Raw genomic sequence first — 54,740 nt, 5'->3', positions numbered from 1 at the left:
TATCGTTGTTTGTCACGGTAGATGACAGTGTTCTTATATCATCTGCCAGTGCTTCGTCACCGCTTACTCTTGCTGTTTGCTCACCAGTAATTAAAGCTCTTAGCGTGGTATCGTTGTTGTTGACTGTGCTATTTAGGGCGGTTATTTGTTCTGCCAGCGCATTGTCTTTAGTGGCTCTTGTGGTGGCTTCACTTGTGATTAAAGCCTTATTGTCTGCTGCTACCGATGATAATGTATTGATTTGCTCTGCCAGTGCATTATCTTGTTCAATCCTTAGCGTCTGCTCAGTTGTAATAGCTGCTGCATTTTCTGCAGCCTTAGCCTCAAGTAGTGTGGCGCGATTAGCTAAAACACCATCTGCATCGGCAGATATGTTTGCTATATCTGATATTAAACCCCTGTAAACCGCATCATTTGTATTTACGGTTGCTGTTAAGGTGGAGATTGCGCTAGCGTTGGCTCTGTCGGCTTCTGCTCTTGCTAGCCGTTCTTCTGATAGTGCTGAATATGATGCAGAAGGCGAAGGTCTACCAATCGCCAACCAGTCAATAAAGTAATAATTATCTGCATCTTGACTGCTTAGAAATTTGATTTTAATTCTATCAATATCACCAACCCACGATACATCGGCTTGAACAACTGATATATCGTTTAAATCCCATGCTGGTTCTGGGATTGTATATGATTCGCCAAAATCCAAGCCATAGAGTAAAACCCCATCCCAAACGGGATTCCCAACCTTCTTTATTCTCGCTCTAAAGTGTGGGTAGCTTGAGCCGCTAATATTCTCTAGTGGCGGGCTAATTAAGTAGTTTTCATCAGCATAATCGGCTGCACGTATATATCCATTTGAGATAATGGGTAGTCCATGTTCGCATGTCCACCCTTCCGTATCATCATCAAAAAACCAGATAATATTTGTGTCAAACTGCTCACCAACACCCGCACTAATAAATGTTAATTCTTTAGATATGGCATCAATCTGACTGGTTCTTACTTCCTGCTCTTCTATGATCAAACCCTGCAGGTCGCCAGTTTTGCTATTGAGCGTACTAATTTGTGCGGCCATTGCCTCATCTGCGGTCACTCTTGCTTTTTGCTCTGTGATTATTGCTGCAGATAGATCATCATTAAACTTTACAACTACTGAATCAACTCTTTTTGCTAATGCTTCGTCACCCTCAATACGTGCGGTCTGTTCACTCCATACACCCGCCAAAACATTTCCGCTTCCTGCTAGTTCATCACTTCCCGCCATGCTTGGATTGACTTGAGCAAACACACCATCAAGCTTAGTAGATATTGCGCTATTTTCGGTTGCTCTGGTTGTTGCTTCTTCGGTAATTAACGCTCTAACTTGGGTATCGTTGTTTATTACGGTAGATGACAGTGTTCTTATATCATCTGCCAGTGCTTCGTCACCGCTTACTCTTGCTGTCTGCTCACCAGTAATTAAAGCTCTTAACGTGGTATCGTTGTTGGTAACTGCACTATTAACGATGTTGATTTGTTGTGATAGTTTTTCATCCTCTGATTGCCTAATCACCTGCTCGTTGTAAACCGCTATCTCAATTGCGCCAGCTCTTGCCTGCGCTTCTTCTAGGATTTGCTGCTGTCTTGTTGCTGCTTCTTCGGTTATAGCCGAAACACGCGCCTGCTGTTCTTCAATTATCCTATTGCTTAACTCTGTGACGCTTTCACTTATTTGTTGTTGCCTTGCTGCCGCTTCATCTAAAAGCTGCTGCTGCCTTATTTCGGCTTCTGCTGCGATTGCTGAAACACGCGCCTGCTGTTCTGCGATAATTTTGTTGCTTAATTCTGTGGCATTGTCATTAATTTGCTGTTGTCGCACCTCAGCTTCTGACAAAATTTGTTGTTGTCTTACTGCGGCTTCTTCTGCAATATCCGCAATACGCGCCTGTTGTTCTTCAATTATTTTATTACTTAGCTGTGTAGTGCTGTCCGCGATTTGCTGTTGTCTTGCTACTGTTTCTGCAGTAATGGCCGCTATTCTTTCTGCGCTTTCTGCAGCTATGGCATTTACTCTGTTCTGTATTTCTTGGGAGATTGCATTGCTATTTAATTCAATCCTTCCTATTTCTGTCTGCAGCTCTTGCGTGAACTGTGAAGCATTTATTTTGCCTGTAAGCTGTTCAATTAAATAACCAATATCCAAGCTGGTTTCAGCATAAACCGAAGGTGCTAAATCCCCCTCTACGCCATATTTACTGATTGTTCTTACCCAATAGTATGCTTTAGCATTGTTCCCAATATAGTCGGTATATACGTCACCAATACTTGAGCCGATTTGAACTGCTGTACCAAAGTCATCTACATCTGAGCGATAAACACGGTTTTCACCGAAGTATTTGCTTGGCTTGGTTTCCCAATCAAGTGTGATTGAGCTATATGCACCGTTGGCTGTTAAATTCATTACGGCGGCTGGAATGGTTAAGTTTACTTCTTCCTGCGGTGCAAATATGCTTTGCAGCTCACCATTGCTGATAGTCGCAATACCAGCGCGCACCAAGTCAGAACGGCGTACCCCAGTGTTTGTAATATCCCTAACGGTACTGGATACCTCTTTAATCCACGTTTGTAGTGTGGGGTCATCCACAACTGGCGTGGCGGCGTTTAGTTTTTTAACCTTGTCTACCGCCTTACTGATAAGGCGTTTTTCAATAAGCTTTCTGAGGTTAGCCATTTTTAGCAAGCTCCAACATAGAAGTGGCCAAAGATATTTCTCTAACTTTTGATGTTGCGGTAATTTCAAATTGCCAATCAAAATGGTTAGAGTGGTTAGGCAGTCTAAATGGCTTCCTGCTGGTTACTTTTCTTGTATAGATTTGCTGCTTATCCGCCACAATAGAAATGGTCACATCGTTGTAATCATCTGCAATAACGGAACACGCTAAAAATCTCGCCCCATCATTACCCACATCAAATAACTTGCTGCGCCATACATAAGGCTTTTTATTTGCTGCTGTATCGTCAAATTTGTAAATATTTAGATCATCGGCTAGAAAAAATAATTCTTCTGTCTGGTGGTGTCTGGATGCTGCTTTGAACCATATATCAAGCTCAATTAAGCCAAAATCTACCTGTAGTGGGTCAAATAAATATGCGCCTTTCTTAACCCCATTGTTATAGAAAAATAGGTATTTTCCGCGATGCTCTACGGCGTGGATGCTTTCTGGTTTTAATGCTGCCCAAGTATCCTTGTCAAAGAATGAATCACTGACTAGCTTTGCGGTTGAACCATACGCCATAACAATGCCGTTAGGACTGGCGTAACACACGCAGGTTGCCATACTGACCAGTGAGCGTTTAGCGATACAAGCTTCATTTATTGGCAACTCACTCACTGTTGTTGATGCGGGGTCAATTCCTGAAATAAGGTACGGTGTACCAGTGGTCGCACATAAAATATAGTTTTCATAGTGACCCATAGCTACAATGTCGTGCTTGAGTGTTATCTCGTAGTCGCGCGGCCAAGCATAAGGGTAGTACGGTACAGTGAAACATGCGATTTTCCCAATAAAAGCGTAATTTACACCCTCTGCTGTAACGCCCAAGCCTTGCAATCCTTGTCTTGGCGTGTCCCAAGTGATTGAGGGTATAGGGTCTTGCGTGTTTACTTCACTGCTATTCATTGAGTCTGTGAACTTTGTTGAAGCCGCAACAATCTCACCCACAAAATATAAATCTGCGCCACCAGATGAATCTGTAAGTGATCTATATATCCTTTTTCTGGAAATAACCCGCCCTGTGCTTGCGTTTGTGTCGGTTAATAGCGTTCCGATTTCCACCGTGCTGTTGTCGTGTGGAACATATACCAGTCCACTAGGTGGACTTGGTGCTGATTCCTCGCCTGTTTCACTCACGTATGTATAAACATACAATCGCGCTTCATCGCTCAAGTCTGCCAACTCATCCTCTGTGTAGGTGCTGCTTGAGCTTAGAATTGTTGGTGCAACTGTTGGTGCAGGTATGCCCACACGATGCCATGTTGCTGGGTTGAAAACTGCACCATTGGTTAATTTTGGTGTGTAAGAGTAGAGAAGATACCCATTATCGCGGCTATCACCTGACCAGTAGATGCGGCGGTACTGGTCATCGGCAATAGGTGAATAGGCTATATCAACAAAATCGACAAACTGAAAAAATCCGTTTGTGTTTGGAAATTTGAAAAAATAAAAAGACTTGGTTTCCGTGCCAATATCATTGAGCTTGTGAACTACTGGTAGCGCGTAAAATGGGCGTAGCACCCCGCTAGTCACATCAACATTTAAAGCCTTTTCTGCTGCCGTATCCTTTAGCTTTGTATTGTGGATACGTGGGAATGAGCCTAAGAAATTTGCTACCTTGATTCGCATAACAAACTCCTTAGAAGGTTAGAGCCTGTGACCAGAGTGCGTCTACTTGTCCTGTAGACAACCCCATTAAGTCTGCCATGGTCAATAAATTTGGGTTTGTTCTAATGAATGTGGTTGCATCCTGCCATTCGATTTTGATGATCTGCTTTTGCATTTCATCTGGGATTTGCTCAATCAGTGCTTCAATATCTGTAAGACTGTAGCCATTTGTCACAAGCGCAAGCCGAAATTGTCGGCGTGTCAATGCGGGTACTGGCGGGGTTTCGTAAGTCACAGCCCAAACGTAATTCTTATCAAACTGCGCCAAAGCATTTAGGATTTTTCGCTTATCCCCACCGCACTGATTAACTAGCTCACACACGCCTGCAAACGCAGGCGTAATTGTGCATCCGCTATCTGTGATTTCGAGTTGATGAATTTCAACGCCTTCTCTGTTCGATACAAGCTTTAACATTTTAAATCCTCATGTTTAGGCAATAAGACATAGCTCGTCAAATTGCGGTCTACTTTTCTGTAAAAAACTGCTTTCTTTAAAATTGATTTACGCAAGCCGTAGCTTTGTGCATGTGAAGCATGAGCAAGCCAAGATTGCATTGACGCTTGAATGCGCTTGGCTGGAATCCTGCCTTTGCTGTACTGCTTTTTCATAAAACGGATTTTTCTATGAATCCGTGAGATTGAACTTTTACGCACACGCCTGTGCGTTGGCCACATTTGATAACCCAAAAAATCCAATGCCCTGCCATTCTTTGCTGACACTGGGAAAATCTGTGTTTTGGCATTGGTCTTGAGTTTTAATCTTTCAAACAAAAATCGCTCTATATCTATGCGTAAATGCCGCAAGTGATCTTTGTCGTGATGAAAAATGCAAAAGTCATCCATGTAGCGTATGTAATATTTCTCACATAGCCGATGCTTCACGTATTCGTCTAATTCGTGCATGTAGATATTTGCGAAAAGCTGTGATGTTAAATTGCCGATGGGTAAACCCACCCCACCGCCCGATGAGTCAATAATTTCATCTAACAATTCCAGTGTTGCTTTACATGCGATCTTTTTTCTAACAAGCTGCTTCATCACAGCATGGTTAATGCTGTAAAAGAATTTTGAAATATCGGCTTTAAACGCATAAAGCTTGCCTGTGTTTCTCAATACTTTTCGCATCATAGCTTGGGCGCGATCTGCGCCAACATGCGTACCTTTGCCGACTCTGCAGGCATAGCTGTCGTAAATAAATCGCTTTTCCCATATTGGTTCTATGATCAACAATATTGCGTGCTGTGCAACACGGTCACGAAATGGAAGTGCTGCAACATCGCGCTCTTTTGGCTCAAATACTTTAAATACGCGATACTCACCTGTCTTGTACGTTCCCCAGATTAATTCGTTCTGTAATTGAATTAAGTTTTCCTCTAAATTCAATTCAAACCTTAGAACTTCGCGCCTGTCACGCTTACCGCGCCTTGCTTTTAAATATGCGTTGTATAAATTTTCAAAGTCATAAATCTGACTAAATAAATTGTTGTACGTGACTGTCATGTATCTCTCAAAAAGAAAGCGGCATAAGTTTTCGCTATTGCTACTCAGCTATGCCGCCTGTTTAGTTTTTTAGACTCTCGTCTAAGGAGTGTGCATCCTTTTAAAGTGTTCTGCCCTAGCTCTCATTAAGAACTAGATTTCTGACACGCTCTAAGAGCTGGACGCGCCCCGATATTCGTGTTCGCGTTCGAGCGGGCGTTATTCAAGTTGAGAGCAAACACGCCCGCATTGGCAGCATTGTTCCAATTGCCGCCGCGGATGGGCGCGTCGTTGTAACGCACACCCCTATTTACTGCTGCCAGCAAATGCTTTAATCCAGCCGCCGACCATGCGGCCAATTTCATTGTTTAGCCTTGACCAATACTCGTATTTCTTAAAATCCAGATAACCCAATTCTTTGGAAATACGGATTTGAGCGCGTAGTAAGTCAAGTTCTGCATCTAATTCCTGTAGCGTGGTCTTTTTGTGATAGCGTTTATTGCACACAACAATCAATCTTAAAACTCCCCACATGACCTGCCTGATTTCTGCAGCGAGTACATGCTTTTCAAATTTTGGAAATTGACGCAAAGCGATATAGCCGTATGCGATCATTTCTTCACACTTTTGTCTGATTAATAAATCACTAGACACAAAACTACCTACAAATCAAAAATAAGAACGTGCGCTATCGCGCACGCAAACAGATGACACAAAACAGATTACGGATTTACGAAAGCTGGACGCGCCCCGAAATGCGTGTACGCGTTCGAGCGGGCGTCAGTCAAGTAGAGAGCAAACACGCCCGCAATGGCAGCACTGTACCAAAAGCCGCCGCGGATGGGCGTACGCTCACCCGCATCAATTGTTTTCCAAAGTCCATCGCTATTAAATTTGGCTGTATCTTCAACTACTGGATATAAGCACAGTGCCTTTAAGCGAGCCAATGCAGCCGCGCTTACGGGTTTGGTTGTAGACAGGTTGCGGATCGCACCAAAGCTAGCACCATTAATTGTGTAGTCTGCTGTGCCGCTATTCGCAAATTTCACCGTACCAGCCGTTGTACCGTTGCCGTCTGGTGTGACTAGATTGCCTGTTACAGCATCTATTGCTTTCCATTGCGCTGACGTTGCTGACATATCAATTGTATGTAGTGCTGCGTTATTGTCTGCAACAACTTGAATTTCGCCATTTATTAAACGCATACCTGCGCTCCATTCCCAGACATTGCCTGCCAAATCCGCGATGCCGCTAGGCTTGCGGTTATGTCGCCATTCGACTGGCCCTGAGCCTGTCAATGTTCGCGCTGTGCCTGTTGTATTGCCTGGATCAAGTCCATCTTGTCTGCGTCCAATCAATAACGGATTTTCGGAGCTGCGTCCGTAATACGTGTTGCCAAACGGTTGTGTATCGTTTTTATAGCACTGCAACGCTACAGCCGACCATTCCGCATTTGTCATCAAGTGATGACCCGCACCACATGCGCGAGCGTATGTTGAGAAGTTGTCAAAATTGATTGATGCCGAAGGGTCTACATTTGGCAGACTTAATAACTCACCATTGACCAATTTTCCAAGATACGTGCCCACAAAGATTTCAGGCTTTTCTACACCGTTTACGATAAACGCTGGATGTATGCCGCTTAATGACGCATCAATCGTTGATAAATCAAACTTTTGAATGATGTTCATGTATGTCGGTTGACCCTTGGCTGTATATAGCACGGTCTGCTCACCACCAGATGCGGCTTCAACCGACTGGCGCAATGAGTCTTTGATTAGGATTGTTAAGCTGCTGGATGATGCAGAAATTGCGGCTGCTTGCTGCGTACTAACAGGTTTATCTGCGTCTGACGTATTGTTTACCTTGTCTAAACCCAAGTTTATACGTGCATTTGCTGCTGTGGTTGCACCAGTGCCACCATTGATGATTGGTAACGCTGTTGGTAATACCGAACCCGTACCACCATTATTTGAGCCACCTAATGCCTTATACACTTCAGTAAAGTTAGCATCCCATTTTGTGTTTACGGCGCGGTTCGTATCTCCACCCACACCCGAAGGCGCTGTGCCTGCATTAAAATTTTGCTTTGCCATTTTTTAATACCTAAAACTAAATATACTGCGGTCTAACGCGACCTTTGATTTTTGACATATTCAAGCCGTTATCGCGCATTGAAATGGCTTCTTGTAAGCCTTGCTGATACTTGAATAAATGCGCTTCTGCAGCGTTTGGCTGTGACCAATCTCTAAAAGGCTGCATTTGCAAGTGAGCCACCGCACCAGAAACGATATAGTCCTGAAAATACTCAACTAATAAATCTGGTATTTCCTCACTTCCTGCGCTTGGCATAAGCGACACAACTGGTTTAAAAGTGTCGCGTGCTGGTAGCTTGTTAAAATTTAAAGTGTTCGGAAAAGTGATGTAATGCTCTGGTTTTAACTCATAGTTACCTGTACGCCCATCAATACCCCAAACATGCACAATGGTTGTTTGTTCTGGGACTTCCAGCGTATAGCTCAATTGTTCTGGGATAACGGCGGTTTCTGGTACGTCATGCACCCACACGCGGGTTTCTTTGCAAAAATCTCGCGTTGTTTGTTGTAACGCGCTAATAATTGCGGGTTCAGGGCATGGCGAAACATGAATTGCTACCAACGCCACTAAATCATCATATCTCGCCATGATAATTAAACCCCTGTGGCTCTATTGGTTTCTGTGATAGGTGCCGAAAAACGGTCTACTGCAGGCTTCGCACCAAGTAATGACATGCCTGTGTTGTAATGCTGCATACCTTGACCTTGACCACCTTCACCAGATAGCAACTTATACAAGATAAATTCCTGCAATGGCTGCATATACACCATATCCACTGGCAATGGCTGAGATAGGTCTGTGATTTCCGTTGGCTGCGCTGAATATTCAATCTCTAGTTTTATGTTGGCCTGTGCTGGCGGGTACACATAAAACCATTTAGGACTGCGCTCATCAAACATATATTCTTTGATCGTATCCTTTGGTGCTTCTGCGTGCCAATTTGGAGCAATAGAGTCTAGGTCGCTGATATTCACTAGGCGTACTGCGCGGCCAATTGCGCCCTCTGCAGATAAGTTACGCACCACCTTCAACAAACGTAAACCATCGGCGGGTAAGTTTTGGCGTGTACCTGCAACACAAGTAAACTCATGCACTTTGGCTGTAGCATCTGGCCGCACCAAAGTTAAAATTGCTAAGGCTTGATTCAATGCTGACATAAGCAATGTTTCTGACCATGCAATTTTTTCTGAGTCGTTTAACTGTGTTGCCTGTACCCCATCAATAAGGGTCTGACAAGTAATTTGGCTCATGAATTATTCCTTAATTTGCTGCATCGCTAGCGTTGCGTTCTTCTTCGATACGCTCTTTTAAGATCAGGCGTGCAATTTCAGCCGCCGTTGTCGTGCCATAGTCAAAATCAAGCTCATAATGAGTCTGGGCATAGTCGGCTAAGTCCTGCTTTTGAGTAAGCTTGATGCCTAAGATTTCTTTAGTGAAGCGACCCAACCAGTCATTGCTCACATCATCAGCATTGACCGATAACAAGTCTGCAAAGTCATTGCGCGGGTCGTATTCGTCACGCTCTGGTTTTGGTGTCGGTACGGCGTAAGCTGGCTCATATTCTTGGTCGTGGAAATATGCGCGATATGCTTCTGGGATTTCTAAGAAACGGTCATAGTGTTCATCGTTAGGAACATTACAAACGTGTGGTGAGTCTGGGTCTGTCGGGTCAATCGGCTTAAAGTGATATTTTACTTTTCGTTTATTGTGAAAACCAAAATCAACCACTGTGCCATCTTTGCGGTGAAGGATACACTCGATAATATCATCGGCTTTTAAATCAATATCTGTGTTCTGTGGTGCTGCATTTTTCATTGTCATGGCGTGCTTTCCTATTTGTGATAGATAAATAAAAAAGAGGGGAGTTATCCCCTCTTTTCTTTTGGCCGATTAGTACGTGACTTGGCGATAACGATAAGTAAACGTCACGCCTACCTCTTGCCCCGCCGTAACGTCACCACCTGCAGCAACTTCTGCCACCAGATATAGGCCTTTGTCTGTGCCTTTGAATCTGATTGCATCTTTCGTCACAGTACCCGCTACACCGCCTGCAGTAGCAAGGCTAATTGCAGATGCTAGTGTTGTTTTTGCATCGGATGCAGCTAATCCTTCCGCTTGCACCACGTTCACTTTTAAACCTGTAATACCATCACTGTCTGCTGTGATTTCATCAATCGTATAACCTGCAGGTAATACGCCTAATACAAGCTGGTCTGTAGCCGCTAAGGTTGCACCGACTGCAAAAACGATAGCGCAACGATGACGCATTAACATACCGCCGTGTGAGTTTGTTGGTAGGCTGCTCATGCCTTCGTGTGATTCTGAAAAATATTGAGCCATGTTTGACTACTCCAAAAAATGAATAAGAAAAACCCGCCATTTACGGCGGGTTGTGTTCGTTATGCTGGTTTTTTCGCTGCAGTATCTACGGCGTATGAGTTCACATCCTGACCGTTGAAGCGTGGGCGTTTTGCGTTGAACATCATGCGGCCCGAAATAGCCTGTTTGTTGTCGTCCACATCGGTTTTTTTCTCTGTCCAGTCTGCACGAAGGTTAGCAGATGAAGCGTTACCGAAAGCCAATACAAGTGCTTGGCGGCCCATGAATGACGCACGCGCTGATTGCACGTTACCTGATGCGCCGTATGTATCATCCAATACAACATGCTTATGCTTTTTGAAGTGTACGCCGCGATAGTTACCTAAATTCTGCTTAAAGATAGGTGATTTCATACCTTCCGCACCTGCTGCTGCTTTTTGAATGTCTAACCAGCCAGAAGTACCAGTATCAGTACGCAAGTCATGCTCTTGGTATGGGTGTAACAGCATGATATAGGCATCTTCGCCGTTTTTATCTAACGGCGTTAAGCGTACCTTTTTATCTGCGTCACCGCCTTCTGTGGTCGCCTTAACGATAAGCTTATCAATCAAGCTTAAAGTCATGGTGTCTTGGTCGGTTAAAGACTGCTTAGATGTTGCTGCACCACCATATACAATGTGATCTGCGTCATAATCTTCAAACTCATGCGTATCTTTCACTGCATAGTTTACGTTTTTCGCCAATACGAAAGGGTTAATACCGCGTTTACCTGCCAAGTTGGTGAAGCAAGTTTGGTCTAAGAATTGTGAAAACCATTCTGTAAGCTTTAAACGCGCTACTGCACGCTGGTCGTTCACAGTACGCTTGTTGGTCATACGGCCACCAACATCAACACCTTTACGCACCTGATTGATACTGATTTCATCGGTATAAGAATCAAGTGATTCTAAGTTACCTTCTAGGTTGTCATCACCAAAGGTTCCGCGACCTGTAAGCTGCATGTAAATATCAAACGATACCGTGTCGCCTTCAGACTTGGTTAAGTCATTCATAACGACAATAGGCGCGTTTGCCATTTCTGCACCTTTATCAGTGCGGTGTGCATTTTCGATAAGGTTTTTAGCTACCCACGATTTTGCAATCGTAGAGTTAAACATCGCCCCGCCAAAATGCTTTTTAGCCAATGGTGAGCCGAAAGGGATATTAGTTGAAGCCATAATAGCTACTCCTAGATGATTTAAAGATTAAAAAACTGTTTAGCCAAAGAAAAACGCGTCTTGCTGTTCTTCACTTAGCTTTGAAATTGCTTGCTCGTACTCAACACCAGACAATTTGCGGATATATGCAAAAGGGTCGTCTGCTGGTACTTCTTTGACGTTCATTTGTGATAAAGATGCAGGTACATTGCTGTTTTCATGTCGTGGTTTTGCTGGCTTATTTTGTTTTGATGCTTTAGGCGTGTAAGGCTTATCGCGCAATTCAGGAACGTGGAAAGACAACTGATTGCGTACAGACTGTAAAATCTGCTTATTGTTTAAGCCTTCAAATACGCCAGAACTACCCATTGAAGCCAGCAACTTGTCAAACTGTTCAGCAATATGCGGATTTGAGCCGATAACCTCATTCGCTGGGTCGTCTAAAAACTCAATTAGCTCATTGCGCCACGCATTACGGCGTGTATCCTGATATTCAGATATTTTGCTATTGGCTTCGCTACTGACTTGCTGTAGCTCGCCTTCTGCTTTTTCGTACAGTCTTTCGTTACGGCGTAATTCACGCTCAAGTTCAAGCTTTTGTACGTCATACTTGCCCTGTGAGATTTCGCCTTCATCGTATTGTTCGGCAAGTTCGCGTAATTTATTTAGCGTATCATCAACATTGCCCTGCGCTTCTTGTAGTCGCTGCTCGGCATCATCTAATTGCGCTTGAAAGTCTGGTAAAGGCTCAGGCTCTTGTTCCTGTTCCTGTTCCTGTTCCTGTTCAGGCTCTTGTTCGATTTCATTTTCGGCTGGCTCGCCTTCTTCACCTGCTTCTTGTTTCGCCGTATCTTCTGGATTTAATAATTCATCCAGAAATTCATCGCCTACTTCTAAATCCTGATTGCCTTGTTCTTGCTCTTTTTTAATATCTTCAAGTGATACCTGTTCTTCGTCTGCTTCGGTTTTTAACTCGTCTGAATTTTCATTGATTGCATCAAGCTTGGCTAACTCGGCTTTTTCTTCATCCGTGTATTCAAACTCATTTAAAGTATTTTCGTCATTGATTTCTGACATTTGGGTAACTCCGCTTCGGTATAGGCATAAAAAAAGCCTTCGTAAGAAGGCTGGCTACATTTCTTATTTAAAAGGGTTGCTGCTCTTGTGCTTGCTGCATATCAGGCATGACCGCCTGTTCTTGCTGCTGCATCATTGCGGCTTGTTCTTGTGCTTGTTGCTGCTCCATTTGCTGCTGTTGCTGCATCATGGCTTGCTGCTCAAGCTGCTGCTGGTCTGGTTGCGCCGTTGGCTCTGGCTCTGCCAAGTTAAGCAATGAGTCTAGGTTCTCAATTAACTGATCGACCACTGGTAACGCGCCGTGATTTTGTACTGCAATGCTGCCTGCTTCCATTCCAGACTTGAGCGTGTTCAATTTTTCAAATACGTTTCTGACTTTCAGCAATTCAGCATCCATCACAGCCTTAGCCGCTTTAGCTTCTGTTTCTGCAATCTTCGCCGCACGCTCTTTCATTTCAAGCTCAATGGCCTGCTGTTGTTGCTGCGCTTGCTGTGCCTGCTGCTCTTGTTCCTGTTTTTCACGCTGCATCCGTTCTTCTTCCGTTTCATTTAACGGCGGCATACCAGATGCCTTGCGTAAACCATCAATTAAACGGTCTTTATCTGGTAAATCCTGCAGTTCAATTGCGCTGGTCATCATGGCAACGGCTAAAGTCGGGTTGCCTGTGTGCTGTGCTATCGTTGCTGCCGATGCTAATAGCTGCTCTGACAAGGCTTGTCGCATGGTTGTTCTGTAGTCGCGCTCTGATACCACAAAATCTGATTGTGTTTTTGTAATATCTGTTTCAGGTTCGGCTTCATCATTGATTTTGGCAAACTCGATTTTGTCTTTTAGGTTGTCTGCAGTAATCCTGAATTGAAATGGCTTGTCATAAAACTGTTCCATCAAGCTAAGAATAAGCTCACCTTCTAATTTTCGCGCCAAGCTGTGCATATCGGATAACACGGTAGATATAATTGTGCCTTGTTCCTGCCTTGCTTGAATCGCAATGCCAGAAGTGGCGTTGGTATCCATACCCCTGTTTTCGCCTGTTACGCCTGAAATTTGACGTATGTACGCGCTATTCTGCTCACCTACGTTTAATTGCGTGTTTGCTCTGTCCTGCCCTTCTTGAATCTCAAACTTTTTATTTTGATTGATTTCAACAATGGCATCCCAGCGTGCAACTTCGTTTGCTAATTCCTCTTTATCATCTACCGCGCCCTTTTCCATAACTACGCGCACCGATGAAAGCATGTGCAATGCTTTGTTACGGCGTATGTTTAAATCGCTCTGTGGGTCACGTACAGAACGAATAACGCCGTATGGTGTGCCTTCACGGTCTTTTAAATACGCATAACGGCGCACAAACGGAAAACGGTTGTGCTTATATGGGGATTTTTGTCGGTAAAGTACCGTGTCATCCGTGTACATAGCGCAATACATTTGCTGGCGGGTAACTTCTGCTGTTCTAAAGCCGTAATGCTGGATTAAAACTTGATGATCTGGGTTCTTTGGGTCGTACACTTCATTGTTGTATGAGCCTTCACCACGTAACAACTGCACGCGCTCACTTTGCTTGTACCACATTTCATAAACCTTAACCCCATCCCTGTCGCCTGAGCCGTTCATGTCAAAGCTTAATGAGCCAGTGCGAAGGTGTCGTTCATTGCTAGAAGGGTCAAGGCTGGTTAGCGATTCATCCAGTAAGTCTTGCTCTAAAACGTCCATATCATCACTGATATTAATTAATTCCGCTTCTTTTTCAGGGAAATAACTAATCAGCGTTTGTAAGTCTAGGATTTTCACACGCCAGATATACTGCATATCAGTCATATCACGGCGGCGGCTCTTAGAGTCGGCCAACATATAACGCCAATGCTCATGTTGGAACATAATTTGAAAATCACCATCCTGATTAGGTAGGTATTCAATCGCTGTCCAGCCTTCGCCGCATTTAGTCATATCGCTAAATGCTTCTGACCTGTGCCAATTCGCATTGTTAATATCATCAATGTACTTGGCCAGTTTTGATTTTCTAATACTTGGCTCTGAGTCATCTTCTGTACGCGGCAAAATAGCCCAATCCGTTCTAACGCGCCGTTCACCGCCAAGCAACCAATCTACGGTAGGCTTGATTTCATTGAACACACGCGCTTTTTGGTTACGCGCTTCATATTCCTGTAGTTCTTCATCACTAAATTGATCACCATCGTAAAATGCTGCATCAATAGCGCGTTCTGTACGTGATTCTGCCTGTAAGTCTAACTCACGCTGATATAGACCATGCGCCCATGCCAAAAATTGACCATCATCACTTTTCAAAAAGTCTTGATCTAAATTGGCCTTTAAGCCTGTTTCATTTACTGCCATTACCGAGCATCCAAAATAATCTCATCGTTTACAGTGATCAAAGCCTGTGATTGCTCAATCAATTTTTGCTGTTGTTTCCATAGCTTCATTTGATCTTCTGGTGGGTGCATCACTAGCTCGTCCGTATAATCCAGCAATAAATCAGCCATTTTATGCAAATTGTCTTTATCAACTGAGCCGAACAATCGCTGTACTGCATCAAACGCCATTTGTAATAGCTCTTGTGTGTCTAATACGGCGTGCATGTTTTGTCTGAGAATTAAATGACTACGGCCAACACCAAACGATCTACGCGCTAAAATCAAAGCTGCATCATCCACTGGTTCCTGACCATTTTCGCGGATAGTCACATTAGCAATCATGGCGCGTACACCAAACTTATCTCTTACGTGTAATTCTTTTAAAACGCCGTACTGCACATGAATCACAGCTTGCTTCTCCTACGCTCTTGTCTGGTTTTTAAAATTGGCTCTGTAACGGCGTAACGCAACATCATTAGCGCATAGCGTGATGCGTCCATGTAGTCATCCTTGCGCTTAACGATCTTGCCGTTCTCGCGGTGATACATGCGCCGTTCTTCAATCCATTTGACACAATGCTTAAATACTTTGAGTTTTCCTTGCTGCATACGTGTGAGCATCATCATCAAGCCTGCTTCTACACTGTTTGAACCATCTTCAAACGTGGCTCGTTCTGCAGTCATATTTACGCCTTGCTTCACGTACTGTTCGCGCATTTGCTCGCCGCCACCCTTATCGTGCTGCAATCCATCATGCGGGAAGGCTACTGGTGCGAAATGACACAATGCTTTGATGTGTGGTGCATGTTCAATAGGCGTTCTCTTAGATGCGCCGTATTCATCCACCAGATAAACAATGTCATTGTCCCTATCCCACGCAAGGTTGATTGCTGCTGTCGGGTGGTCCCAGCCAAAGTCCATGCCTGTGAGTCTTGCCCAATGCTTAGGAATAACAAACGGCTCAATGACAATATCAGACTCTTTAATTGGGAAAATTAAGCCTGAGCCTGCATACGGAATACCTTTTGAACGTGCTTCATGCTCATGTTCTGGGAAAATTGCCAATAAATCAGCTTTGTCTTTCTCTGTTAAGTGCGGTGCATCATCCCAGCCCGCTTGAATTAACAGATTGATTCCCTCATCAGACTTTTTGATGAAGTCGTCCACCATTTCCGTTGTACCTTCCAACGGCGTGAACGTCACCATGACAATGCCTTGTGTGGTCGCTGTTCGCGTTACACACTCGGTATAAATCCACTGTTCTGGTTCTTCATCTAGCCATATCCAGTGTCGTTCCGTTCCTTCAAACGCGCCACGCCCTTGTTGATATGACTTTAAGCCGATACTCGACCATTCGCCCGATACGTGTTTGACACGTACAAAGTCAATTAAATCTGCTACGCCTTGTTTCCAGCGTATCGACTTTCGATCTACTAAATGCTTTGGGATAACGCCTGTGCAATCTACGGTTTTTTTTCCGTTGATATACACCACATTACCGAAAAGCTCTTTCTGGATAATGTCGCGTGTGGTTTCGTTGGTTTTACCAGCTACCCAACCATCCGTTTTAGTATTAAATCGCTTACATCCGTTTTCTTCTGTCCACCAATCTGGATATAAGCCTGTTGCGTGCAAGCTGCCTTCATACGCGCCTGTAACGGTTTTACCTACACGGTTCCCCGCCATAAACAAACGCGCTCTATACGCCGTACCGCCCTGAAAGAATTGCATGTGCTTCACGTATTCATGCCGTGATAGCTCGCCTTCTTCTGGGAATAACTTGTATAGCTTGTATGTGAGCCTTAACTCGTACTCTTTAATCAATTTTAAAAGCCGTGTTTTGGCTTTTTTATCCAGTTTGGATAAGACTTTAAACTGAGAGTCCGCCGATAAGCTTCTGAAGTTCTGCATCCAGCTCAATGTCTGTGAGCTGTTCAACATCATCAACTTGCTTCTCTCCTTTGCGTATCATCTCAATCTCAACTTTTATTTTGCTGGATTGCAGTAATTGACGTTCTAAATTGGCTATAAGTGTTGTTAGCCGTATAAATTCGCCTGTTAGGTCACGGCGTTGGAACGTCCTTTTACGCTCAAATACCTCAGATTCCCCACTTTGATCTGGGTCATCCATAAAAATATAATCTTCATCCCCATCTGGGTCGTATTCTTCGCCAGCCTGTTTCGCACTTTTTACCAATGCTTTAAGAAAATCCTTTTTTTCCTTATTTTTTTTATGATCTCCCTCGTCTTGAACAATGGTTTTTTCCTCTACCTTGTCCAAAATTGGGTTGTCGCCGTATTTCCGCATAATCTTTAGCAGGTTAAGTAGTTGTAACCTCGCTATTGCAAGCTCATTTTCAATTGAGCCTTGCATTTGCTTTGCTTCGTCTATCTCACTATCTGTAAACAGCTTGGAGTAAATGCCATGCTTCAGTGCATTCTTATTGCCTTTTGGCGCACCCTTTGATGCGCCGCCATGCAATCTACAACGGCCTGTACCGATATGATCAGTACCATGCCCCGCCTGTAGCTGACATTTACCCCCTGCTCTTGTTTTCGCACCACATTTTTTCATCTGCTGTGCTACTCACAAAATAAAAAAGACCGCAACGGACAGTTAGAGAGCAATTGCTCACGGTCAAACTGGTTATGCTTCATTCGTACTAACCTTGCCATTGCTATTGAGCAACGGAAGGTTATAGCGCGAAGCATTTGGAAGCTTTTGCGTCCCGCACCAGCGATAGGCCAGTACGCGACTTGTGGAAAACGGCATAATATTTACGGCGTTGGACTGATTTCCGCCCAAAACCATGATATTTCCACGACTATCTTTGCCAACGACAAAACCAACATGGCCACCACCATTACGGCTGAATACAACAATTGCGCCGTATGCTGGTCTGTTGAGTGATGTACCCATACTCGCCCACTCTTTAGCGCGATAAAACGCCTTTGGAATGTGCTTGTCTAAGCCTGCTCTCGCCATGCAATACGCCGTAAACGCGCCGCACCATGCTGTTTCATCGTCATTAATCCACTGTTTTTGCTTTGTGGCCTGAAAACCAAGCTGCCACATCGCTAGAATCAATGGATTGTGCTTTGAGCCTTTAATTTCATACGTGCCGATCTTTGCGCGGCCATTGGCCACCCACTCAAGTTCGGTTTGTGTAGTCATTAGTCGCCCCTAAATATTTGTATCGGTTCTGGTAGAGTCCATAGCTAAAGAAAAACAGCGCAATAACTACGGCGACCCATGAAAACCAGATATGAAAAATGCCCATCAGCGAAGCTGTGAGCATAGAAATAAAACCGTTCTGCGTTGCAAAGCATCGCTTAATTGGCAAGATAGTTATAAAACCAAAGATCAAGCCAATAAATATCCAACTTAATTGAAGTTTATCCATTGCCATTCCCCTTGCTTTGACCTATCCACTTGCTAATAAAGCTTTTAAGGGTTTGCATTGCGATAGGCATTAACTCAAATACCAAAGCTTTTAGACTCGGTATCGCCACTGGTGACACAAAAGACACGCCACCGACCCATAACGCATGAACAAGACTTAAATCTTTCTCACAAAAAACAAGATAGGTAAGTGCTGACACGCTGCCAAAGAATGAATAAATCAACTTTGCCATTGGCTTGGTCGGTTTAACGCCCTCTGGGTCGGGTGTTACGATTGAAGCTAAAGCACCTGCAAACATCATTACGCCGCAAAGTGCAAAAATTAGCTCCTGTGGATATTGGCTGACCGCCGTTTGTACTACTCCAGCATTTGCTTTTCGCGTGAGCGAAATAACTGGAATACTCACAATAACCGCCAGCCGTGTGATAAAGCCGAACATTATCATCCCCGATTAATAAAAAACTGTTGTATTCGGCTAAGGTTGTGTTATTGCGTATCTTCTGAGCCAGTGACTTGTTCTTTGCCTACAATTTCAAGTAGACCAACTTCACCCTTTGCTTCTGCAATACGATCTAAAAGAATCTGGTTATACATGCGCATGTGGAATTGCTGGCGGCTCATCAATACCCATTGCGTTTCGCTGATCATTTCAGGCTTTTGCTGTACGTTTAACGCCGTATCTAAAGCATTTAGCTTTTCCTGTAGTTCTGCCTGCTCATGCTCTAAACGCTCTAACCAAGTGTTGTACGGCGTATAAGACTTGTTAAATACATCTTCTGGCGACCATGAGATATAACCCTCATGTCTTGGGTCGTTTGATCTGCCACCATCGGCGTATTCAACCAGATAACCCATTTCGTCCTTTAAATGCCGCTCATCTTCTGGTAATTGCCAGCCGCGATAGTCGTTATACATAGTGCGAGTCATAGCAACTGCAGTCACTAATTTTTTGCCTAAATACTTGTTCATTTGATTTTTCTCAATACGTTATTAAAAAAGAAATAAAACACGGTCATATCAAAAATGGCGATTGCTACAAAAAAATAAGCCTTTGCCTGCTGTATGTACTCAATTGCCTGATATGCGCCGTGATATGTGGCTAATACGATTAAGCCTTGAATAATCACTATCCAAAGCAATAAAAATAAGAGTGTAGTCACGCCTGAAATGATTAAGGCTTGCTGTGTGCGCTTAGTCATTCGGCAATACCATCCAATCTTCTGCAAATAAATCCCCTGCGCTTGGAATCCAGCCCATGATGATTTGGTTCTGTGCATTTTTGAGTGTGATACACGGCGCAACTGTGGCTGTGCCGCCGTTTTTACGTGCAAAATCTGCGTTATGTGGCGACCAGAAATTGTCTGCGGCCACTTCTTTTGATTCTGGGCATGAAATAGAAAGCCATTGATCTGCGCCGTTCCAGCCTTTACGTGTAATACGCGCACCAGTTTTTAACAGTGTTAGTGCTGTGCTGAACGTGAATAGCTGCTCCAACGGTTTAATCCAGCCATTTTGAGCCGCATAATCAAAAACAATGTCTACGGCGCGTTTAACAGCAATATGCGGGTTTGTATCTGTTCCAGTCGCTACTGCATTGTCTTTAAGAACACAATGAGCGAAATAGCATTGTGCATCTTTGTTGTATTCGCTCTTAATTTCTTTAATGAAAGGCTTAACTCGGTCAATAATAAATTGTTCTATCATTTTGATTTCCAATAAAAAAAGCCCGATCTGCTGAGTCGGGCTTTATTTTGTTGAATGTCTTTTTTGCGCTGAGAAAATCCAACAAGGTCGCTGTTCATTTCAATTAGGGTTCAAAATGTCCAACTTAGGCAAAAATATACATAAACGCGGTTTATATATCAATACATTTCACTTATATTTATCATTATTCATTTATAAAGTGTTGCTGTTTTTTTATTTGAATATTCGATCAAATAAGAATACCATCTATGTTCTTGTAGCAGTCTTGCAACAAAGGCTAACCATTTTCGCACAAAAACCCCATATTCATTTATTTGCCTATGGGGTTTTTTCTTGGCCATTGTTGTATTTATCTAATTGTTTGAAAAAAGCTTAATCTGATTCTCAATTTTGTTTAGCCTTTGCACAATAGACTCAAGCTCACTGGTATCTGTGAACTGCACCTCTGCACCAGATTCAAATTTATGTGTGTTATTTATAAAAAGCTTGAACTGTTTATATTTCTGTTTATATAACTTGAGTAAGTCAATGTACTTATCTCTTAGCTTGTGCTGTTCTGCGTTAAGCAATCTGCAGTAACTATCATCCCCCATCACAAATAGAATCGGTATGCCCATGAATATGCGGCTGTCTTGTTCCTGTGCGCCGTAGCTCACCATTTCCTGCACGATCTTCAAGTGATATTGCGGTGACATTTCAATAGCCGACACATCAAAGCGACTCGCCTTAATCTCACTAATTAGTTTTTCAATCATTCTTATGCCCATTCCTAATACTTTTTGCATGTTAGACCTGCACAAAAAATCATGCTTGACATTTTGCTTCATGGGGTTGTTTCAAAAAACGCTAAAAACAACCCTGATTTTTTTGTGAAAATTAAATAAACACATGATTTTAAATGATAATTTACGGCGTTATGTTTTTGCATGAAAAAAGGCGCATTTCGCGCCTTAATTTTGGTACATTTTGCCAATCGCTATAGCTTATTCATCACCACCTTTAACATATTCAGGCAATAAAAAAGCCAGCGTCTTGCTGGCTCTGGTGTGCTGCCTTAATCAGAATAGGTTTATATTTAATGCGTTTGCCAGCAATGCTAAAGCTGTGCCAAAAACTAAACCTGCAGAAATTGACCACGCTAAACTTTTATCCATTTTTATATACCTGTACCCGAAAAGCACACTATAGCATTACGGCGTTATTTGAGCGCGTTGCAATATTGCTATGTTACGTTTACTGGTTTCTCTAATCGCATGTATGCGCTCTAAAACATCTGCAGGTATCGGATTATCCGTCATCATTATGTAGCCTTCGCATATATCCGCTAATGCTTCCGCTAAGTCATTCATGTACTGTGCATTGCTATACGCAACTTTGATTTGCTCACTCACTTGTATCTACTCCCGCAATTTGTATAACTTCCATCGTGTGACCTAAATTTCTGTAAAAATTCAAAATTCGCTCTATACAAAACTCATTCGCGCTTTCCCAGCGTAACGGCCTGCCATTTTCGTGATTTGTGTACGTGTAAACGCAATGCTTGCTCGCCTTATCGCCTTTCTTGTAATAGTTTCTAAGCTTGCCATTCTTGATGATTGCAACATCCGCACCTATCTTTTGGCCGTAGCTCAAAACTTTGTCTAAATCATAAGTCGTCATCAAACAATACCGCCGATTCTAGCCTTTTGTACGCTATTGCCTGCCTTCTGACTTTGTTTAGTTTTTCAGATAGCTCTGCTGCGATTTCATGCAATATTGACTCTATAAATTGATCATAGTAACCGCATGATTTTCTGTACCAGTCGCGGGTTAAATCACGGCGATGGGGAAAGCCGTATTGCACCTTCTCTGACCAGTTGTATTCCCGCGTACCTTTACCATTGCAATGCTCACACCTCTTAGCCGCTTTAAATCCTAAGCCATTACACACCTTGCACTTTCCGCGCGGGTTAAAATGAGCAAATAGAGCGGCCTTAGTCACACCATAGGCAAAATCCATTAATTTAACTTTGCGCGATTTAAACTCTCTTTTACGCATTTCTTGCATGACAAGCTGCTGTATATATTTGTGTAGCAACTCCATGTTGTGGGCTCTGCGCTGCTCAATCATGGCGTATATGTACCAGCTATGGTGTTCATCTAATAAAGCCAGCACGCCGCATAGGTCTGTCACATCAAGTAGCGGGGGATTCCCGCTAATCTTGAGTGATGCTGTTTTTGCATTTAAACGCGCAAATTGTTCAAGCATTACACCTTCCTTTCTGCTTTTACGATAACGTCTGGCGTTTCGCCAAAGTCGCTACTCATGTCCATTGATACAAGGTTATTCATTGCTACGCTTACGGCGGTATCAATCATGCTTTTGATTGAATCACTTGTTACTGTACCCGCTAATGCTTTTTTAACGGCGTTACGCTTGATCTGGTGGGCCGTGATAAAACGCTTAATATTCTGTATTGCTGCGCCATTGCTGACTTGTTCGGTTGTAAATGCAAGCCTGAAATAACCCAAAATTTGCGCTGTGTTGTATTTCATTAAATCTTTCGAGTAACCATCGTGTGTGGTGTGTCGGCTCTTTGCGCGTGTGCCGCCTTCTACTTCTACCAGTAGATTGTATTCAGGCAAGAAAAAATCTGCTCTGTGCTGGCTGTCTGGATTAAACTTAAATTCACGCTGGTATTTGATCTTATGCGCCTGCAGGTGCCGCGCCAGTGTTTCCTCACCAATGCTGCCCATTTGCGATAAAACTGCTTTTGTTTTTTGATTTGATTTTTGAACAAGCTTCTTTGCTTGTGCTGGTGTCATGCGTGCCATATTAATTCTGTTCCTCTTTTGTGTGTGGTGGATTGCTGCGTAACTTTAGAGATGGGTTGCCGCCCCTTGCTTTTCTGCCAATACTCGCTAGGTACGCATTACTGAATTGTGTTATCTGCTTCTTACGTTCCTCTTTTGAGCCGCCTTCTGTGTCTTTGGCTCTTGCCCTTAAATCTACTTCACATACCAGACAACAACCTTGATAGCGCGTTGTTACGCCATTTCGCCTGTGCATATAGCCTTGATGCACCATGTCACCATGCCTTTGACAAAATAAAATGGCGTATTTCTTGCCTTGACTGATTGCATGTTTATACGTGTCACGCTTACTGTGCTTGTTTTCATCGGGATGCAGGATTAAATCAAACAGTGCATAGTCTGAATAATCTATTCCGCGAATACGCTCAATTTTTGGCGGTTCTGGCTCTGGTTCCACAACTTCATAATTGCCTACAATGCCAGTGCCATGATTCAAAAAATCACAATTAAAGTTTTGCTCTAATTTTTGCGCTAGTGCTGTCTTAACGCCCTGCAGCAAATTGAGATAAGTAAACTTTAGCGCGTATAGCGTAATTTCCTCTTTGTGCTTGTCACGGTACAAAGCTGCCAATTCTTTAAAACGGTGGTATGGGATAACCATGTTTAGAATCTCCGCATCTGGCCTAGCAATTTGTACTGCTTAAATTCTTTTTCCTGCAGCCATGAATAAAACGGCGTTGTGCAACTTAGCTTTGCTTTGGCTTCAAACACTTCATAATCATCTGAATACTGACCATCCAGATTAATGTTCCATTCTTTTGTGACACCTTCCCATAAAGTTTTGAACACACCATCGCGCTTGAAATAATGCTTCCCCTTGTCTTTCCCTTGCATAAAGACTTCATAATTAATTGGGTCGCCAGCAAAGTCTTTAATATATGGTTCAAGTGTCACTATGTCGTCTGGATTATCAATGTGCCTGGCGCGGCTATGTATCTCAATTCTAAATTCTTGCGTTGGGTCAATTAGCTGCTTACGCAATGCGTAAATTAAATCGCCCTTATAAATCATGTCTAAGAGTTCAAGCGGCAAAGGGTCATCGCCAGATAGCGATATATTGTTCATTAAGCAATAAAGGTCTATTGTTGTATTTACATCGAAAATATCCCACTTCATTTCCAGATAGTGCTTATCGAGCCGCTTGTACTCTTTGAAATGGTCATATAAACCATCGACACCTTTGCTTGAAACGATTTGCTTAATGCTGTTTAGATTTAACTGGTCTTTCTTTGGCTTATATGGCTTCTTGCGGTTTTTTGGCTTGATCTTGTTAGCTTTACTCACAGTAAAAACCTCTCACAGTCTGCTAATTTCATGTTTTTGGCTAACCATGCTGCTTGTACGCGCTGCATAGGTGTTAGCCACTCTTGATGTGTATCTATTGATTGCTGGGTTAAATGATTGACACCCAAAACGTGTTTTGTCTGCTTGATATGCACGGCGTAAATATTTGATTGGCTTATGCGATCTGCGCAATTTAGACACGGCGCATAGGTCACAACGGCCTGCGCTTCATCTTCTGGTCTAAACGTATTGCGCTCTAATACGGCGTTTTCAGCGTGCTTAACATGCTTGTCGTGAATACCAGTTACACACCTGCATGGCATATCCTCACTGTGCTGATTCACACCAGCAGCTAAAATGCGGTGCTGATTAAACACAACAAAAGCCACTTTTCTTTTTTGGCAATTGCTTTTTCGTGCGATCTGCTCTGCAACGTACATAGCGATATGCTTAGTTGTAATCATATAAAGCCCATTCCCTGCTTTTAAAATGCGTCCATAGCTTTTCTATTTCCTTGTCTGTGGCTCTTGATGGAGTTCTTTGCAGCACTTTAAGGCGTGCTAGTGATATACCTGTGCGCTCTGAGTGGAATTTATGATGTGCTGAATAAAATAGTGACCTTTTAATTAGTCTTTCCGCTTTTACCCGCTCATCAATTGATGGGATTTGTGTTATTTCCCCGCCGTTTTCCAGATATTCCTGCATATCCTTCTCAAGCTGGGTTCGGTCTTTAGGTGGTCTTGCTGCGTAAATCATTTGCTTCACATTTCACACAAAAATAAAGGCGTAAAGTTACGCCGTTAGTTTAGAATATAACTGCATTTATATTTTTTCAATAGATATATTTATATTTGTTAATACACAACCAACAACTATAAGATTAAAGGGCGAAAATGGGAGTCCGTAAAAATGGTTGATAGAACTGTTAGAGATGCTGAAGCACGAAAGCTTAAAGAACTATACGAAGCTAAAAAAAGCCAAGAAGAATTAGAGGGAAATAGTTTTAATCAACAAACAATTGCTACCGAAGGCGGTTGGACACAGCCGAATGTATCGGCGTACCTGCGTGGTGTTGTTGAGATTAAAGAAGAAGCTGCCCTAGTTTTTGCGAAATGTCTTGAAGTACCTATTTCTGCCTTCAGCCCACGTATAGCAAATAGAATGTTACAGCGTGAGTTAATAGCTAAGAATCCTGCTACGATTAAGGCTAAAGTTACTCTTGTACCAAAGCTCAACGCTGCCACTCTGGATGCTGTTAGAGATAAACTTAAAGATACGAGCCTGATCATGCCAATATCGGAAGCAACAACCCCAATCAATAAACCATTATCAAACAATGCGTTTTCATTTGATCTAAGTGATAACTCCATGTCACCGAAGTATCAAGCTGGTACAAGCTTTGTGTTTGACCCAATGATTAAGCCATTACCAACCAATATAGTGATTGCTGCACACAAAAGCAGAACAGGTGAATACATCATAAGAGAATATTGCGTGAATGATGTTCTGGAAGATGGGCAAGATGTTTACGAGTTAAAGCCATTAAATACGGCGTTTCCGACCTTGCGTGATAACTACGAGGTGTTAGCTGTTGCGGTTGCTGTGGTAGATATGCTTATTTAGAGATTTGTACCATTCATCTCATTTTATAAACCCTATTTATCAAAATAGGGTTTTTTATTATCTGAAATAAATAAATATTCACTATTTGAAAATATTTTTAATAAAAATTTCTAAGTTTTCAATTTTTTATATAAGCGTATTGGTGCTTATTGGAATTAATTATAAATAAATATAAATAAAAGCTTGAAAGATATAAATGTATTTATGTATAGTGGGTGTGGAAATAAAAAAACCGAAGTCGGTTAAGACTTCGGCTTATTGAGCAATAAACGGCAATTTATATGCTCTGGCGTTCTATCCACACACAATAGGATTTCACAAATGAATCTTACCATACTCTTTCGCAATATTATTGCGTTCCTTCTTTCAACCATCGTTTCCCTTCTTGTTGTTCAAAAGGTTTTGGATACCCACGACTACGAAGAACAGCAGCGCATTGAGCGCGTAAACCAGCATCTTGAATCTGTTAAGTCTGGCAAGTAAGGGGAATCATCATGGCTTTAGAAATTATCTCACCGAATGAACCAATGCTAGTCAATGCAATCAAGGTTTATATATACGGCGACCCTTCAATGGGTAAATCATCACTCGGCATGACCGCGCGCAAAGCACTCATTATTGATGCAGATAAGGGTGCATATCGTACTGGCGCACTACGCCGCGCACCTGTGCAAATTGCTGAAAACTGGATTCAAGTTGCTAACCTCACAGAACAAGACTTAGAACCGTTTGACACCATTGTTATCGACACAATTGGCCGATTGCTTGAAATGGTACGCTCACACCTTGCCAATGACTCAAGAAATACAAAGGGCGACGGCTCCCTAAAACTAAACGTACAAGGTACGGCCAACAATATTTTCCAGACGTTTGTTAATCGCATGATTGGCTACGGTAAAAACGTGGTGTTTTTGGCTCACGCTACCGAAGATAAGGACGATGATCTAGTTATACGCCGACCAGACTTGGGCGGTAAAAACCGACAAGAGATTTATCGTCTGTCTGACTGTATGGCGTATTTCACATACGAAGCCAACCAAAAAGGCGGCTCTAACCGTGTGCTTAAATTTGGTTGGGGTGCCAACTATCACTCTAAAGACTGCGCCAATCTTGGCAATGTAAACGTACCAGACTTGGCTGATAACCCGACCTTTTTGGGCGATCTGATCGACTCCATCAAAACCCACTTAAACACACTCACACCTGAGCAGCGTAAATCCGTTGAAAGCGAACAAACATGGATTCATTTCATGCAGCTATGCAACGAAGCTCAATATGCCAGTGATATTAATAATCTCATGGAGCTAATGGCTGAGAACGTGGAGCATCCGCAATACCTAAATAAAAACATGTGGTACGCAATCCAGAAAGCGGCCAAAGATTTAAACATGGTCTATGACCAACAAAGAAAACGCTGGTTTGAAACGGAAGCACAATAATGAACTCAATAATCCTTGATACCGAAACGCACGAAATGAACGGCGTGCCTATTCAAATTTCCTATATCCCTTGTGGCTTTGTAGACGAACCTGCAGGAATTGAAGGCGAACAACCATCTAAACGATTCACTTTTGATTTAAGTAGCATGTTTGATGAATTGTTTAATACTGGCGGCCAGCCTATAGACTTTGGGTCTATGGCTGTTCACCACATCATTGAAGATGACTTGGTGGGTAAGCCGAATTACACAACCTTTCGCCTGCCTGCCAGCGTGATTTACGTTATTGGCCACAATATTGATTATGACTTAGCCGCGCTCTTAAAAGCTGGCGTGAACTGCAACCACATCAAGCCGATTTGCACGCTCAAGCTGGCGCGTCATTTCTACCCAAACGAAAGCTCACACAAGCTAGGTGCTTTAACTTATCGCTCTGCCAAAGACAAAAGCAAGGCGCGTGAAATGCTGAAAAATGCCCATGATGCGGCGGTAGATATTCATTTAACCGCACTACTGCTGCAAAAAATCATTGTTGAGCAAAATATTCAGTCTATCGAACAACTGTATGAATTAAGCAATGAAGCCAGCACGCCTAAATACATTCATTTTGGCAAGCATAAAGGAACCGCACTGGTGAACCTACCAGACGACTATGTGAACTGGCTTTTATCTAAAAACGATCTTGACCAAAACCTGCGCACAGCACTACTGAACCGCAAAGGCAATAAGGTGAAAGCATGAATACATATATCTTTGCATACACGGCGCGTATGTCGCCAAACGGAATTGTTAAGGGTCGCGTGGAAGCAACCAATGGTTATGACGCTGAACAACGTGTTCTACGCAATAACGGCTTGTATGACTCGGTATCGGTAAAGCTACTTAAAAACCAAGCTGCAGCACGTAATCAAAAATATGAGGTGTTGCCTTGAAAGTTTTAACCATGTCCGAACTGGTACACCAGAAAAAGGCATTAATCAAACGGCGGGAGTCTAACCCAAGCCTTGAAATGGCGATAAACGCCGAACTTGATTTGATTGAAAAAAAAATCATGTCTAGGGTAAATAAAAGTGATCAAAACTTTTTGCGCGTTTTTTATAAAACAGCAAAGGAGTATTTACCCTCTCATGTTTTCGCCAAAATCGAAGGTGTGGCTAGTACCAGACGACACCAGCACCAGTCCAGCAATCAGAAAGGCAATTAGTGATTTTCAATTCATCTACTTGCTGATCAACCAACTTAATGAAGCCGACTTTTCGGCTTCATGGGTAAACAACAAATACCAGTACCATGACTTACTGATAGAACAAGCATGGATAACTTACAAAAACGGCATACTAGCCACTAAGAGAGTTAAAAAATAGCCAGCCGCAAGGCTGGTTTTTTGTCTTGAGAAAAACATGAGCCTGAATATTGAACCTAACCCACTCCGTTTACTCTGCCGCAAATTAGGCGGTATCCACCGCGTACTTGACCTACTTGATATTTTGGATAGCCAAGCAAGTTACTTCTATGTGAATGACGATAGCCAACCTGACCGCAATTATCATGGCGTAAAGCTTGATAATTTTGTGCTGCAATACAAACTACTGAATGATGACAACTTAACTCCTTTTTCATCTGGTAGACTGATTTGGATTAAAAAAGAGAGTTTTAAAGGGCCTTTGATTAATACTGCACAATTTTTAAATGAACTCGAAGATGCAATTAATCACCGTGTCTATGTGCCAGAAAACATTTATTTCCAAACGCTAGATGCAATTGAGCGACTAAGAAACGGCGTAAACAAAAAAGCCAGCGTTTAAGCTGGCTTTTTGCTATCTAGTGGCTACATGGCAAAGATATTACCGACACCATCGCTATTCATAACTTGAAGCGTGGTTGTATCTTCATCCATCGCAATGCGAACAATGTCATCACGCGATTTTGTACCACCCTTTTTCAAGTACATCTGGTAATGCTTTTCGTTTAAATTAAACGGCGATTTCTTATCTGGTGGAGTATCGTTAGTAGAACCCCCTTTATTTTCGCTCTGTTTTGCGCTCAACGGCGTTTTATTCACTTTGGTTGGCTTGAACCCCAGAATCTTTAAAGGCTCTAAATACTCATCAAAATTGGCGTTTTGAAGGTCTTTAGCAATTGCAGCGGCCAATTCTTTGCTACCACTACCTGCTGCAACCTTTGTGCTAAGGTGGCTAAACCCTGCTTCACCATCTACAACCTTGTTGGCAATTTGGCTTGAAAAGGTTTTTATCTGCTCAACTGTCATCTGGTGAAGTACAAACTCGCCGTTATTTTCGCGTGGCTGTCGTTCTGCGCCATTTTTTGATAAAGGTGTGACGTTTATAGTCTTATTGTCGTATGAGTCAAATTCAAAACGATATGCAACGATGGTGCGTCCATTTTTTAGCGGCACAGCTTTTAAGCCAACAAAACCAGTACCTTTGTTGATTTGATCTACTGCAACACCCACCACACGTTTATTAAAATCCCCACCTTGCTTGTACTCATGCGGCTCTAGTCCAAGCTTACGGCGCAAGCTCTCAACTGGAAAGCTCGGTTTGTATTCTGCATTACGCCATTTCATTAAAATTTGGTACAGCCGAACAGCATACTTGTTTTTCAAACGCCCGACTTCTTTTAAGTCTAATAATGTGAATTCTGTCTTAACCACTAAGTACAGATAAGGAATAACCGAAGGCGTAAAGAACATACTAACTTCACTTTTGCTTTTCATTTCACCTTTGGCGTGAATCCAGCGACTACTGATAGGCTTTATCACACCATCATTGCCCACATAATCCATTTCAAAGGAGCGATCATAAATTGTATTTTTTGCGCTTGTTAGTGCTTCAAATGCCCTTTGCTTTGGTACGCCATATATTTTTGCAAATTCATCAGCCGTGATGACGACCTCTGTTTCTGGCGTGAAAGGCAACCCCTTTAATTCCAATTCATTTATTTTTCGAGTAGCAAGTAAAATTAATTTTTGTTCCTCTACTTCCATTCGATATACAGACTCAATTAACTTGTTAGCTTGCTTTGCAACTAGGTTTGACTCCATTGTCTATCTCTTACACAAATAGCCTTGTTGCGATTATCACACCCATAAAAGACAAAATCAATCCTGTCTTTTATAGGTGAAAGTCACGTTTTTGTCGTTTATGGTCACGTTTTTGTCTTTTATGGTCACGGATTTGTCTTTTTCGCGGTCACGTTTTTGTCGTTTATGGTCACGGATTTGTCTTTTATGGTCACGGATTTGTCGTTTATAAAACGCTGAAATGCAGGCGTGGCAAGGCTTACAAGCCTGTCCTAAATAAGAAAGGAGAAACTATTAATTAAAATAAGAAAGAAGAAAGCATTTTTTGATGAAATTTTGAGTTTTAAGTTGTTTTTTAAGGCTATTACATAACCAATGGTATCTATAGGCATAAGTTATTTATAAACAAAAGAAATACGCATTAATTTATTGATTTATATTCATTTATATAAAAAACGGTCACGGATTTATCGTTTATCAATGTATGATATTGAAAATATTAAAGTAATAAAAAATGAGCAAAACTTACAGTAAAAACAAATAACCATATCAACAATAAATATTCTAAAAAGACAGCTCCGATCTTGTCTTTTATTTATAATCTAATATAAACTTGGCTGGCAACGGCAATTGCACCTCACACAAGGAAATTATATGGAAAACATTTTAAAACCTAAGCGACCTAATAAAAATTCAGGTTGGCAACTGGTTGGTGAAACGAAAGACCAGTTCGGTTATGACAAATATTTTTACACCCACCCTAACGGCTTTGTTGTTATCTCTGCTCTTGAAGTAGCGGATGGGATTGTTCGTAACGAAGCTATCCCGCAATACCATGTTTCTATCTCTAAGCACCCAGCAATACGCTGTTCAAGCCAAGATGCCAAGTTTATTTTGAAGCAATTTGGCATGAGTGATGCACTGGAAGATAACCATTCGCCAAGCCGCATTATTAGAAGTTTTTGGCTACCAGTGGATGAAAACAAGATCGGTATTGACTGCCATTGTGTTGAAAATGAGCCTGCTGTCATCTTAGACAAGGGCGATTATATCTGGCGACCTGCAGGAAAATAGCCATGAATGAACATGAATCAATCACTGGCCATACTGAAAAGAACCTAATTGAGAATACACAATGAAAGATTTTTTAAATGCCTTAAAAGTAAAAGCTGGATACGATGGCAAGCCCCAACAATGGAAATTCGGTTTTGACTTGGCTTGTCGTGAGTTAGTTAAGGCTAAAGCGGTGCAGCAATGGATTTCTGTTAAAAATGAGATGCCTGAACAAGGCCAAAAGGTATTGGTATTCAGACCACATGCTCATGAAAAACCATATAAAGATCCAAACTATAAAATCTGCACGTATGCAGGTGAGGATATTTTTATCAACTCTCATTTTGAGCATGAAATTACACACTGGATGCCATTACCTAAGCCGCCAACAAAGGAGTGCAAGTGATGGATTTGCAGAAAGAAAAAATTGCTCATGAAAAACACCTGCTTTCACAAGGTGTAGATTTCAAATATTTGCCAAATATTCAATATAACGAATTGGAAAATGTTTATGAATTAATCGAATGGGATGAGGAATACAGTGAAGCCCTGAATGAAATTAATTCAAGCTGGTGTACGTGGCAAGCAGCCAAAGCCCAAGCGGTGCCAGAAGGATATGTTCTTATGCCAATTAAGCCAACTAAAACAATGGTTATGGCAGTTGCGAAAGAACATGAAGGTGATGCCTTTCTACCATATAGCTTGTATGACGCTTATGTGAAGCAAGCCATGATCGAAGCAGCACAGGAGCCAACCAATGACTGAAAAATGCGTAAATACTGGCAACTGGATTGAAATGTGCGAATTTCTAACCGAAGTCACACGCAATCAATACGGTGATATTCAAGCGCAAGTCATGAGTGCTAGAAGTCAAAATGCTTCACGCTTGCGTATTGTGGCTGGGCGCTTTAAGAAAAACCGTGTCGAGCTTAATTTTTGCCCGTTTTGTGGTGTGAAAATTGAAACGGACTATAAGGAGTCAGCCAATGAAAGCGAATGAGTTTGTTAAAAAGTTTGGCTGGGATAGAGCTAAAAGAGAAGTTGCGCTGATTGGAACTATAGCCATGATGTGTGGGGATAATGATTTTAATAATGACCTAAAACGCCTTGTCGAAAGTCATGCGATGATTGAAAAGGATTTTGAGTCTGTAGAAATCGCTGAATATGAGTACATGGTTTCAGGTTGTTATTCAGAACCTTATTGGATTCGCATTAAACAAGCCATCGCAGACGTGGAGAGTTGTCAATGAATGATTTTAAAACTGGCAACCGTGTGTATGTGGAATTTCTATCTGAAAGCGGAACTGAATTTTCAAGAACATACTTTAAAGGCAAAGGCGTAATTGATCTGGTGGACGACTACTATATTTTTGGTCGGCTAGATACTGGTGAACCTTTTATGTGTCCATTTAACTGCGTTAAACATATTGAAAATTAAATCAGGAATAATCATGGAAAATTTAAAACCAATAAAACAATTGCCAGAACTTAAAGATAATCAGGAGTGGGCTTGCGAAGGCGGCTGCGGTGATATTCAACCAGTGCTGCATAGAAACGTATATTGTGAGCGTTGGGATTTATCGGGCAGGAAAATTGAGGAAAAAGCCGAACACTATTACACCTGCCAAAATGGGCATATTCTGGCTGTATGGGATACAGATGCAAATGACTATGCCCTACTCCCTGATCAAGCCTACCAGAAGCGCAAAGCACATAAAGAATTAAGCCTGCGTGCCATTCAAAACCTGATAGATGAAATTCAATCTGAAAAACAGAAAATGATTGGCAGTATGAGCAAGGAAGTGAGCGAGTTTTTTTCATTCTCAAAAATCAGTTTTGAATTGACCTTAAAAGGCGGTGAAGTTTTAAGTCTTGATGAACATCACTTGAACGAATTAAAGGCTAGTTTGACTGAAAATATGATTCTTTCAGATTTGTGATAGATGATTGCGCTTTTTAATTTTTTTACCCTAAATAATGTCCTAAAATGTATATTTTAGGGCATTATTGCTTAAAGCCTAAAAAAAGGCTGATTTAAACCGCGCTACGTGAATAAAAATAAAAAATGAAGGGTGTTCTGCTGTTCCATTCACGTACACGCGCTTAATTGACTGAGGTATTTATGCGTAAGCCTTTAAAATCAAGGGCTGTGACTGAAATTATTGAGCAATCAAAGCCTGAAAGACTAAATAGAAAATCAGGAAAAGCCGCCTATGTTTCAGAATCCGACCTTCAAATAACTATTTCCAACTTAAAGCGTAAAACAGCCTTGCGGAATGAAGCTGTATTGCTGGTGTCGCATTTTATGGGTTTGCGTGCAAAGGAAATGGCCGCGCTCAAAATTGGCGACCTTTACGATTTTAGAAATGGCATCTTAAAAGATACTATCCGACTGCTGGCCGCCTATACCAAAGGCAACAAATACCGCGAAGTCTTTTTAATGGATAGTTATACGCGAAAAGTCTTGCTTGACTACATCATGTCACGCGAAGATGCCACACCTGCCGCACCATTGTTTCTATCACAAAAGCAATGCGCTTTTACTGCTGGCTCCATGCAAAGAATGATTGGCAGGCTATATAAGTCTGCTGGGATTGTCGGTAGCTCACATAGCGGCAGACGCTCCTTTGCAACCAGACTTATTCGCGGTGGAGTTGATATTTATTCTATTCAGCAACTCATGGGTCACTCAAGCATAACAACGACACAAGAGTATTTTGCATCTGACCCTAATGTGTTGAAAGAGAAGGTATCTAAACTAAGTCAAGGGTTTAGCAGTCTTTAAATAATATTTCTGTATTATCTTTGGATTATATAATACATATATATGACCATATAAACATGCATATATATTTGAGTATTAGTGTATTTATTGCTGTATGAGTATGTGTCCGCTATAATTCGCATACGGCAACACATACACACACAAGGTAGGAATATGATTTTATTGATTGCTAACACAAAGGGCGGAGTAGGGAAAACATCACTGGCAACTTCTATTGTTGCGGAATTATCGAAACGCGATAAGGCTGTTGTAGGTGTCGATTTAGACTCTGTAAATATGGCTGCTTCACGATCTTGGAGTAAAAACCGTTCAGAAATTGAAGGTAAATTTTACTTTCTAGCGGGTGAGGTTAGCGAACAAATTAAGAAGATTGGCGCAGACTATGACGAAGTGGTTATAGATGCTGGTGGATTTGATAACACTGAATATCGCCAAGCTATCAGCGTTGCTGACGTTGTACTTATTCCTTTGTTGGTCGGTTCCAGTGCTAACATTGAAGGATTGCAGAAGGTAGCTGAAACAATTGAGAAAATCCGCGCTGATAATCTGCCAAAAGTTTACGGCGTTGTAACCAAAGCCCCGCACTTTGGAACATCACCAGAATTAGAACGTGCAATTAATGAGATTTTAAGCGACCCATTGACAGAACCATGCCCAACAACGATAGGCGATAGAGTCTGGTACACACGCGCCTTTGATGAAGGTGTGGGCATACTTGATCTGCAGCCGCTTAAAAGAAGTGAAGCGAAATATATTAAATCTGCACAAGATGAATTTTTAACACTGTTTAATTTTATTTATGGTGAAAACAATGTCTGACGTAATACCACCAGCAAACACAGCACGCCGCGCCGCTAGTGTTTCTCCGCGCCAATCTGGTGTTGATGCCAACAAAACGCCAGAACAAGTTATTAATGAAGCACCATTGGCCAGTGCTGCTGGTAAGCCTGAAACAACAATAGCGACTACTGAACGTAAAGCATGGCGTATCAACACAACCATGTCTGAAGATGAATTAATGGTTTTAACCGAAAAATCATCATTCAATATCCCTATGGAGTTAATCCTTCGCCTAGACTTCCTTGTAAGCCAAAGCAAGGCGCGTGGTTTAGGGCGTAAAACCAATAAAACGGCGTTGGTTATTGAAGCTCTAGACGAATACACAAAAAGGGAATTAAAAAAGGCTGGTCACTCTGTTTAATTTAGCCACAAAAAAAGCCAGCATTTAAGCTGGCTTTTTTATTCAGTATTCTTTTTCTTTAATGGCATATAAAAAGCTGCACCCATCAATATTGCAGTAACAATGCTACTAATTAAATGATTCTCTATAGCAAAGTCTGGTTGTGTAGCTTGGATTCCAATTAAAATAAGCAAGCTAAAGAAAAACCAAGCAATAACAATAGATTGCTTCTTATTTACCGACCAGTCTAGTATTTCAGGCTTTGATGAAATAATCATTTTTCCAATAAAAAACGATATGGTCAAAAATATAATTAAAAGAATAAAACCCATATTAACCCCTGTTTTTATGATGAATTATGCTTAATATTATGAAAAAATATTAAATAAATCCATGCCATTAAAGCAATTAATTAAAAAGCCAGCAAATAGCTGGCTTTTTAATATAAATACAGTTATGCAAGAAATATAAATGATTTTTGCCTAAGCTGAATAGGCTAGAATTTACTGTCCAATTCTGCCTGATATAACTTTTCTTTCAACAAATAGCCTTCAAGCATCCAGATTTTGTTGCGGGCATTTTCGTACGCAATTTTTTTACCAATTTCTTCATTGAAATTTTCGGGACTTGCGCACGCTGACTCGCCAGTAACCGTAAAACCATTTTTGAGCGTAATGACGCAAAAGGTTAACAACTCAAGTGATTGCGGCACGGGTAAAGCCGAAGATGGTGTGCTGTTTGGGTCATAACAAGGATCTGCTCGGTAGCCATCCGCTGCCGTGAAATAAACAACTCCATCAATAATACTTTCAATATGCTCAGGCGTTAATCGCGGCGCATTTAAACCCTTATCCTGAATCTCTTTTTCAATTTGTTGTTCGCTCATTACTTTTCCTTATTTCTCTATGACAATCTCTACAAACGTGAAGTTCATCTGGTGTGTATTCAATCTCTGTTGCACCATGAAAACCGAATAAACACATCAAAAACCGAAGCATGTAGTGTGACTCTAAATAAATACAAGTGGTACACCCACAAGTAGCAATACAAGCAAAATTGAAGGGCGCAAAAGCCGCAATAATTAAGCTTGAGTGTACCCTTGTATTTACTTATTAAATGAATGGCGCGCCACACTGGACTTGAACCAGTGACCATCTGCTTAGAAGGCAGATGCTCTATCCAACTGAGCTAGTGGCGCAAAAAAATGGCTTATGCTTGACTGAACACATAAGCCATATAAAAGATAACTGGAATTATCCAGTTATGGGGTTTGAAGATTATATAATCAAATATAAATAAATGTATATGCATACGGTGAATATTTATGCAATATCACGGAATAGGTGAAAAATATTTTTAAATTTGTTTATTTTTATGTATATTTAACTTGGCTTGATTAACTCTAAAGTCAATTTGGCTTCCGACTATAGAGATTTAGTTAGTTACCTTACAAAGAATGTTGTGTTGTAGTCTTAAAAATGCCGCCCTTCGGGGCGGCATTTTTATGTTTAAATGTGTGGGTTGTAATCATCCATCCACTCAAGCCCTTTCGTATTCTTGCGCTTTTCCTGCCAAGACTGATTAGACTTATTAAAGTTCGTTTCGGCTGTTTTCTGGTTAAACGTGATTGGGTAACGCGGGTTATCTCGGTTGTAGTCCCTAATCTCTTGTTTAACTTCCATCACTTGCTTTCTGTCGCCACTTTCCAAAGCCTGCACATATCGCTCTTTCCAACGTGAATTAACAGACTGTTGAACCGCCCGATCTCGCATTTCTAAGCCGCGAATACGGCCTTGCTCTGCGATTCCTGCAGGTTGTGCGTCTAGCATCTTAATCACACCATCCAAAACAGTTGCATCGTTAGTTTTAACGCCTGTTTTCATGTTGCGATAATCGCCTGTTGTAGCCGCAACAAAACCTTGACCAAAACTTGTGGCTGCTTTAGGTAGTAGCTGCACACCAGCCATGCCATAGGAACCAATTTGAGCAAGCTCAACCGATTCTCTGACCTTCTCGATTAAACCACCAATCGCACCGCCAATCTGCGCGACTTCCGAACTCTTTTGATACTGGCTTGTTGTTGGGCTGAAATATGCTGTTGCTGGGATTAAATCACCCATCCCCATGCGCCCCTTAACATCAACAACTGGCTGTAGATTAACAAAACCATCCATCAAGGCTTTATTTAAAGTGCTGCCAAGTGTTTGACCTAATGCATCCTGTAGTGCAATTTGTATTTCGCGCTCGGTATTCACTGGCTTGCCAATTAAGCCGCCTGCTGTTTCTATACCATCCAAAATGTCGCGTACAAACGGTAAGCCTGTTGCACCAGATAATGAAAATAAAATACCGATTGCAATTAAGACTGATTTTGAAATACCAAAACCAACTAAGGCTGCCATTTTCTTCTTAAACTCATCATCTTCACCACCAGACAAGCCAGCTTTTTGCATCCGCACCATTTGTTCAATATAGGCAATCATAAATTGCTTATACATCATCAAAATGGAACCAACATTACCCCTTGCTACTCTTGGTCGGTTGCCCTTGTTGTAGATACCCTGTGTTTCTTGAATGGTGCGAACCGCAAAATCATACGCATCTTTAAAGCCCAATTTCTCAAGCTTTGCTTGCCCTAAGCTTTCTGCAACATCAAGTGCTGCAAATAAGCTTGTACGGCGGTTTACTGTTTCAGATGCTTGAGCAAACAAGCCAGATGAATGACTAATAAGTTGCCATGTACTTGCACCTAAACCAGATTTACCGCGCTCTAAACCTTGTAGCATCCAAGTGTTTTGTGGGTCTAAATGCCCTTCTTTTCTGGCACGCTCATAATAATCTCTGTATTTCGGTTCAATGTGGTTTGTACCTTTGCGCCAAGTCTGAATTGCCTTCATAAATGATTTGGCTGTGATGCCATAATCTTTACTATATTGCATGAGGTACGGCAATGTTTGTAAAAATGGCTGTGTTAAGTTCACTAAGCCAAACATTGCAGAAAAGCCCATGTAATACACGAAAGCAAAGTTTTTCACTCCCGCTAATTCTTCTTGCGTATCTAAAGTATAATCTCTTAAACGTACTGCATCCTCTTGGTAAGCTGGGTTACTGATCTCGGTAATTGATTCATCAATTGCTGGGTTGTAAGTCTGGTTAGCTGAATAGCGCGAATTTGATAGCACAAACGAAGCTAAAACCCGCTTCATATCCACATCAAAACCTTTAATACCCTGCCTTTTTAACAAACGCTTTAAGGCGTGGTTATTTTTTAATGAGTGTTTGATATATGCGGCTTCTGCATCACCAATTGGCAGGCCAGACTCTTTCGCAAATAACGCCACTGTTTCAGGACTTACCCCCTGAAATAGCTTGTATTCAAGTTCATTTAGCTGACTCTTTTCCAGAACATAACCTGCAGGTAAATTAGCTTCATCAAGTTTTTGCTCATTAAATTTAATATTTCGCTCTGACTCGCTCTCAAAGTGCTGTCTATACGCAACTTCGCCTGTAGTCGGGTTATATATGCGGATAAAATATTTACCAAAACGCATTAACGGAACATAACCATCCGCTTTTAGCTCATTAGCTCTGTTATAAACGCGATTAATGCCCTCTGCAGCCGCTTTTCCTGCTTCTGCTTTTTTCGGGTCATTCTTCACCATTTCTACAACTCGACTCATTATCTCCTTGTAGTGTTCGTGAATATCTAAATCCTTCGCCGCAAGCTCCAATACTTCCTCTGTTGTGCCACCTAAATGCTTGTAGATATTTGAGAAGGTTGTATTAGCAAACGTATCTAACGAGCTATCAATTGCGTTTCTGATCTCGTTGTAAATCCCGATCTGGTCATCATCAAAGCCTAGTTTCCTTAACTCTGCTTCTGAATGGCGTTTTGATTGGTCTTGCAACGTGTTTTCAAACATTAAATTGCCGACCTTCTCAATATCTAGGTCAATCTTTGATTTACCCAGCGCACCGCGCGTGAGTGAATTACCTAGTGCGCGACCTACCCGCTTAACTTCCTTCACATAATCTTCACCAGTTTCTAGCTGGGTTAATACCGAAGGTGCCACATCCATAGACTTTGCTGACATAAAAGTCACATGGTTGATTTTATCCTGAACTAAATCAAAAGTTTTCTTAAATTCCCCTGTTTCATCAGTTAAGGACTTGTGCAACATGGTTTGAAATAGGTTTAGTGTTCGCTTACTTAGTGTCTTTGTTCCTTCTGCTCCGCGCAACGCCATTCCACCAAAAGCTGTTTTTGCTGCTGTATCCAAAAACTCACGCTGTTTGCTGCGGCTCATATTTTGCGGATTGCTGTTTTTACTATAACGGCGGCTTTTCGGCGGCGTTGGTGGCGGGTTTTTGGAAACGGTCTTAACCATGCGTTCTGCTAACGCCACAAGGTCGCTAGGGTTTAATTTAAGGTTTAGTCCTAGCTTATCTACTACCCACGCCTTAACCGCGCTTAAAATGCGATTTACAAGCCTTACTGCTGGGTTTGTGTTTTGCTGGTTTCTAGCCGCCACTGTAATGAGGTACGGTAAATATTCATCTGCTCTAACACTTGCATCAGATTCACGATCTGCCAGCCTTTTTGCTTCAATCGCTTCTGGATTTCCTGTTTTTACAAGGCGATCAAACTCCAACATTAAGTTTTCATAGGCTTTAGGCTTCAATACGCCTTGCATCCCTACGTGTCCACCTAATTCGTGCAAGAACACTGGAACAATGTTATCTGCTGTAATGGCATCTGCAACAAGTGTTACTTTCCCATTTTCTGCAAAACCTTCAATGCCTTTTTCAGCATAGCTAGGGATAATATTCAGCGTTCCGTTTTGCTCTAATTGAGAAATAACGTCATCACCAAAGCGATTTACAAGCTGTGACCTTACTTGCTCTGGTGTTGAGCCTTGCCCTGTAGAAGCCCTGCGGCTCATTTTAGGTGCTTCATCTTGCTGTGCTTCGGTTTCCTTTTTCTTAGGTTTCAGCTCATCCAGAAGGTCGCTGTGTCGCTGCTTTAAATCGTTTAATTCATCTGTGCGTTCCCACTTTTGGTTTTCAATTTTTTTACGCAAATTAGGTAGCTGCTTTTGCGCTTCATCAATTGAGCGTTTATAGGCTTCAAGCGATAGAGGTAAGCTTTTTAGGTGGTTTAGAATCTTCTGAACTAAGCCTACTGGTGAGCTATCTTGAATATTGAATGAATCAACATTAAAAGCTTCTGCATTGCCTTTTAATTGAATCAAAGCTATGCCAGCAAAGGACGAAGGTTTAGCGATAATTTCAAAACCGTTAATATTACCTAAGCTTTGCTCTTTTCCTTTTGCTAAAGCACTATCAATGCCTGTCTTAAATACTTTAGATATTTCCTCTCTTGCACCCTTATCCTCTTGATTGATTTTCTTACCATCATTTGAATAAACAAACTTCTCAGGCTGCTTAATCTCAAGGTCTGGCAACAATCTATCAATAGCTCTCTGGTTTCGCTCAATATCAAGCTCAGTCGTCCGAATTAGGTTTTTGGTGCGGTGAATATCACGATCAAAGTTTTTCTTAGATTCCTCTAAGTCTTTGACCTGTTTTCTAAGCTCCATTTCTTCCAAAATTCTAGGGTCGCCACTAGATGCCGCTTTCATTTCTGCCGCATTTGCCGCTTCGCCAGCAATATCTTCAACGGCGCGAACATTTGTACCCTTGCGTACCTGCTCAATAAATTTAGCCTTAGACTCAATGGTCTGCCACATACGGCTATCAAGGGTTTGCTTGGTTGCATAACGATTAATTTCGATCTCAAAGCCGTTAGGGTCTGCCTTATAAAACTCATTACCCTGTCGAATAATACGCCCCTCACGCTGCTCCAAGTCCGATGGTCGCCACGGCGCATCTAAATGGTGAAGTGCAACAAGTTTATTTTGCACGTTCATCCCTGCACCCATTTTGGCAGTAGAACCCATTAGGACGCGAATATCACCACGTTTAACCGCTTCAAATAGTTTTTGCTTCTGTTCTTCCGTGTTGGCATCGTGAATAAATGCAATTTCACTTTCCTTGATGCCTTTTGCAATTAGCTTGGCTTTCAGGTCATCGTACACACTAAAGTCAGAATCTAAAGCCGATAGCTCATCTGGTGAGAGTTTGTCTAACTCTGCTTGAGCCACTTCATCCCCCTGATCTGCCAGTTTGATTAGGTTTTCAATTCTGGCCTTTTCTTTCGCTACCGCACCCTTTGGGGTGGATAAGTCACAGAAAACTAGCTGTGTGCCTTTTTTAGCGTTCCACTTCTTATAGGTTTCAAGGATATTATTTGCGGCCACATTAACCTTTGAGCCTTCGTAATCCTCTGCTGTCGGGTCAATTAGGCGCATATCTAAGGCCGCCTTACGTGCATCACCCATGATTTTAAGCATGTTGTCTGCACCCTTTTCAGGCTTTCTAGGTAGGTTTTCAGTTCTCCACACCAAAGAACCTTCTGGGTACACCTCATTGCCGTTTTCGTCAATCGTTGCCACGCCAATATAATCAGCCTGTGCATCGCTACGCTCTACAACAATATTTTGCGGCTTGTCGCCTTTAATTTTTGGTGTTCCTAGTGTTTTACCTTCTTTGGCTAATTGGGCGTTAATGTCGTCACGATTCATTACATCGGAAAAACCTAAATAACCCTGCATCAATTCAGGCATGTTCACAAATTTTGCAAAACGGTTAGTTAGTTTGTATTTGCCAGAAGGGGATAGCTCCCAATCACTAACAACTTCGCCAAAAACCTTAGCCCATGCGTCAAATTGATTGATACCTTGCCGTTTTAAACCATCCCAATCTAAATAACGCTGCATGGTAAACATTTCTGCCATAGTGTTAGAGATTGGCGTACCAGTAGCAAAAATAATCTTAGATTTTGGGTTGTTCTGCTGCATGATTTGGATTTTTGCAAATAAATCCTTCGCTTTTTGTGAGCCTTTACCTGTACCAAGTCCAGCCACGTTCTGCATGGCCGTTGTGAACTCAAGATTTTTAAACTCGTGCGCTTCGTCTAGCATGATTGAATCAATACCAAGCTCATGCCAGTAAATATTATCGGTATCCTTATTTTCACGATTAAGAAGGTTTTTCTTTTTCTCCTCAAGTGCCAGTCTGCGCTTACCAATATCTTTAGCGTTGCGCGACCTGCCGCCCTTCTGTGCCTTTAACTCTGCTTCAAAAGCCATAAGCTCGGCAATTTCGCTATCAATAAAGGCTTGCTCTTGTTCTGGTGAAATTGAGATTTTTCCAAAAGATGAGTGAGCAATAATAATTGCGTCATAATCACCGTTTGCGATTTTCGCAATGAACCTTTTACGGTTTGCCTTCTCAAAATCTCGCTTCGTTGCTGCCAAAATATTTGCATTTGGATAGAGTAGAACAAAGTCCTTAGCCCATTGTCCGACCAAGTGGTTAGGTACAACGATTAAAGGCTTATTCACGATGCCCATTCTTCGCATTTCCATTGCTGCAGCAACAACGGTAAATGTTTTACCTGCGCCTACAGTGTGGTCATAGAGTGTGGCTTTAGACTGCACTGATCTCCAAACGGCGTTTTTCTGGTGTGGTCTTAGCTCAATAGCACTATTCATGCCATGAAAAACCAAGTGAGAACCATCAAAGTCACGATTGACTGTTGTATTAAACGTATCGTTATAAATACGCTCTAAGGTTTCTCTCCTTGTGTCATCCTGCCACAACCATTCCTTCCACTCGTTTTTGACACGCTCCACACGCTCACCCGCTTCAAGTGTGGCATCTTGGTTGATTTGACTTGTACCATCACTAAAACGGTCATAAATGGTCGGTTTTGTTCCATTTAATGCGTGTGTAAGAATCGTTTTTGTGTCGGCTCTACTGGTTGAGAAGTTTGACTGTGCCAAAACAGATACGCCAGTCGGGTTGATCTCCCATTTGTTTGAATATTTGCCATATTCAGCCTGCGCGTTTGGCGACTCGGTAATATGGCTCACAAAATCAGCAATATACTTTTCAGGAATCCAGTGTGAGCCTATTTTCACATCAATGTCTAAGGCTTCAATATCTTCTGGGATTACCTTTTCCAAAGCCTGTACGTTTCTCTGGTATTGCGGGTTTTTTTGTGCGCTCTCTTTAGCAATCGCAAGTTTTTGTTTCACGTTGCCAGATAGGTATTCATCACGTACCACATAGCCGTTAATAGGGTCATTAAAGATTAACTCCCCAAGCTCTGCAATAATTTCATCTTCGGTCTTTCCGTATAGCTGCTGCATGGTTTTGGTGTTCACATAACCATGTCTGTTTAATGACTCTGTTAGGGCATCTTGAGCATTACTTACACTTTCAACCAGTGATACTGGTACTTGTGTTCGCTTGGTGAAAATAGCTGCCTTTTCTGCGCTAGGCTTTCTAAATTTCTGCCCTGTTGATTTGGCTACTGCAGCCGATACACCTTGATCATATTTATCTTCAAGTGCTGATAGTTGCGCCCAATTTGGGTCATCACGCATTAAAAGTGCATTGGTGCGATTATTAATAAAACCATGCTCTTTCACAAAAGCATCATAAATTTGGTTTAATTCCTTGCGCGAAGCTTCGATCTGTCTATTGGTTGCATTTTTATCAAGCTGTAGAGTTCTCAACTCAGATAGTTTCTCTGCAGTTTGAATCATGCCGATAGTTCTACTTCTTGCCTTTTCGTTGGCAAATTCAACCTTATTAGACTGCTGTTCACCCATCACATCAGGTAAACGCTCATAAACTTCACCATCAGCATCAATGAATCTTGAGCCAACTTTTACGGCTGAAATATCACGAATAACAGTTTGTCTTACTTCGTCAAAGTCTTGGCTCTGTTCTGCCTTAAAAATATCCTTTGGTAAACGTTCAATCGCTTCATTCAATAGTGCTTGCGTATCCTGTCCATCACGCTTGATTAGTGCTGGCTCACCATCTTGGTACATGCTGCCGTATGCACCAAAATCCCCAAGCATGTTTTCAGGGTGACGTACAAAATACTCGTTTAACGGTACGGTATTCCCATCTTTGTCTTTGTAGTTTTTAACATCAAGCCAAGATTCACCAGTTATGGCTTCACCTTCTGCCCTTTTGCGAAGGAAAATAATATCTGTTGTAACCTGTGTGCCTGCATTAGATAAAAACGCATCATTTGGCAAACGGATAGCCCCTACCAATTCAGCACGATCTGAAATATAAGCACGCTCCTTATCACCAATCTTGTCTAAGAATCTATTTGTCACCACCATAGCCAATACGCCATTTGGCTTAACGCTATCAATAGATTTGGCAAAGAAATAATTGTGTAGGTTGAAGCCATTAATTGCAGGTCTTACAAGATCGGTGATTTTATTAGATGAAAACGGCGGGTTACCTATCGCCACATCAAAGTAATTATCAATGGTTTGGTAATCTTGGAATCCCATAGGTGCTTTAATACTGGCTTCTGGGTATAGGTTTTTAGCAATTGCACCTGTGATATTGTCTAATTCTACGGCGTACAATCTGCTGGCCTTACGCATATTTTTAGGCATAAGTCCAAAGAAGTTACCCACGCCTACGGCTGGCTCTAAAACCCGACCTTGTGAAAAACCAAAATACTCTAAGGCTTTCCACATAGAATGAACAATCTCTGGGCTGGTGTAGTGTGCCGCAATACTGGAATCTACCGCCGCATCATATTCATCTTCGGTTAAAAGCGACTCAAGCTCTGCAACTTCCTTTGCCCAGCCTGTTGAAACAGAACCATCCGCACGCCTAAATGCTTCTGGCAATCCACCCCACCCAACAAATTTAGATAGGGTTTTTTGCTCTACTTTGGTCGCTGGCCGATTCTCAGCTTCAAGTGTCTTAATTACTTTGATTGCTTCGATATTGGCTTTAAATTTGGTCTTTTTGCCACCTTTTGCAATTTCGTTTTCATCAATAACAAAAGCATCTACTGGTGCGTTATCAGCGACAACGGCTTGTTTAGGGTTTAGTCCTCTATTGCTGTCGTTTCCTCTGGTAGAAATAGATACTTCTCCCGAATCATCTCCCATGCTTCGTGTGGAGTCAGCCCCTCTCGTTCCAGTTGGTACACTTCCTCGAATGTCATCTCTGCTGCTTCCTGTAGCTTCTGCTGCAGAATCCCCTTGTTCACGTACTCGCGGTACATCTTCGGTAGGTGTTCCTTCCAGTGTGCCTTCGCTTCTCTCGTCCAGTTGCTTAGTGCTGCCATTGTCTTGCTCCTGTGTTTCAGTCTTTTTCGCCAAAATATCGGCATAGCGTTGTGCGCTGTTTACATACTTCTGTTTTTCATCATTCCATTGACTCGCATTTGATGAATCAACATCAATCAGTTTATCAATAGCGCGCACAATACGCTCGTAATGATTTTTACGCCCTTCTACGTCTTTGGCATCAACCAGACTAGCGTCCTTTGCTGCATGATAGTCTTTTAAAGCAGATTTAATCGCTTCGTTTTTGTCAAAAACTTCATATTCAATTCCGCGACCAGAACCATATTCAAAACCATTTGGCGTTATAGTTACGCTCTCAGAAACAAATACACCCAAAGGGTCTAGGTATGATCTAACCCCTCTTTCATCCTCATAAACTTCATGGCCATACTTGTTTTTGCCTAACAATGTTCTGCCCTTCGGTTTGCTTTCCGTTTTATTCTTGAGTGTTTTTTCAAGCTCAATGGCTAATTTTTCCGCTTGCTCTGCATTTTCTTTATAGTATTTAACGGAAGGCGGGTCATTGATAGCGTCTGCCACTTTTAGGTTGGCATCACGCTCTTTTCTATAATGCTCAATAGCCTTTGAAATATCGCTAAAATCAATATCATCAGCCTTAATAGCTCTTAATTCATCTAAGGCTTGCTGTGCTGGGTCTTTGGTTTGCTTTGGTGCATCCTGTTTGGGTTGCCCATCAACATTAATACTATTGTTGCTTGATGATTTCTTGCGTAAAACAAATTGAGATGGTGCAAGCTCCACAACCGCGTGTGATGACTCTAAGCCATTTTTCTTTAATGCTGTGTTTGCTGCTGACTTATTTGCAAAAGGCTTTCCATCCGATGCGCGTCCAATATCACCCTCTTTGGCTTGCTCATTCTTAGGTTGTAGCGGCTGTTGCTCAACTGGCGTAATTGTTGGTTGTGGTGAGGGTGCTCCAGCATTGGCCGCCTTCACAATGTCTGCAACTTCTTTTAAAACTTCTGAGCGTGGTCTGCCTTTTGCCACTTCCTCATTAATCAATTGTGGTTTGATTTTTGGGTTGTTGATATGAGCATCTTTGATTTTTTCAGCAAAAGTAAATTCTTTGCTAGGTTCTGGTGTAATTGGCTCAACCGATCTCGCTTGTGGTGCTTCTGGTGTGGTTTTTGGTGTGTTGATTGGTGGTACGGCATTTAAATGACCTTCAATCGCTTCATCACTTGCAAGATCATTAACAGATGCTTGTTCATCTGGTGTAGTTGGCTGGACTGGCTCAATCTGTGCTTGGTTTTGCTCTGCCTGTTGTGCTACTGGTGTTTGTGGTGATGCTGACTGGATAGACTTAGGCCGAACCGTAATAAGCCCTTCACCCCGCTTAATAATTTCGTGGCTATCCTGCAGATTGTTTGATTTTAGAAAGTCATTTGCTCGAATGTAATTTGAGAAGGTTTTAGGCTGGCTAAAATCTGCGGCCTGTTCCTCTGGTTGAGTCTGATTTGGTACTGGCGCAACTGGCTCAATAGCTTCTGGTACATCAATGCCAAAATCCCTTAAATTAGGGTCATTTGGTGCTGGCTTGTTGTTTTGTTTAGGCTGATAACCAAAATCAGTTAAGTTCGGGTCGTCTGGAATGATGCCTGATTGCTCTTGCTGAATAGGCTCAAAGGTTTCAGGGTCAAGCTCTGTCGCACCACTGAATAAATCATCTTGAGATTGTAATGATTGCTGTACTTGCTGCTGTACGTGATTATTTACGATGCCTGATAAGCTCGGCTTTTCTAGCTGCTTATAGCGCGGGATAGCCTGAATCATGCTTTGTGCTTGATCTGGCGTGATATTGCCAAGTGATACGGCGTTCATCACTACGTTATGCGCTGCAACTTCATCACCAGTAACAGACAATCTAAATACGTCTGCCAAAATCGGATTACTTTGAATCTCGCTTGCTTCGTCTGGTGTGATTTTTCCTTTGCTCACACTATCCATCACCAGATTGGTAGTGTCGGCCATACCCATGTTTACTGACTTAGGTTGTGGCTGTGCTGGCTGAACCTGTTGCTCTGGTGTTGATTGTTCTACTTGTTCTGGCTGATCTTGCTGTGTTGGTTGAATTGCTGCTTGTTCCGCAAAACGACTTACAAAATAAGGAACGTCTACACCGTATTGTTCGTATGCGCTTTTAACTTTTGCCGCTTCTGTAGCAATATTGCCTAGATTAGTTGTTGCGCTATTAATTGCGTCTTGGTCGCCCAACTGGATTGCGTCTGATAGCTCTTTACGTGCTGCGGCTTCTTCTTGGCGTAAGCGATTGGTCTGGTTGCGTAAATCAGTCGCAACGGACTTAGCTTGATCATTAGGTGTGGCTCTGGATGCAGTCTGCATACCACCCCCCATAATCCCACCTATTGCGGCTTCTTCTAAAAATGCTTTACCAACATCACCCCACTGTACGGATTGGCCGCCAATGTTAGCCGATGCAGCCTGCCCACCGTATTCGCCAATTGCTCCCTGTAAGCCTTCCTCTAACGCTTGCTTGCCTACCATACCCAAAGCCGCTTTGTTGGCTGCTAGGCTTAAATCTGGTGCTAGTTTTGCCATGCCTACGCGCTGCGGTTGCGTCATTTGTCGCTTAACTAGCTCTGAGCTAACCCCACCACCAGCTAAGACTTTACCTATTTTGCTGGTCGGTGCTTTTTTCAGGATGCCAGAACCCAGAACCGCACCAGAAGGCGCGATAAAGTCTAAGCCTGTCATCATTGAACCGTATTTATCTGCGGCGTTTTCAGAAATTAAATCTAGTGCGGTTTTGTGTGCCTGAACTTTGGCTTGATTAATGTCCATGCCAGACTGCACATATTTATTAAATTCTGCTTCATATACTGGATTGCCTTGCATGTGCTTCCATGTTGGAAAGTCACGCTCAAGGTTTGTTGTTGCGTTACGGCGCACTTCGCCATAGTTTTGCGTATGGCCTGCAACCACACCAACGCCCAAGCCGATATATGGTGCTGCAGTAGTTGCACCTAATTTAGCTGCGCCAACTGCCGCCCCACGCGCTGCACCCATAGGCAAAGCCATAGCTGGAACAGATTGCACTGCACCAGATGCCAATTGTGGAATCTTGCCATGCCCGCCAGCCTGTATTTCTTTTTGCATGGTTGAAGTCGATGCTTCATAGCCTTTTCTTAGGTTTTTACCGTATTCGGCTGTTCTGGCCGCGATTGAATCCGTTTCATTTTCACCAATATCACGAACAAAACCAGCCAAGCCTTCAATTGTTGAGCCTACACCTTGACCAAAGGTATTACCGATATTTTCTGCAGTAGATAAGATGGTTTCACCAATAATAGGTAATTTACTACCTGTTTCTGCAGATTTCTTAATAGCACGCTCTGCGCGTTTATCTTTCTCAAAACTCGCGCTGCTTTGACCTGCTTTCGGGATTAAGCCTGCAGATTGCATAACCTGATCGGTCTGTTTGTACCACTCTGCACGCGCTTGTTTAATTGCAACATCATTGGCTTTCTTTGCGACCAATGCGGGTACAATTTTTTCGTTAAACAATCGCTCACGCTGACTGATTACTTCATTTGCATTTTTGCCTTGCTCTGCTGCTTGTGCTGCTATCGTTGAAAAGTGCTGCTTAATATTCACAGTAAAACCTCGTTGTTAGTAGGGTTTACTGTCTGTTGCGGTTGCCAATAATCGGCAAAAATAAAAAATATATATCGTTATGGTTTGAGTATATTTGAAAAGCCATACACTGGCTTTACTTTTGCTGCTGCAATAATTTCTTTTTTAGTGCTTCTGACGCACTCAAATATGAACCACCCATCATATTAGGCTGCGGTAACATTTTGGGTGCTGGCTTTGGTGCTGGCTTACTTTTTCCTTTCTCCTTTTCCGATTTCTCTTTCTCCATGCGCTGTTCCATTGCTTTGATCTGTTCTGCCTTTCGCTTTTCGCGGTCTGCAACATACTTAGGCTTTGGTGCTTCATTTTTTGTTGGTGCTGGTTTGTTGCTTCTTGCAGGCGGCTTAAAGCTTGAAGCCGCATTGTTTAGGCCCTGTGAACCCATAGGATTACGCATAGGAATAAATGCCTGCCCACCTGATTTTTTATCTGCAGCATTGCTGTTTTGATTGGTCAATGAGCTAACATTAACCTCATCAAATACGTTATTAATTTCATTCCCGCTTAGGTTTGATTTTTGCTCAACCTTGCCCTTTGCTGGATTCATGCCGCGATTAATCCACGCACCTGCTTCAACCTTGTTGGCCGCACCGACCAATTCAGCCGCTTTTTGATGCACATATTCTTTTTTGGCTGCAGGTGTCATGGTCATACCAACTTCTGTACCATCTACAACCTGCTGAACCGTTTTAAGAATATTGTCATACGCCATTAAACGCTCTTGGCGGTCTTGCGAACTTGCAAACTTGGCAACATGGGTTTGCACACCAGATAAACCACCAATCACAATGGCTGACGTTTTGTTGCCTAAATCAAGCTCTGTCGTCATGCTGCTGGCAACATTGTTTACAGTCGCAGTAACTTGTTTACCCATGCCTTTGCTGTAATTTGCTGTTGCTTGCGCCTTCTGGTCTGCTTGCGCTTGCTCTCGTTGTTCTGGTGGCAAGTAAGAAGTATTGCCACCTAACAAGCCTAGTGCTTGGTTGTATTTAACGATATGGCCATATACCTGCTGTTTCGCTTCTGGATTTAGATTTAGATGGTCAAACCAGTGGCCTTGACTCCCTGCATCTCTCCATCGTTTAACTGCAGCATCTACGGCTGGCTCACCTGCGTTATAAGCTGCTGCAATAAGTGCTGTATCACCACCATACTTTCCATTTAAGTGATTGATTAAAGCTGCACCAGTTCTAATATTGGTTTGCACATCGTTAATAGGGTCGCCCTGAATCCCAAACTGTCTAGCAAAGCCATGAGCATATTTTCTATTAAGCTGCATGTGGCCATAACTAGAATTGTCATAGCTTGGTACAGCCGCACCGCCAGATTCAATCCCCATCATGGCAATGGTTTTTGTGTATAAGTCTGGATTATTGCTTAAAAAACTCAGCATTGGCGCGTTTTGCTGTGCAAAGGAAATTGCACCTTGCACACCTGACGCAACGGCTTTAGATACATTGCCGCTACCAGTACCACCCGCGCCACCAGCACCGCCATTTTTCCCATAAAACGACAATTCAGAACGATAGTTTGCCCCATCTTGTCCGATTTCAGCGCGATAGTTAGCCCCGCCTTGCCTAATTCCTTCTAATTGCAAGGTGTTAATATGTTTATTATTCTCCTTGCCCACATCGTAACCATATTGCAAGCCTAGCTTACGTTCTTCCCACAATTGTTTTTGTGTTTCCAAAGCTGATTTTGCTTGGTTATCGACTTGTGTTTCATAACTCTTGGTCGGGTCAAGCTGCTGGTAAGTGGCTGCAATAAAGTCATCATATCCGACCTTTTCACGCGCTGTACGAACCAAAGCACCAGTATTTTTATCTACAATGTTAATGTTGGCCGTACCATCATCATTCAGCGTATAGGCTAAAGCTTGGTTTTGGTCAAAATTAGGATTACCTAAGTTATCCTGATTGGCAAAATCCACATAATACTTTGCAGCATTATTAATATCGCCCATCGTTTTAAAATTCTGGTATTGCCCTAAACGCTGTGACAATAGCTCTTTGCGCTTGGCTTCGGCTTGTGCGCGTGCATTGTTTTCAAGCGTGTAATCATTCTGTTTAACAGTTTGCTCATGCAATTTAGCCTGCTGCTGATCTTGTACGGCTTGCCGCCCACGATCATAGTCAAGCTGCTCTTTTTCTTTCGTTTCCTGCTTGTGCGTTTGAAAGCCATGCACAGCTCCTACGCCAGCCGCCGCCGCGATACTACCCCAATCCATCTTGATACCCCCTTAACCTAAGAATGAAGTTTGTACTTGATTTGGTGGACGAACACTTGAAATGTTGTCATAAATCACACCGCTACCAACCTGTGTGCCGTTCAACTTCATGCCTTTGGTCGCGCTTTCAATGCCTGATACTGGCGTGGTTTGTGTTTTGCTAAATAGGCTCTTAATCCCATCCATAGCCTGTTGATTACCTAATAAGCCTTGCGTCATGGTAGAAATACCACCAGAAATGGCCTGTCCAGCCATATTGCTAAGTTGTTGAGCATTATTACTATATTGATTAGATAGGTTGTTCATGCTGCTAGTAACACCATTAGCAGCACCAACAAGTAAGTTATTACCCTGTTGATATACGCCATAACGTCTATCCCATGTTTGTTGATCTGCAAACTGACGTTCTTTGTTTCGTGCATTGGTTACATTACCTGCTGTTGCTACGGCCTGATTTAATGCAAGCTGGCGATTAGCTGACTCTGCACGCCCTGAATTTGGATTAATACCCATGCGCTGCTGTTGGTTGTTTAGGGCTTCTTGCGCGTTCTCAAAGTGAGTTGCTACGTCTGCATTTGCTTCACTGGTCACACGCCCTAAATCTGCTGTTACACCTTTTTCAGCATCCGATACAACTAGATCAATCAATCCACCGTATTGATCTTGATAATCGTTGTAACGCTTCTTTTGGAAAGCAAGCGTATCACGCGCAATCGCATTGGCTTCTTTCTGTACTTTCTTTGCTGATCTGCTGCCAAAAATGCCGCTTACAGCACTGGCAACACCCACACCTACGGCTACCCAAGACATAATTAAATCTCCATGTTTTGATCTTTGCGAAATTGCTCTACTTCACTATCTGGAACAATTAAGTCTTGTTCGATAGTCGCTAAGTCGTCTGTTTCTGCATAATGAACAGTTTGAAATGTTAAGTCCTCAAGGACTACAAATAGGCGTTTTGCGCCACGTTCTGAATGGAATGTGAATGGCGCGGATATTTCTTTAACACCATGCTCTGAATAAACAATTGCTCTACCTGTAAGCACAATGCAAGTGTGGTCGTAACGGTGTGTCTTTCCGATAACGATGCTACCTGCAGGCGAAAACATTTCTCGCACATAGGTTTTGTGCGCGAAATGATGTTTTACTGGCATTTCTGTGTGATGCTCTGCTGGCATCTGGCTGATTAGAAAGTCTTGAAGCTCATGCACACGGCGAATAAAGTCCGCGCCAGTTACGCTTAAAAACTCATTGACTTGCTGTAATTCATTCATGGGTACACCTTTAAATTAGGTGTCCGTTGCGGTTGCCAAAAAAGCAAGAAGTTTGGTTGAGTTATGGTGTTTTTATTTGCTCTGATTATGGCACTAAAATAGGTGCTGGTATTGAGTTAAATTGAGTAGTTAGATCAATTTCAAGTACAGAATACGAATTTGTACTGTCATAAATAGGTATATAATTTACCTCATATTTTTTGGTTGATGTGTAGGTTCTAGTATATGGGTCAGAATAGTAAAACTGATCAAATTTCACAGCAAACTGCTCATAATAGGTATCAACCGCTAATCTTTGAAAAAATAAAGTGGATACTTGGTAAAATATTTTATAAGTAACAGTATAAGGTGTACCAATAGGTACATTTTGCCAATTACCACCAGTAAATTTTCTTGGAACAATACCCAACACATAGGCGCGAGTAGGTTTTTCGTTTCCGTGAAAATAGTAACTTTGGCTATAGTCTAGTGTTGTTCCTTTTGCAACATTTGTTAGGTTGCCGTAAATATATTTCTTCACGCGAAGCATAATATCTTCTGAGGTTAGAATAACCTGCCCTTGCTCGTCATACATTTCAAAACCTGTTGCATGTAGAGAAGGTTGTCGCTTTTCATGGGTAAATTCAAAAAATATCACATCACCATATACATTGTATGACTCTCTAATCTCACCATTAATGTTAGTAAAATTTGGTGTAATAGCTATACTACTTCCTCTTGAATATGGTGCTACCGCATATAGCATATTTGGCTCACAAACAAACTTTTTTGGCGAGTTAAATGCACCAATAACCCTTAGTGTTCTTAGTAGTCTGAAATTGTTGTAATCAGAATCCACCTGTAAAACTAAATTGTCGTTAAAAACCTGAAAAGTGGACATGCTTTAATAAACCCCAACAATAAACCTAAATGGATACCTTGTACTGTTGTTAAAGGCTATATCTGTGGTGTATCCAAAATTAATAGTCAATGTATCCCCAGATAAAGAGTAATCTAGGAATAGGCATGAGAATGGCTCAACATTAATTGCGCTGGTGATATTGTTTCCCATGTGACAGTGCACAAAAGGTTCTAAGCCGCTTAAAAAAGCCTTATCTACAATCACCAGTGTTTTTGTGCGTGTTGTAAGTGTTTCAACAAATACGCCGATAACTTTGGTAATACGATCTGTAATAGATAGGCTGCTGTAGCCTTTTGAATCAAAACACTGTAAACCTTGTGGCATATATCCCCCATTTTTCACCAAACACCAAGTCTTACTCTGATTCTGCCATTGGCATCGTAAACCTCAATCAAATTGTCTTTGATCTCAGTCCTTGCTCCACTGGTCGCGGTACGCAGAACACCAATCTTTGCAGTAATAGCACTTAATTCTGTAAATTGACCTGACATTGCTGAAACAATGTTGGCCTTCATGCGGTCTGCTGCAATACTGCCTGTTGTGATTTTGTCGGCTGAAAGGTTGCCGATTTTTGCATTATTGATACTCCCATCCTTGATGTAGGCTGTATTCATAACAACCTTACCTTGATCAATAATAAATGGGTATGTTAAAACACCATTGGTACTCATCCCAACGGCAAACCTGTCTGCCAGTACAAGGAATTGTGACTCTGTGCCACTTACCCCTAGTGATACACCAGATATTTTACCGCCAGCCTGAACCTTGATTTTCCACTCTGCCTTCAACCCATCAATTGATGACTTGTGTTCTTGAATGCTGGCTGTGTGACCATCTAGTGTGGTTTGCACCGTTTCAATATTTTCTGCTATGGCTTCCTCTAGGTTTGCCCTTGCTGTTGCTTCGCTTTGAACTACGGCTGCAATATCTTCGCCAACTTTAGCCTGCAGGGTGTTGATTTGATTTGACAATGCTTCATCTTGGCTTGCTCTTGTGGTGGATTCACTTAGAATTGCCGCAGAAATGTCACCATCAATCTTAGACTCTAGGTTTTCAATCTGCTCTACCAGTGCTTCATTTTGCGTGGCTCTGGTTGTGGA

Annotated in this window: 57 protein-coding genes and 1 tRNA gene; 17 read left to right on the top strand and 41 right to left on the bottom strand. The window is 42.1% G+C overall.

Annotated features, from left to right (window positions below):
• The 30 genes from FTU98_RS09020 to FTU98_RS08875 all read right to left on the bottom strand — a co-directional run.
• Positions 1–2,704, bottom strand: a 2,704-nt coding sequence (locus FTU98_RS09020) for a hypothetical protein (RefSeq protein WP_180051106.1), incomplete at its 3' end; no start/stop codon positions are given.
• Positions 2,697–4,376 carry a hypothetical protein gene (locus FTU98_RS09015; RefSeq protein ID WP_180051255.1) on the bottom strand — a complete coding sequence of 560 codons (1,680 nt, stop codon included), beginning with the start codon at positions 4,374–4,376 and terminating at the stop codon, positions 2,697–2,699. The genes FTU98_RS09020 and FTU98_RS09015, both read right to left, overlap by 8 nt.
• 10 nt (positions 4,377–4,386) lie before the next feature.
• A complete protein-coding gene (locus FTU98_RS09010; protein WP_180051252.1) occupies positions 4,387–4,830 on the bottom strand; it encodes a hypothetical protein in 444 nt (147 codons plus the stop codon).
• Entirely contained in the window at positions 4,824–5,915 is a 1,092-nt protein-coding gene (locus FTU98_RS09005; protein WP_180051249.1) for a reverse transcriptase/maturase family protein, read from the bottom strand. Before FTU98_RS09005 ends, FTU98_RS09010 begins: the two co-directional genes overlap by 7 nt.
• 285 nt (positions 5,916–6,200) lie before the next feature.
• Complete coding sequence (avd, locus tag FTU98_RS09000; protein ID WP_180051246.1) at positions 6,201–6,548, bottom strand: diversity-generating retroelement protein Avd; 348 nt, start codon at positions 6,546–6,548, stop codon at positions 6,201–6,203.
• 68 nt (positions 6,549–6,616) lie between these two features.
• Positions 6,617–7,990 (bottom strand): SUMF1/EgtB/PvdO family nonheme iron enzyme, encoded by a 1,374-nt coding sequence (locus tag FTU98_RS08995; RefSeq protein WP_180051243.1) that lies wholly within the window; start codon positions 7,988–7,990, stop codon positions 6,617–6,619.
• 16 nt (positions 7,991–8,006) lie between these two features.
• A complete protein-coding gene (locus tag FTU98_RS08990) occupies positions 8,007–8,579 on the bottom strand; it encodes a hypothetical protein (protein ID WP_180051240.1) in 573 nt (190 codons plus the stop codon).
• Positions 8,580–8,584: 5 nt separating this feature from the next.
• Complete coding sequence (locus FTU98_RS08985) at positions 8,585–9,241, bottom strand: DUF6682 family protein (RefSeq protein WP_180051238.1); 657 nt, start codon at positions 9,239–9,241, stop codon at positions 8,585–8,587.
• A gap of 10 nt (positions 9,242–9,251) precedes the next feature.
• On the bottom strand, positions 9,252–9,812 hold the full coding sequence (locus FTU98_RS08980; RefSeq protein ID WP_131261849.1) for a hypothetical protein: 561 nt from the start codon (positions 9,810–9,812) through the stop codon (positions 9,252–9,254).
• Positions 9,813–9,881: 69 nt separating this feature from the next.
• A complete protein-coding gene (locus tag FTU98_RS08975) occupies positions 9,882–10,331 on the bottom strand; it encodes a hypothetical protein (RefSeq protein ID WP_180051235.1) in 450 nt (149 codons plus the stop codon).
• A gap of 59 nt (positions 10,332–10,390) precedes the next feature.
• Positions 10,391–11,527, bottom strand: a complete 1,137-nt coding sequence (locus tag FTU98_RS08970; RefSeq protein ID WP_180051232.1) for a N4-gp56 family major capsid protein — start codon at positions 11,525–11,527, stop codon at positions 10,391–10,393.
• Between the two features lie 39 nt (positions 11,528–11,566).
• Positions 11,567–12,583, bottom strand: coding sequence for a hypothetical protein (locus FTU98_RS08965; RefSeq protein WP_180051229.1), 1,017 nt, complete (start codon positions 12,581–12,583; stop codon positions 11,567–11,569).
• Between the two features lie 67 nt (positions 12,584–12,650).
• Positions 12,651–14,936, bottom strand: a complete 2,286-nt coding sequence (locus tag FTU98_RS08960) for a hypothetical protein (RefSeq protein WP_180051226.1) — start codon at positions 14,934–14,936, stop codon at positions 12,651–12,653.
• Entirely contained in the window at positions 14,936–15,364 is a 429-nt protein-coding gene (locus FTU98_RS08955; protein WP_180051223.1) for a hypothetical protein, read from the bottom strand. Before FTU98_RS08955 ends, FTU98_RS08960 begins: the two co-directional genes overlap by 1 nt.
• Entirely contained in the window at positions 15,361–16,866 is a 1,506-nt protein-coding gene (locus tag FTU98_RS08950; protein ID WP_257220036.1) for a terminase large subunit domain-containing protein, read from the bottom strand. Before FTU98_RS08950 ends, FTU98_RS08955 begins: the two co-directional genes overlap by 4 nt.
• A complete protein-coding gene (locus FTU98_RS08945) occupies positions 16,826–17,530 on the bottom strand; it encodes a hypothetical protein (protein WP_180051220.1) in 705 nt (234 codons plus the stop codon). The genes FTU98_RS08950 and FTU98_RS08945 overlap by 41 nt, the downstream gene beginning before the upstream one ends.
• Before the next feature lie 72 nt (positions 17,531–17,602).
• Positions 17,603–18,130, bottom strand: coding sequence for a TIGR02594 family protein (locus tag FTU98_RS08940; RefSeq protein ID WP_180051217.1), 528 nt, complete (start codon positions 18,128–18,130; stop codon positions 17,603–17,605).
• The gene (locus tag FTU98_RS08935) at positions 18,108–18,359 is read right to left on the bottom strand and encodes a hypothetical protein (protein WP_180051214.1); all 252 of its coding nucleotides are present in this window, start codon (positions 18,357–18,359) and stop codon (positions 18,108–18,110) included. The genes FTU98_RS08940 and FTU98_RS08935 overlap by 23 nt, the downstream gene beginning before the upstream one ends.
• On the bottom strand, positions 18,352–18,798 hold the full coding sequence (locus FTU98_RS08930) for a hypothetical protein (protein WP_180051212.1): 447 nt from the start codon (positions 18,796–18,798) through the stop codon (positions 18,352–18,354). Before FTU98_RS08930 ends, FTU98_RS08935 begins: the two co-directional genes overlap by 8 nt.
• Positions 18,799–18,845: 47 nt before the next feature.
• Positions 18,846–19,328: a hypothetical protein gene (locus FTU98_RS08925; protein ID WP_180051209.1), complete on the bottom strand. Its 483-nt coding sequence runs from the start codon at positions 19,326–19,328 to the stop codon at positions 18,846–18,848.
• Positions 19,325–19,558, bottom strand: a complete 234-nt coding sequence (locus FTU98_RS08920) for a hypothetical protein (RefSeq protein WP_180051206.1) — start codon at positions 19,556–19,558, stop codon at positions 19,325–19,327. Before FTU98_RS08920 ends, FTU98_RS08925 begins: the two co-directional genes overlap by 4 nt.
• Positions 19,551–20,063 (bottom strand): MW1434 family type I TA system toxin, encoded by a 513-nt coding sequence (locus FTU98_RS08915; RefSeq protein ID WP_180051203.1) that lies wholly within the window; start codon positions 20,061–20,063, stop codon positions 19,551–19,553. The genes FTU98_RS08920 and FTU98_RS08915 overlap by 8 nt, the downstream gene beginning before the upstream one ends.
• Positions 20,064–20,416: 353 nt before the next feature.
• Positions 20,417–20,848: a hypothetical protein gene (locus FTU98_RS08910; RefSeq protein WP_180051200.1), complete on the bottom strand. Its 432-nt coding sequence runs from the start codon at positions 20,846–20,848 to the stop codon at positions 20,417–20,419.
• A gap of 405 nt (positions 20,849–21,253) precedes the next feature.
• Positions 21,254–21,454 carry a hypothetical protein gene (locus tag FTU98_RS08905; RefSeq protein WP_180051197.1) on the bottom strand — a complete coding sequence of 67 codons (201 nt, stop codon included), beginning with the start codon at positions 21,452–21,454 and terminating at the stop codon, positions 21,254–21,256.
• Positions 21,455–21,708: 254 nt separating this feature from the next.
• Positions 21,709–22,311 carry a hypothetical protein gene (locus FTU98_RS08900; RefSeq protein ID WP_180051194.1) on the bottom strand — a complete coding sequence of 201 codons (603 nt, stop codon included), beginning with the start codon at positions 22,309–22,311 and terminating at the stop codon, positions 21,709–21,711.
• Positions 22,311–22,877 (bottom strand): endonuclease domain-containing protein, encoded by a 567-nt coding sequence (locus tag FTU98_RS08895; protein WP_257220035.1) that lies wholly within the window; start codon positions 22,875–22,877, stop codon positions 22,311–22,313. The genes FTU98_RS08900 and FTU98_RS08895 overlap by 1 nt, the downstream gene beginning before the upstream one ends.
• 1 nt (position 22,878) lies before the next feature.
• Positions 22,879–23,517, bottom strand: a complete 639-nt coding sequence (locus FTU98_RS08890) for a hypothetical protein (protein WP_180051191.1) — start codon at positions 23,515–23,517, stop codon at positions 22,879–22,881.
• Between the two features lie 2 nt (positions 23,518–23,519).
• Positions 23,520–24,200, bottom strand: coding sequence for a hypothetical protein (locus tag FTU98_RS08885; RefSeq protein WP_131261870.1), 681 nt, complete (start codon positions 24,198–24,200; stop codon positions 23,520–23,522).
• The gene (locus FTU98_RS08880; protein ID WP_180051189.1) at positions 24,197–24,664 is read right to left on the bottom strand and encodes a hypothetical protein; all 468 of its coding nucleotides are present in this window, start codon (positions 24,662–24,664) and stop codon (positions 24,197–24,199) included. The genes FTU98_RS08885 and FTU98_RS08880 overlap by 4 nt, the downstream gene beginning before the upstream one ends.
• Positions 24,651–24,956, bottom strand: a complete 306-nt coding sequence (locus FTU98_RS08875; RefSeq protein ID WP_180051186.1) for a hypothetical protein — start codon at positions 24,954–24,956, stop codon at positions 24,651–24,653. The genes FTU98_RS08880 and FTU98_RS08875 overlap by 14 nt, the downstream gene beginning before the upstream one ends.
• 153 nt (positions 24,957–25,109) lie before the next feature.
• On the opposite strand from FTU98_RS08875, the gene FTU98_RS08870 reads away from it, so the two are divergent.
• The 7 genes from FTU98_RS08870 to FTU98_RS08840 all read left to right on the top strand — a co-directional run bounded on the left by FTU98_RS08870 (position 25,110) and on the right by FTU98_RS08840 (position 29,066).
• Positions 25,110–25,823 (top strand): S24 family peptidase, encoded by a 714-nt coding sequence (locus FTU98_RS08870; protein ID WP_131261873.1) that lies wholly within the window; start codon positions 25,110–25,112, stop codon positions 25,821–25,823.
• Positions 25,824–26,144: 321 nt separating this feature from the next.
• Positions 26,145–26,306 carry a hypothetical protein gene (locus FTU98_RS08865; RefSeq protein ID WP_180051183.1) on the top strand — a complete coding sequence of 54 codons (162 nt, stop codon included), beginning with the start codon at positions 26,145–26,147 and terminating at the stop codon, positions 26,304–26,306.
• 11 nt (positions 26,307–26,317) lie between these two features.
• Positions 26,318–27,262 carry an ATP-binding protein gene (locus FTU98_RS08860; protein ID WP_180051180.1) on the top strand — a complete coding sequence of 315 codons (945 nt, stop codon included), beginning with the start codon at positions 26,318–26,320 and terminating at the stop codon, positions 27,260–27,262.
• Positions 27,262–28,002 (top strand): putative quorum-sensing-regulated virulence factor, encoded by a 741-nt coding sequence (locus FTU98_RS08855; RefSeq protein ID WP_180051177.1) that lies wholly within the window; start codon positions 27,262–27,264, stop codon positions 28,000–28,002. Before FTU98_RS08860 ends, FTU98_RS08855 begins: the two co-directional genes overlap by 1 nt.
• Positions 27,999–28,193: a hypothetical protein gene (locus FTU98_RS08850; protein ID WP_180051174.1), complete on the top strand. Its 195-nt coding sequence runs from the start codon at positions 27,999–28,001 to the stop codon at positions 28,191–28,193. The genes FTU98_RS08855 and FTU98_RS08850 overlap by 4 nt, the downstream gene beginning before the upstream one ends.
• Positions 28,190–28,465, top strand: a complete 276-nt coding sequence (locus tag FTU98_RS08845) for a hypothetical protein (RefSeq protein ID WP_180051171.1) — start codon at positions 28,190–28,192, stop codon at positions 28,463–28,465. Before FTU98_RS08850 ends, FTU98_RS08845 begins: the two co-directional genes overlap by 4 nt.
• 196 nt (positions 28,466–28,661) lie before the next feature.
• Positions 28,662–29,066: a hypothetical protein gene (locus FTU98_RS08840; protein ID WP_180051168.1), complete on the top strand. Its 405-nt coding sequence runs from the start codon at positions 28,662–28,664 to the stop codon at positions 29,064–29,066.
• Between the two features lie 23 nt (positions 29,067–29,089).
• Here FTU98_RS08840 and FTU98_RS08835 read toward each other — a convergent pair whose 3' ends face one another.
• The gene (locus FTU98_RS08835) at positions 29,090–30,325 is read right to left on the bottom strand and encodes a RepB family plasmid replication initiator protein (RefSeq protein WP_180051165.1); all 1,236 of its coding nucleotides are present in this window, start codon (positions 30,323–30,325) and stop codon (positions 29,090–29,092) included.
• Positions 30,326–30,958: 633 nt separating this feature from the next.
• Here FTU98_RS08835 and FTU98_RS08830 point away from each other — a divergent pair.
• From FTU98_RS08830 to FTU98_RS08785, 10 genes are all read left to right on the top strand, one after another.
• On the top strand, positions 30,959–31,378 hold the full coding sequence (locus FTU98_RS08830) for a hypothetical protein (protein ID WP_180051162.1): 420 nt from the start codon (positions 30,959–30,961) through the stop codon (positions 31,376–31,378).
• Positions 31,379–31,439: 61 nt separating this feature from the next.
• A complete protein-coding gene (locus FTU98_RS08825) occupies positions 31,440–31,763 on the top strand; it encodes a DUF551 domain-containing protein (RefSeq protein ID WP_180051159.1) in 324 nt (107 codons plus the stop codon).
• Positions 31,763–32,122 carry a hypothetical protein gene (locus FTU98_RS13985; protein ID WP_257220034.1) on the top strand — a complete coding sequence of 120 codons (360 nt, stop codon included), beginning with the start codon at positions 31,763–31,765 and terminating at the stop codon, positions 32,120–32,122. Before FTU98_RS08825 ends, FTU98_RS13985 begins: the two co-directional genes overlap by 1 nt.
• Positions 32,115–32,357, top strand: a complete 243-nt coding sequence (locus FTU98_RS08815; protein ID WP_180051156.1) for a hypothetical protein — start codon at positions 32,115–32,117, stop codon at positions 32,355–32,357. The genes FTU98_RS13985 and FTU98_RS08815 overlap by 8 nt, the downstream gene beginning before the upstream one ends.
• Complete coding sequence (locus FTU98_RS08810; RefSeq protein ID WP_180051151.1) at positions 32,344–32,607, top strand: hypothetical protein; 264 nt, start codon at positions 32,344–32,346, stop codon at positions 32,605–32,607. Before FTU98_RS08815 ends, FTU98_RS08810 begins: the two co-directional genes overlap by 14 nt.
• Positions 32,604–32,795 carry a hypothetical protein gene (locus FTU98_RS08805; protein WP_180051149.1) on the top strand — a complete coding sequence of 64 codons (192 nt, stop codon included), beginning with the start codon at positions 32,604–32,606 and terminating at the stop codon, positions 32,793–32,795. Before FTU98_RS08810 ends, FTU98_RS08805 begins: the two co-directional genes overlap by 4 nt.
• 13 nt (positions 32,796–32,808) lie before the next feature.
• Positions 32,809–33,297, top strand: coding sequence for a hypothetical protein (locus tag FTU98_RS08800; protein ID WP_180051146.1), 489 nt, complete (start codon positions 32,809–32,811; stop codon positions 33,295–33,297).
• 182 nt (positions 33,298–33,479) lie between these two features.
• On the top strand, positions 33,480–34,142 hold the full coding sequence (locus tag FTU98_RS08795; RefSeq protein ID WP_180051143.1) for a site-specific integrase: 663 nt from the start codon (positions 33,480–33,482) through the stop codon (positions 34,140–34,142).
• Between the two features lie 153 nt (positions 34,143–34,295).
• Complete coding sequence (locus FTU98_RS08790; protein ID WP_180051141.1) at positions 34,296–34,961, top strand: AAA family ATPase; 666 nt, start codon at positions 34,296–34,298, stop codon at positions 34,959–34,961.
• Complete coding sequence (locus FTU98_RS08785; RefSeq protein WP_180051137.1) at positions 34,954–35,343, top strand: hypothetical protein; 390 nt, start codon at positions 34,954–34,956, stop codon at positions 35,341–35,343. Before FTU98_RS08790 ends, FTU98_RS08785 begins: the two co-directional genes overlap by 8 nt.
• 38 nt (positions 35,344–35,381) lie before the next feature.
• On the opposite strand, the gene FTU98_RS08780 is transcribed toward FTU98_RS08785, so the two are convergent.
• The 10 genes from FTU98_RS08780 to FTU98_RS08735 all read right to left on the bottom strand — a co-directional run.
• Positions 35,382–35,654 (bottom strand): hypothetical protein, encoded by a 273-nt coding sequence (locus FTU98_RS08780; protein WP_180051134.1) that lies wholly within the window; start codon positions 35,652–35,654, stop codon positions 35,382–35,384.
• A 164-nt stretch (positions 35,655–35,818) separates the two neighbouring features.
• Positions 35,819–36,208, bottom strand: a complete 390-nt coding sequence (locus tag FTU98_RS08775; protein WP_180051131.1) for a Gp49 family protein — start codon at positions 36,206–36,208, stop codon at positions 35,819–35,821.
• Between the two features lie 235 nt (positions 36,209–36,443).
• Positions 36,444–36,520: transfer RNA gene (locus FTU98_RS08770), tRNA-Arg, on the bottom strand.
• A gap of 310 nt (positions 36,521–36,830) precedes the next feature.
• Entirely contained in the window at positions 36,831–49,199 is a 12,369-nt protein-coding gene (locus tag FTU98_RS14085; protein WP_180051128.1) for a PLxRFG domain-containing protein, read from the bottom strand.
• Between the two features lie 115 nt (positions 49,200–49,314).
• Positions 49,315–51,465 carry a transglycosylase SLT domain-containing protein gene (locus FTU98_RS08760; RefSeq protein ID WP_180051124.1) on the bottom strand — a complete coding sequence of 717 codons (2,151 nt, stop codon included), beginning with the start codon at positions 51,463–51,465 and terminating at the stop codon, positions 49,315–49,317.
• A 12-nt stretch (positions 51,466–51,477) separates the two neighbouring features.
• Positions 51,478–52,275: a hypothetical protein gene (locus tag FTU98_RS08755; RefSeq protein ID WP_180051121.1), complete on the bottom strand. Its 798-nt coding sequence runs from the start codon at positions 52,273–52,275 to the stop codon at positions 51,478–51,480.
• Between the two features lie 2 nt (positions 52,276–52,277).
• A complete protein-coding gene (locus tag FTU98_RS08750; RefSeq protein WP_180051118.1) occupies positions 52,278–52,739 on the bottom strand; it encodes a hypothetical protein in 462 nt (153 codons plus the stop codon).
• Positions 52,740–52,824: 85 nt separating this feature from the next.
• On the bottom strand, positions 52,825–53,619 hold the full coding sequence (locus FTU98_RS08745) for a hypothetical protein (RefSeq protein ID WP_180051115.1): 795 nt from the start codon (positions 53,617–53,619) through the stop codon (positions 52,825–52,827).
• A gap of 3 nt (positions 53,620–53,622) precedes the next feature.
• A complete protein-coding gene (locus FTU98_RS08740) occupies positions 53,623–53,964 on the bottom strand; it encodes a hypothetical protein (RefSeq protein WP_180051112.1) in 342 nt (113 codons plus the stop codon).
• A 14-nt stretch (positions 53,965–53,978) separates the two neighbouring features.
• Positions 53,979–54,740, bottom strand: a 762-nt coding sequence (locus FTU98_RS08735) for a DUF1983 domain-containing protein (protein ID WP_180051109.1), incomplete at its 5' end; no start/stop codon positions are given.

Source organism: Acinetobacter sp. YH12211 (assembly GCF_013418015.1).
GTDB lineage: Bacteria > Pseudomonadota > Gammaproteobacteria > Pseudomonadales > Moraxellaceae > Acinetobacter > Acinetobacter towneri.
Note: the sequence above shows the minus strand (reverse complement) of the source record. Positions and strands in the feature narration are given on the sequence as shown.

Excerpts from the sequence above, each read along its gene's own strand:
- FTU98_RS13985 (WP_257220034.1), top strand. The coding sequence starts at position 31,763 with ATGGATTTGCAGAAAGAAAAAATTGCTCATGAAAAACACCTGCTTTCA.
- FTU98_RS08750 (WP_180051118.1), bottom strand. The coding sequence starts at position 52,739 with ATGAATGAATTACAGCAAGTCAATGAGTTTTTAAGCGTAACTGGCGCG.
- FTU98_RS08925 (WP_180051209.1), bottom strand. The coding sequence starts at position 19,328 with ATGAACAAGTATTTAGGCAAAAAATTAGTGACTGCAGTTGCTATGACT.
- FTU98_RS08775 (WP_180051131.1), bottom strand. The coding sequence starts at position 36,208 with ATGAGCGAACAACAAATTGAAAAAGAGATTCAGGATAAGGGTTTAAAT.
- FTU98_RS08975 (WP_180051235.1), bottom strand. The coding sequence starts at position 10,331 with ATGGCTCAATATTTTTCAGAATCACACGAAGGCATGAGCAGCCTACCA.
- FTU98_RS08930 (WP_180051212.1), bottom strand. The coding sequence starts at position 18,798 with ATGTTCGGCTTTATCACACGGCTGGCGGTTATTGTGAGTATTCCAGTT.
- FTU98_RS08790 (WP_180051141.1), top strand. The coding sequence starts at position 34,296 with ATGATTTTATTGATTGCTAACACAAAGGGCGGAGTAGGGAAAACATCA.
- FTU98_RS08755 (WP_180051121.1), bottom strand. The coding sequence starts at position 52,275 with ATGTCTTGGGTAGCCGTAGGTGTGGGTGTTGCCAGTGCTGTAAGCGGC.
- FTU98_RS08745 (WP_180051115.1), bottom strand. The coding sequence starts at position 53,619 with ATGTCCACTTTTCAGGTTTTTAACGACAATTTAGTTTTACAGGTGGAT.
- FTU98_RS08995 (WP_180051243.1), bottom strand. The coding sequence starts at position 7,990 with ATGGCAAAGCAAAATTTTAATGCAGGCACAGCGCCTTCGGGTGTGGGT.
- FTU98_RS08795 (WP_180051143.1), top strand. The coding sequence starts at position 33,480 with ATGCGTAAGCCTTTAAAATCAAGGGCTGTGACTGAAATTATTGAGCAA.
- FTU98_RS08910 (WP_180051200.1), bottom strand. The coding sequence starts at position 20,848 with ATGCAAAAAGTATTAGGAATGGGCATAAGAATGATTGAAAAACTAATT.
- FTU98_RS08900 (WP_180051194.1), bottom strand. The coding sequence starts at position 22,311 with ATGCTTGAACAATTTGCGCGTTTAAATGCAAAAACAGCATCACTCAAG.
- FTU98_RS08960 (WP_180051226.1), bottom strand. The coding sequence starts at position 14,936 with ATGGCAGTAAATGAAACAGGCTTAAAGGCCAATTTAGATCAAGACTTT.
- FTU98_RS08950 (WP_257220036.1), bottom strand. The coding sequence starts at position 16,866 with ATGCAGAACTTCAGAAGCTTATCGGCGGACTCTCAGTTTAAAGTCTTA.
- FTU98_RS08865 (WP_180051183.1), top strand. The coding sequence starts at position 26,145 with ATGAATCTTACCATACTCTTTCGCAATATTATTGCGTTCCTTCTTTCA.
- FTU98_RS08835 (WP_180051165.1), bottom strand. The coding sequence starts at position 30,325 with ATGGAGTCAAACCTAGTTGCAAAGCAAGCTAACAAGTTAATTGAGTCT.
- FTU98_RS08870 (WP_131261873.1), top strand. The coding sequence starts at position 25,110 with ATGGTTGATAGAACTGTTAGAGATGCTGAAGCACGAAAGCTTAAAGAA.
- FTU98_RS08875 (WP_180051186.1), bottom strand. The coding sequence starts at position 24,956 with ATGATTTACGCAGCAAGACCACCTAAAGACCGAACCCAGCTTGAGAAG.
- FTU98_RS08740 (WP_180051112.1), bottom strand. The coding sequence starts at position 53,964 with ATGCCACAAGGTTTACAGTGTTTTGATTCAAAAGGCTACAGCAGCCTA.
- FTU98_RS08940 (WP_180051217.1), bottom strand. The coding sequence starts at position 18,130 with ATGACTACACAAACCGAACTTGAGTGGGTGGCCAATGGCCGCGCAAAG.
- FTU98_RS08980 (WP_131261849.1), bottom strand. The coding sequence starts at position 9,812 with ATGACAATGAAAAATGCAGCACCACAGAACACAGATATTGATTTAAAA.
- FTU98_RS08815 (WP_180051156.1), top strand. The coding sequence starts at position 32,115 with ATGACTGAAAAATGCGTAAATACTGGCAACTGGATTGAAATGTGCGAA.
- FTU98_RS08830 (WP_180051162.1), top strand. The coding sequence starts at position 30,959 with ATGGAAAACATTTTAAAACCTAAGCGACCTAATAAAAATTCAGGTTGG.
- FTU98_RS08915 (WP_180051203.1), bottom strand. The coding sequence starts at position 20,063 with ATGATAGAACAATTTATTATTGACCGAGTTAAGCCTTTCATTAAAGAA.
- FTU98_RS08760 (WP_180051124.1), bottom strand. The coding sequence starts at position 51,465 with ATGGATTGGGGTAGTATCGCGGCGGCGGCTGGCGTAGGAGCTGTGCAT.
- FTU98_RS08895 (WP_257220035.1), bottom strand. The coding sequence starts at position 22,877 with ATGGCACGCATGACACCAGCACAAGCAAAGAAGCTTGTTCAAAAATCA.
- FTU98_RS08945 (WP_180051220.1), bottom strand. The coding sequence starts at position 17,530 with ATGAAAAAATGTGGTGCGAAAACAAGAGCAGGGGGTAAATGTCAGCTA.
- FTU98_RS08935 (WP_180051214.1), bottom strand. The coding sequence starts at position 18,359 with ATGGATAAACTTCAATTAAGTTGGATATTTATTGGCTTGATCTTTGGT.
- FTU98_RS08990 (WP_180051240.1), bottom strand. The coding sequence starts at position 8,579 with ATGGCGAGATATGATGATTTAGTGGCGTTGGTAGCAATTCATGTTTCG.
- FTU98_RS09015 (WP_180051255.1), bottom strand. The coding sequence starts at position 4,376 with ATGCGAATCAAGGTAGCAAATTTCTTAGGCTCATTCCCACGTATCCAC.
- FTU98_RS08805 (WP_180051149.1), top strand. The coding sequence starts at position 32,604 with ATGAATGATTTTAAAACTGGCAACCGTGTGTATGTGGAATTTCTATCT.
- FTU98_RS08780 (WP_180051134.1), bottom strand. The coding sequence starts at position 35,654 with ATGGGTTTTATTCTTTTAATTATATTTTTGACCATATCGTTTTTTATT.
- FTU98_RS08810 (WP_180051151.1), top strand. The coding sequence starts at position 32,344 with ATGAAAGCGAATGAGTTTGTTAAAAAGTTTGGCTGGGATAGAGCTAAA.
- FTU98_RS08970 (WP_180051232.1), bottom strand. The coding sequence starts at position 11,527 with ATGGCTTCAACTAATATCCCTTTCGGCTCACCATTGGCTAAAAAGCAT.
- FTU98_RS08985 (WP_180051238.1), bottom strand. The coding sequence starts at position 9,241 with ATGAGCCAAATTACTTGTCAGACCCTTATTGATGGGGTACAGGCAACA.
- FTU98_RS08860 (WP_180051180.1), top strand. The coding sequence starts at position 26,318 with ATGGCTTTAGAAATTATCTCACCGAATGAACCAATGCTAGTCAATGCA.
- FTU98_RS09010 (WP_180051252.1), bottom strand. The coding sequence starts at position 4,830 with ATGTTAAAGCTTGTATCGAACAGAGAAGGCGTTGAAATTCATCAACTC.
- FTU98_RS08855 (WP_180051177.1), top strand. The coding sequence starts at position 27,262 with ATGAACTCAATAATCCTTGATACCGAAACGCACGAAATGAACGGCGTG.
- FTU98_RS08890 (WP_180051191.1), bottom strand. The coding sequence starts at position 23,517 with ATGGTTATCCCATACCACCGTTTTAAAGAATTGGCAGCTTTGTACCGT.
- FTU98_RS08825 (WP_180051159.1), top strand. The coding sequence starts at position 31,440 with ATGAAAGATTTTTTAAATGCCTTAAAAGTAAAAGCTGGATACGATGGC.
- FTU98_RS08800 (WP_180051146.1), top strand. The coding sequence starts at position 32,809 with ATGGAAAATTTAAAACCAATAAAACAATTGCCAGAACTTAAAGATAAT.
- FTU98_RS08840 (WP_180051168.1), top strand. The coding sequence starts at position 28,662 with ATGAGCCTGAATATTGAACCTAACCCACTCCGTTTACTCTGCCGCAAA.
- FTU98_RS08850 (WP_180051174.1), top strand. The coding sequence starts at position 27,999 with ATGAATACATATATCTTTGCATACACGGCGCGTATGTCGCCAAACGGA.
- FTU98_RS08920 (WP_180051206.1), bottom strand. The coding sequence starts at position 19,558 with ATGACTAAGCGCACACAGCAAGCCTTAATCATTTCAGGCGTGACTACA.
- FTU98_RS08965 (WP_180051229.1), bottom strand. The coding sequence starts at position 12,583 with ATGTCAGAAATCAATGACGAAAATACTTTAAATGAGTTTGAATACACG.
- FTU98_RS09005 (WP_180051249.1), bottom strand. The coding sequence starts at position 5,915 with ATGACAGTCACGTACAACAATTTATTTAGTCAGATTTATGACTTTGAA.
- FTU98_RS08785 (WP_180051137.1), top strand. The coding sequence starts at position 34,954 with ATGTCTGACGTAATACCACCAGCAAACACAGCACGCCGCGCCGCTAGT.
- FTU98_RS08880 (WP_180051189.1), bottom strand. The coding sequence starts at position 24,664 with ATGATTACAACTAAGCATATCGCTATGTACGTTGCAGAGCAGATCGCA.